This window comes from Alcanivorax sp. VBW004 (assembly GCF_009718865.1).
Classification (GTDB): Bacteria; Pseudomonadota; Gammaproteobacteria; order Pseudomonadales; family Alcanivoracaceae; genus Alcanivorax.
This window is the reverse complement of record NZ_WNHC01000001.1, coordinates 1,132,998-1,189,304: the sequence shown is the minus strand read 5'-3', so window position 1 is coordinate 1,189,304 and position 56,307 is coordinate 1,132,998. Positions and strand designations below refer to the sequence as shown.

General features: G+C 59.5%; 59 protein-coding genes (2 of these 59 running past the window's edge). 44 read left to right on the top strand and 15 right to left on the bottom strand.

Going from position 1 to position 56,307, the window contains the following annotated elements; genetic code table 11:
* The 20 genes from mrdA to F1529_RS05270 all read left to right on the top strand — a co-directional run.
* Positions 1-1,394: the 3' portion of a penicillin-binding protein 2 gene (mrdA, locus tag F1529_RS05365; RefSeq protein WP_007148473.1), read on the top strand. It extends 523 nt beyond the left edge of the window; the window shows 1,394 of its 1,917 coding nt (coding positions 524-1,917); its start codon lies off the left edge, out of view; the stop codon is at positions 1,392-1,394.
* The gene (gene rodA, locus F1529_RS05360; RefSeq protein WP_155132779.1) at positions 1,391-2,536 is read left to right on the top strand and encodes a rod shape-determining protein RodA; all 1,146 of its coding nucleotides are present in this window, start codon (positions 1,391-1,393) and stop codon (positions 2,534-2,536) included. The genes mrdA and rodA overlap by 4 nt, the downstream gene beginning before the upstream one ends.
* 85 nt (positions 2,537-2,621) lie before the next feature.
* Complete coding sequence (gene mltB, locus F1529_RS05355; RefSeq protein ID WP_230457714.1) at positions 2,622-3,707, top strand: lytic murein transglycosylase B; 1,086 nt, start codon at positions 2,622-2,624, stop codon at positions 3,705-3,707.
* Entirely contained in the window at positions 3,704-4,636 is a 933-nt protein-coding gene (locus tag F1529_RS05350; protein WP_155132773.1) for a septal ring lytic transglycosylase RlpA family protein, read from the top strand. Before mltB ends, F1529_RS05350 begins: the two co-directional genes overlap by 4 nt.
* Positions 4,637-4,859: 223 nt before the next feature.
* Entirely contained in the window at positions 4,860-6,020 is a 1,161-nt protein-coding gene (locus tag F1529_RS05345; RefSeq protein WP_155132770.1) for a D-alanyl-D-alanine carboxypeptidase family protein, read from the top strand.
* A gap of 148 nt (positions 6,021-6,168) precedes the next feature.
* Positions 6,169-7,053: a D-amino acid aminotransferase gene (locus F1529_RS05340; RefSeq protein ID WP_155132767.1), complete on the top strand. Its 885-nt coding sequence runs from the start codon at positions 6,169-6,171 to the stop codon at positions 7,051-7,053.
* Positions 7,054-7,065: 12 nt separating this feature from the next.
* Positions 7,066-7,335 carry a YbeD family protein gene (locus F1529_RS05335; protein ID WP_007148441.1) on the top strand — a complete coding sequence of 90 codons (270 nt, stop codon included), beginning with the start codon at positions 7,066-7,068 and terminating at the stop codon, positions 7,333-7,335.
* A gap of 194 nt (positions 7,336-7,529) precedes the next feature.
* Positions 7,530-7,835, top strand: coding sequence for a hypothetical protein (locus F1529_RS05330; RefSeq protein ID WP_155132764.1), 306 nt, complete (start codon positions 7,530-7,532; stop codon positions 7,833-7,835).
* Between the two features lie 367 nt (positions 7,836-8,202).
* Positions 8,203-8,916: a lipoyl(octanoyl) transferase LipB gene (gene lipB, locus F1529_RS05325; RefSeq protein WP_155132761.1), complete on the top strand. Its 714-nt coding sequence runs from the start codon at positions 8,203-8,205 to the stop codon at positions 8,914-8,916.
* Positions 8,917-8,976: 60 nt separating this feature from the next.
* Positions 8,977-9,954, top strand: a complete 978-nt coding sequence (lipA, locus tag F1529_RS05320; protein WP_007149951.1) for a lipoyl synthase — start codon at positions 8,977-8,979, stop codon at positions 9,952-9,954.
* Positions 9,955-10,366: 412 nt separating this feature from the next.
* Positions 10,367-11,863 carry a D-alanyl-D-alanine carboxypeptidase/D-alanyl-D-alanine-endopeptidase gene (dacB, locus tag F1529_RS05315; protein WP_039926318.1) on the top strand — a complete coding sequence of 499 codons (1,497 nt, stop codon included), beginning with the start codon at positions 10,367-10,369 and terminating at the stop codon, positions 11,861-11,863.
* A gap of 483 nt (positions 11,864-12,346) precedes the next feature.
* Positions 12,347-13,015: a glutathione S-transferase gene (locus tag F1529_RS05310; RefSeq protein WP_155132758.1), complete on the top strand. Its 669-nt coding sequence runs from the start codon at positions 12,347-12,349 to the stop codon at positions 13,013-13,015.
* Positions 13,016-13,025: 10 nt separating this feature from the next.
* Positions 13,026-13,706, top strand: a complete 681-nt coding sequence (locus F1529_RS05305) for a trans-aconitate 2-methyltransferase (RefSeq protein WP_155132755.1) — start codon at positions 13,026-13,028, stop codon at positions 13,704-13,706.
* A gap of 132 nt (positions 13,707-13,838) precedes the next feature.
* Complete coding sequence (locus F1529_RS05300) at positions 13,839-14,051, top strand: hypothetical protein (protein WP_155132752.1); 213 nt, start codon at positions 13,839-13,841, stop codon at positions 14,049-14,051.
* Positions 14,052-14,175: 124 nt separating this feature from the next.
* Entirely contained in the window at positions 14,176-14,613 is a 438-nt protein-coding gene (locus F1529_RS05295) for a copper resistance protein NlpE (protein WP_155132749.1), read from the top strand.
* A 300-nt stretch (positions 14,614-14,913) separates the two neighbouring features.
* Entirely contained in the window at positions 14,914-15,588 is a 675-nt protein-coding gene (locus tag F1529_RS05290; protein ID WP_155132746.1) for a MotA/TolQ/ExbB proton channel family protein, read from the top strand.
* Positions 15,578-15,958 (top strand): biopolymer transporter ExbD, encoded by a 381-nt coding sequence (locus F1529_RS05285; RefSeq protein ID WP_007151015.1) that lies wholly within the window; start codon positions 15,578-15,580, stop codon positions 15,956-15,958. The genes F1529_RS05290 and F1529_RS05285 overlap by 11 nt, the downstream gene beginning before the upstream one ends.
* Positions 15,955-16,389, top strand: coding sequence for a biopolymer transporter ExbD (locus tag F1529_RS05280; RefSeq protein ID WP_155132743.1), 435 nt, complete (start codon positions 15,955-15,957; stop codon positions 16,387-16,389). Before F1529_RS05285 ends, F1529_RS05280 begins: the two co-directional genes overlap by 4 nt.
* Positions 16,386-17,129: an energy transducer TonB gene (locus F1529_RS05275; protein WP_155132740.1), complete on the top strand. Its 744-nt coding sequence runs from the start codon at positions 16,386-16,388 to the stop codon at positions 17,127-17,129. Before F1529_RS05280 ends, F1529_RS05275 begins: the two co-directional genes overlap by 4 nt.
* 140 nt (positions 17,130-17,269) lie before the next feature.
* The gene (locus F1529_RS05270; RefSeq protein WP_082872277.1) at positions 17,270-17,983 is read left to right on the top strand and encodes a ZIP family metal transporter; all 714 of its coding nucleotides are present in this window, start codon (positions 17,270-17,272) and stop codon (positions 17,981-17,983) included.
* Between the two features lie 78 nt (positions 17,984-18,061).
* Here the strand turns inward: F1529_RS05270 and F1529_RS05265 are convergent, their stop codons facing one another.
* The 4 genes from F1529_RS05265 to F1529_RS05250 form a co-directional block, all read right to left on the bottom strand.
* The gene (locus F1529_RS05265; protein ID WP_155132737.1) at positions 18,062-18,664 is read right to left on the bottom strand and encodes a flavin prenyltransferase UbiX; all 603 of its coding nucleotides are present in this window, start codon (positions 18,662-18,664) and stop codon (positions 18,062-18,064) included.
* Positions 18,661-19,119, bottom strand: a complete 459-nt coding sequence (locus F1529_RS05260) for a DUF2214 family protein (RefSeq protein WP_155132734.1) — start codon at positions 19,117-19,119, stop codon at positions 18,661-18,663. The genes F1529_RS05265 and F1529_RS05260 overlap by 4 nt, the downstream gene beginning before the upstream one ends.
* Before the next feature lie 162 nt (positions 19,120-19,281).
* A complete protein-coding gene (gene mpl / locus F1529_RS05255) occupies positions 19,282-20,634 on the bottom strand; it encodes a UDP-N-acetylmuramate:L-alanyl-gamma-D-glutamyl-meso-diaminopimelate ligase (RefSeq protein WP_155132731.1) in 1,353 nt (450 codons plus the stop codon).
* Between the two features lie 82 nt (positions 20,635-20,716).
* Entirely contained in the window at positions 20,717-21,544 is an 828-nt protein-coding gene (locus F1529_RS05250) for an AraC family transcriptional regulator (RefSeq protein WP_230457713.1), read from the bottom strand.
* Between the two features lie 212 nt (positions 21,545-21,756).
* Between F1529_RS05250 and F1529_RS05245 the strand changes: the two genes are divergently transcribed.
* Both F1529_RS05245 and F1529_RS05240 read left to right on the top strand, forming a co-directional pair.
* Positions 21,757-22,713 (top strand): triacylglycerol lipase, encoded by a 957-nt coding sequence (locus F1529_RS05245; RefSeq protein WP_155132728.1) that lies wholly within the window; start codon positions 21,757-21,759, stop codon positions 22,711-22,713.
* A 59-nt stretch (positions 22,714-22,772) separates the two neighbouring features.
* Complete coding sequence (locus F1529_RS05240; protein ID WP_155132725.1) at positions 22,773-23,780, top strand: lipase secretion chaperone; 1,008 nt, start codon at positions 22,773-22,775, stop codon at positions 23,778-23,780.
* A gap of 52 nt (positions 23,781-23,832) precedes the next feature.
* Here F1529_RS05240 and F1529_RS05235 read toward each other — a convergent pair whose 3' ends face one another.
* Positions 23,833-24,357: a hypothetical protein gene (locus tag F1529_RS05235; protein WP_155132722.1), complete on the bottom strand. Its 525-nt coding sequence runs from the start codon at positions 24,355-24,357 to the stop codon at positions 23,833-23,835.
* Between the two features lie 265 nt (positions 24,358-24,622).
* On the opposite strand from F1529_RS05235, the gene F1529_RS05230 reads away from it, so the two are divergent.
* A complete protein-coding gene (locus F1529_RS05230; RefSeq protein WP_155132719.1) occupies positions 24,623-25,885 on the top strand; it encodes a 6-phosphofructokinase in 1,263 nt (420 codons plus the stop codon).
* A 234-nt stretch (positions 25,886-26,119) separates the two neighbouring features.
* On the opposite strand, the gene F1529_RS05225 is transcribed toward F1529_RS05230, so the two are convergent.
* From F1529_RS05225 to F1529_RS05215, 3 genes are all read right to left on the bottom strand, one after another.
* Positions 26,120-26,536, bottom strand: a complete 417-nt coding sequence (locus F1529_RS05225) for a VOC family protein (protein WP_155132717.1) — start codon at positions 26,534-26,536, stop codon at positions 26,120-26,122.
* A gap of 125 nt (positions 26,537-26,661) precedes the next feature.
* Positions 26,662-27,432 carry a hypothetical protein gene (locus F1529_RS05220; RefSeq protein WP_155132714.1) on the bottom strand — a complete coding sequence of 257 codons (771 nt, stop codon included), beginning with the start codon at positions 27,430-27,432 and terminating at the stop codon, positions 26,662-26,664.
* A 136-nt stretch (positions 27,433-27,568) separates the two neighbouring features.
* On the bottom strand, positions 27,569-27,988 hold the full coding sequence (locus F1529_RS05215; protein ID WP_196220373.1) for a DUF1090 domain-containing protein: 420 nt from the start codon (positions 27,986-27,988) through the stop codon (positions 27,569-27,571).
* 166 nt (positions 27,989-28,154) lie between these two features.
* On the opposite strand from F1529_RS05215, the gene F1529_RS05210 reads away from it, so the two are divergent.
* Genes F1529_RS05210 through F1529_RS05195 form a run of 4 tightly spaced genes read left to right on the top strand, consistent with a single transcriptional unit; the run spans position 28,155 to position 30,130 of the window.
* Positions 28,155-28,778, top strand: a complete 624-nt coding sequence (locus tag F1529_RS05210; RefSeq protein WP_196220372.1) for a DUF2459 domain-containing protein — start codon at positions 28,155-28,157, stop codon at positions 28,776-28,778.
* A gap of 45 nt (positions 28,779-28,823) precedes the next feature.
* Complete coding sequence (locus tag F1529_RS05205) at positions 28,824-29,153, top strand: helix-turn-helix transcriptional regulator (RefSeq protein ID WP_155132705.1); 330 nt, start codon at positions 28,824-28,826, stop codon at positions 29,151-29,153.
* Between the two features lie 13 nt (positions 29,154-29,166).
* Positions 29,167-29,715 (top strand): SRPBCC family protein, encoded by a 549-nt coding sequence (locus F1529_RS05200; protein WP_155132702.1) that lies wholly within the window; start codon positions 29,167-29,169, stop codon positions 29,713-29,715.
* Positions 29,708-30,130, top strand: a complete 423-nt coding sequence (locus tag F1529_RS05195) for a VOC family protein (protein ID WP_155132699.1) — start codon at positions 29,708-29,710, stop codon at positions 30,128-30,130. The genes F1529_RS05200 and F1529_RS05195 overlap by 8 nt, the downstream gene beginning before the upstream one ends.
* Here F1529_RS05195 and F1529_RS05190 read toward each other — a convergent pair.
* Together F1529_RS05190 and upp are read right to left on the bottom strand one after the other, a co-directional pair.
* Positions 30,127-31,443 carry a uracil-xanthine permease family protein gene (locus F1529_RS05190; RefSeq protein WP_007149001.1) on the bottom strand — a complete coding sequence of 439 codons (1,317 nt, stop codon included), beginning with the start codon at positions 31,441-31,443 and terminating at the stop codon, positions 30,127-30,129. The two genes, F1529_RS05195 and F1529_RS05190, sit on opposite strands and share 4 nt — an antisense overlap.
* 54 nt (positions 31,444-31,497) lie before the next feature.
* Positions 31,498-32,124 (bottom strand): uracil phosphoribosyltransferase, encoded by a 627-nt coding sequence (gene upp, locus F1529_RS05185; protein ID WP_155132696.1) that lies wholly within the window; start codon positions 32,122-32,124, stop codon positions 31,498-31,500.
* Positions 32,125-32,294: 170 nt separating this feature from the next.
* On the opposite strand from upp, the gene F1529_RS05180 reads away from it, so the two are divergent.
* From F1529_RS05180 to ppa, 3 genes are all read left to right on the top strand, one after another.
* The gene (locus F1529_RS05180; RefSeq protein ID WP_155132693.1) at positions 32,295-32,477 is read left to right on the top strand and encodes a hypothetical protein; all 183 of its coding nucleotides are present in this window, start codon (positions 32,295-32,297) and stop codon (positions 32,475-32,477) included.
* The gene (locus F1529_RS05175; RefSeq protein ID WP_039926330.1) at positions 32,474-32,842 is read left to right on the top strand and encodes a rhodanese-like domain-containing protein; all 369 of its coding nucleotides are present in this window, start codon (positions 32,474-32,476) and stop codon (positions 32,840-32,842) included. Before F1529_RS05180 ends, F1529_RS05175 begins: the two co-directional genes overlap by 4 nt.
* 151 nt (positions 32,843-32,993) lie before the next feature.
* Positions 32,994-33,524, top strand: coding sequence for an inorganic diphosphatase (gene ppa / locus F1529_RS05170; protein ID WP_155132690.1), 531 nt, complete (start codon positions 32,994-32,996; stop codon positions 33,522-33,524).
* 212 nt (positions 33,525-33,736) lie between these two features.
* Here ppa and F1529_RS05165 read toward each other — a convergent pair whose 3' ends face one another.
* Positions 33,737-34,765, bottom strand: coding sequence for an AraC family transcriptional regulator (locus F1529_RS05165; protein WP_155132687.1), 1,029 nt, complete (start codon positions 34,763-34,765; stop codon positions 33,737-33,739).
* Positions 34,766-34,860: 95 nt separating this feature from the next.
* Between F1529_RS05165 and F1529_RS05160 the strand changes: the two genes are divergently transcribed.
* Positions 34,861-35,724: a metal-dependent hydrolase gene (locus F1529_RS05160; protein ID WP_155132684.1), complete on the top strand. Its 864-nt coding sequence runs from the start codon at positions 34,861-34,863 to the stop codon at positions 35,722-35,724.
* 171 nt (positions 35,725-35,895) lie between these two features.
* Here the strand turns inward: F1529_RS05160 and F1529_RS05155 are convergent, their stop codons facing one another.
* The gene (locus F1529_RS05155) at positions 35,896-36,903 is read right to left on the bottom strand and encodes a DUF2333 family protein (protein ID WP_155132681.1); all 1,008 of its coding nucleotides are present in this window, start codon (positions 36,901-36,903) and stop codon (positions 35,896-35,898) included.
* Between the two features lie 500 nt (positions 36,904-37,403).
* On the opposite strand from F1529_RS05155, the gene dsbD reads away from it, so the two are divergent.
* The 12 genes from dsbD (at position 37,404) to F1529_RS05095 (ending at position 52,751) form a co-directional block, all read left to right on the top strand.
* Positions 37,404-39,284 (top strand): protein-disulfide reductase DsbD, encoded by a 1,881-nt coding sequence (gene dsbD / locus F1529_RS05150; protein WP_155132678.1) that lies wholly within the window; start codon positions 37,404-37,406, stop codon positions 39,282-39,284.
* A 306-nt stretch (positions 39,285-39,590) separates the two neighbouring features.
* Complete coding sequence (aroQ, locus tag F1529_RS05145; RefSeq protein ID WP_155132676.1) at positions 39,591-40,031, top strand: type II 3-dehydroquinate dehydratase; 441 nt, start codon at positions 39,591-39,593, stop codon at positions 40,029-40,031.
* A gap of 2 nt (positions 40,032-40,033) precedes the next feature.
* Positions 40,034-40,495, top strand: a complete 462-nt coding sequence (accB, locus tag F1529_RS05140; protein ID WP_007148313.1) for an acetyl-CoA carboxylase biotin carboxyl carrier protein — start codon at positions 40,034-40,036, stop codon at positions 40,493-40,495.
* 12 nt (positions 40,496-40,507) lie between these two features.
* Entirely contained in the window at positions 40,508-41,854 is a 1,347-nt protein-coding gene (gene accC / locus F1529_RS05135) for an acetyl-CoA carboxylase biotin carboxylase subunit (protein WP_155132673.1), read from the top strand.
* Between the two features lie 199 nt (positions 41,855-42,053).
* Complete coding sequence (gene prmA / locus F1529_RS05130) at positions 42,054-42,935, top strand: 50S ribosomal protein L11 methyltransferase (RefSeq protein WP_155132670.1); 882 nt, start codon at positions 42,054-42,056, stop codon at positions 42,933-42,935.
* Between the two features lie 168 nt (positions 42,936-43,103).
* Positions 43,104-44,306 carry a zinc-ribbon and DUF3426 domain-containing protein gene (locus F1529_RS05125; protein ID WP_155132667.1) on the top strand — a complete coding sequence of 401 codons (1,203 nt, stop codon included), beginning with the start codon at positions 43,104-43,106 and terminating at the stop codon, positions 44,304-44,306.
* Between the two features lie 139 nt (positions 44,307-44,445).
* The gene (gene dusB, locus F1529_RS05120; protein ID WP_007149207.1) at positions 44,446-45,486 is read left to right on the top strand and encodes a tRNA dihydrouridine synthase DusB; all 1,041 of its coding nucleotides are present in this window, start codon (positions 44,446-44,448) and stop codon (positions 45,484-45,486) included.
* Positions 45,487-45,530: 44 nt separating this feature from the next.
* On the top strand, positions 45,531-45,815 hold the full coding sequence (fis, locus tag F1529_RS05115) for a DNA-binding transcriptional regulator Fis (RefSeq protein ID WP_007148571.1): 285 nt from the start codon (positions 45,531-45,533) through the stop codon (positions 45,813-45,815).
* 94 nt (positions 45,816-45,909) lie between these two features.
* A complete protein-coding gene (purH, locus tag F1529_RS05110) occupies positions 45,910-47,475 on the top strand; it encodes a bifunctional phosphoribosylaminoimidazolecarboxamide formyltransferase/IMP cyclohydrolase (RefSeq protein ID WP_155132664.1) in 1,566 nt (521 codons plus the stop codon).
* 93 nt (positions 47,476-47,568) lie between these two features.
* The gene (gene purD / locus F1529_RS05105) at positions 47,569-48,855 is read left to right on the top strand and encodes a phosphoribosylamine--glycine ligase (RefSeq protein WP_039927260.1); all 1,287 of its coding nucleotides are present in this window, start codon (positions 47,569-47,571) and stop codon (positions 48,853-48,855) included.
* 70 nt (positions 48,856-48,925) lie between these two features.
* Positions 48,926-49,993 (top strand): cyclic nucleotide-binding domain-containing protein, encoded by a 1,068-nt coding sequence (locus F1529_RS05100; RefSeq protein WP_039926332.1) that lies wholly within the window; start codon positions 48,926-48,928, stop codon positions 49,991-49,993.
* Positions 49,971-52,751 carry a hybrid sensor histidine kinase/response regulator gene (locus F1529_RS05095; RefSeq protein ID WP_230457712.1) on the top strand — a complete coding sequence of 927 codons (2,781 nt, stop codon included), beginning with the start codon at positions 49,971-49,973 and terminating at the stop codon, positions 52,749-52,751. The genes F1529_RS05100 and F1529_RS05095 overlap by 23 nt, the downstream gene beginning before the upstream one ends.
* Here F1529_RS05095 and F1529_RS05090 read toward each other — a convergent pair.
* Positions 52,690-53,721, bottom strand: coding sequence for an AraC family transcriptional regulator (locus F1529_RS05090; RefSeq protein ID WP_370456961.1), 1,032 nt, complete (start codon positions 53,719-53,721; stop codon positions 52,690-52,692). The genes F1529_RS05095 and F1529_RS05090 overlap by 62 nt on opposite strands.
* Positions 53,708-55,189 (bottom strand): AAA family ATPase, encoded by a 1,482-nt coding sequence (locus F1529_RS05085; RefSeq protein ID WP_155132658.1) that lies wholly within the window; start codon positions 55,187-55,189, stop codon positions 53,708-53,710. The genes F1529_RS05090 and F1529_RS05085 overlap by 14 nt, the downstream gene beginning before the upstream one ends.
* A 173-nt stretch (positions 55,190-55,362) precedes the next feature.
* Here F1529_RS05085 and coq7 point away from each other — a divergent pair, with 173 nt between their 5' ends.
* On the top strand, positions 55,363-56,022 hold the full coding sequence (gene coq7 / locus F1529_RS05080) for a 2-polyprenyl-3-methyl-6-methoxy-1,4-benzoquinone monooxygenase (protein ID WP_155132655.1): 660 nt from the start codon (positions 55,363-55,365) through the stop codon (positions 56,020-56,022).
* A gap of 159 nt (positions 56,023-56,181) precedes the next feature.
* Here coq7 and speD read toward each other — a convergent pair whose 3' ends face one another.
* A protein-coding gene (gene speD, locus F1529_RS05075) for an adenosylmethionine decarboxylase (RefSeq protein WP_007149942.1) crosses the window boundary here: on the bottom strand, positions 56,182-56,307 show its final stretch. It continues 705 nt past the right edge of the window; the window shows 126 of its 831 coding nt (coding positions 706-831); the start codon falls outside the window, past its right edge; the stop codon is at positions 56,182-56,184.

Here is a 56,307-nt window from a genome sequence, read left to right as displayed (position 1 = left end):
ACGTGCTGGGTTACGTGAACCGAATCAACGTCCAGGATCTGGACGCCATGACGCTGGATCAGCAACGCAACTACGCCGGCACCCACTTCTACGGACGCAGCGGCATCGAGCGTTTCTATGAAGACACCCTGCACGGTGAAGTCGGCTATCGACAGGTGGAAACCAATGCCCGCGGGCGGATTCTGCGCGTACTGGAAGAGCAGGCACCGGTGCCGGGCAAGCCTTTGCGGCTGCACCTGTCCATGCGGGTGCAACAGGCCGCCTACGATGCCCTCGGCGAGCGCCGTGGTGCCGTAGTCGCCATTGATCCCCGCGATGGCAGCGTGCTGGCGTTCGTCAGCCGCCCGGGCTTCAACCCCAACCTGTTCGTCACCGGGATCTCTTACAAGGATTACTCCGCCTACCGCAACGACCACGACAATCCGTTGTTCAACCGGGCCTTGCAGGGGCGCTATCCCCCCGGTTCCACCATCAAGCCCATGTACGGTCTCGCCGGGCTGGATGCTGGAGTCACAAACTGGGAACGCACCATTTTCGACCCCGGCTACTATCAACTGGAAAACGATCCGCACCGCTACCGGGACTGGAAACGCTGGGGCCACGGCCGGGTGGATCTGCGCCTGGCGGTGGTGCAGTCCTGTGATACCTACTTCTACGACATGGGCTTCAAACTGGGCATCGAACGCATGCACCGCTACATGAACCAGTTTTCCCTGGGCCAACCCACCGGTATCGATCTGTACAACGAATCCAGTGGCATCATGCCGTCCAAACAATGGAAAAAGGCGGCCCGCGGCCGTCCCTGGTTCCACGGCGACACCATCAACGCCAGTATCGGTCAGGGGTTTGTCCTGGCGACACCGCTGCAACTGGCCAACGCCACGGCGATCATGGCCAGCCACGGCAAGCAGGTCATTCCTACCCTGGCGGGCGAACACCAGCCGGTGGAGCGAACCGATATCATTCTGAATGATCAGGATAACTGGGAAAAAATGACCGAAGCCATGGTCGGTGTCACCCAGCTCGGCGGCACCGCACGTGCCATGGCCTCAGGGGCGAAATACGACATTGCGGCAAAATCCGGCACCGCCCAGGTCTTCTCGGTAGGCCAGGACGAAACCTATAACGAGGACGAGCTGGCAGAGCGCCTGCTGGACCACGCCTTGCTGGTATCGTTTGCACCCGCGGAAAAGCCGGCCATTGCCGTGGCCGTGCTGGTGGAAAATGGGCGCCACGGCGGCTCTACCGCCGGGCCAGTGGCTCGCCAGGTCATGGACGCCTGGCTGCTCGATAAAGAGGGAGAACTGAAGGTGCCACCAGTGTTCGCCAACACCCCGGCCACCCCACCCTCCAATACTGCCGACGACGATTCGGATCAAGAGGATCGCCCATGAGCCAGCGCGAATTTATCCGCCAGATGCCCGGCCAGACCGGCGCCTCCCTGTCTCCAGGGCTGGCGGTCCGCCTGCATCTGGACCCGCCGCTACTGGTCGGCCTGTTGCTGCTCATGTTCGGCGGGCTCACCGTCCTTTACAGCGCCGGCGGCGAAAACATGGACCTGGTAGTGCGTCAGTGCATCCGTTTTGGTGCCGGCCTTACCGTGCTGTTCCTGTTGGCCCAGATCCCTCCCCGCAGTTACCGGTTCTGGGCCCCGGTGATTTACTCCATCGGCCTGGTGCTGCTGATACTGGTGCTGGTCATCGGTACCGAGGCAAAAGGCGCCCAGCGCTGGCTTTCCATTCCCGGCGCGGGTCGCTTTCAGCCGGCGGAAGTCATGAAACTGGCCGTGCCCGCCATGGTCGCGTGGTATTTCACTGAACGCACCCTGCCCCCCAAACTCACGGACGTCATTGCCGCCCTGCTATTGCTCGGGGTGCCTGCCATGCTGATCGGCCTGCAACCGGACCTGGGCACCGCCATTCTCATCGCGGCCAGCGGGCTGGTGGTGCTGTTCATGGCCGGGCTCTCGTGGCGGCTGATCGCCGTGGCGGTCATCATTGTGGTCACCGCAGCACCGCTGATGTATTTCTTCGTGATGCACGATTACCAGCGGAACCGGGTCGATACTTTCCTCAACCCGGAAGCCGACCCCCGTGGCACCGGCTGGAACATCATCCAGTCGAAAACCGCCATCGGCTCCGGCGGCGTCAACGGCAAGGGCTGGCTCGACGGCACCCAATCGCGGCTGGATTTCCTGCCGGAATCGTCCACCGACTTCATTCTCGCGGTTCTCAGTGAGGAATTCGGCCTGGTTGGTGTCAGCATCCTGTTGATGATGTACCTGGTGATTGTCGGCCGCGGCTTCTTTATCAGCTGGCAAGCCCAGGACACCTTCGCCCGACTCCTTGCCGCCAGCCTGGTGATGACATTTTTTATTTATGTTTTCGTGAACATTGGGATGGTGTCAGGACTCTTACCTGTCGTAGGGGTGCCTTTGCCCCTGATCAGCTATGGCGGCACCTCGGTTGTGACGCTGCTGGCCAGTTTCGGCATGCTGATGTCGATTCACACCCATCGGCGGCTGATGAGTTACTGAACGCGTGGCGAGAAAAGCCCATTGTTGCGGGCACCTCACCGCAACAACGCGGTCCATGGAAATAATGAAAACAGGAGATACCCCTTTGCGTCGTTTCTATCCGTGCATTCCAGGCATTGTTTGCTCCGGCACTCTTTACTCAACCCTTGTGGCCGCCGCTCTGACCTTCACCTCCCTGCCGGCCCAGGCTGAACACACCTGCCCGGAAAACAACGACTACCTGCAGCGTGAACAGGCGAAAACCCTGATTGCAGAACTGGTTTCCCAGGGGCAGGACGAAGCGCGAGTGCGAGACGTTCTGGGGGGCGCGCAATGCCAACCCAAGATCCTCAAGTCCATCGCTCGCCCGGCGGAGCACACCCATACCTGGGCCACCTACCAGAAAATTTTCCTGCAGGAGAGCCGGGTACAGAAAGGCGTGGAATTCGCTCACACCCACGCCGACACCCTGACCCGTGCAGAGCAGACCTACGGCATCCCCCGGGAAATCATCCTCGCCATCATTGGTGTGGAAACCCGCTATGGGGATCACATGGGCACCTACCGCGTGGTCGATGCCCTGACCACCCTGGGCTACGATTATCCTCCCCGGGGCAGCTTCTTCCGCAAGCAGCTCAAAGCCTTGTTCGAACTGGAACATAACGCCCACATCGATGCCGAAAGCATCACCGGGTCCTACGCCGGCGCCATGGGCTACGGCCAGTTCATCCCTACCAGCTATCAAGCTTACGCGGTGGACTTCGACAACGACGGCGTTACCGATCTGGTCAACAACCCGGTGGATGCCATCGGCTCCGTGGCCAACTATTTCAGCGAGCACAACTGGAAACCCGGGTTGCCCGTAGCCGCCAGAGCACACCTGGATGGCGCCGGTTACGTACCCCTCGCCAAAAAAGGGTACAAGCCATCCTTTACCCTGGCACAGGCCAACAACGCCGGCGTCTCCGCGCTCAGCTGCAACGATGATCGACTGGTCAGTGAATACTGCTTTGACCTGCCCGCCAGCACCCGGGTCGCCCTGCTCGACCTGACCGGCACCGACGGCGCGGAATTCTGGCTGGCCACCGACAACTTCTATGTGATCACCCGCTACAATCACAGTCGCCTGTACGCCATGGCCGTGCTACAACTATCGCGACAACTGGCCGCCGCCCTGGAGGATAATCAATGAAACGTCTGGCTTGTGCCGTGATTACCTCAGCCTTCCTCAGCGCTTGTGCCACGGCACCCGGGCCCGCTGGCGACAGCGAAACGCCTGCTGCCAATAATGGCGCACCAGGGTCGGATCGCTACAGCATCCACCAGGACACCGCGCCAGAAGAGCGTCGGGATATCTCCCAGCTGCCGGAACCGGTACCCAAAAAAGAACCCCGCAGCCGCTACGGTAATCCAGAGTCCTACAGCGTTTGGGGCAAGACTTATCAAGTATTGCCCCAAGCGGACGGCTACGTGGCAGAAGGCAAGGCCTCCTGGTATGGCCAGAAATTCCATGGCCACCGCACCTCCAGTGGCGAGTCGTTCGATATGTACCAGTTCACTGCCGCCCACCGCAGCCTGCCCTTGCCCACCTATGCCCGAGTCACCAACCTGGATAACGGCAAAAGCCTGGTAGTACGCGTCAACGATCGCGGCCCCTTCCATGAAGATCGCATCATCGATCTGTCCTGGGCCGCCGCTGTGCGCCTGGGCATCGAGCAGGCTGGCACCGGGCGGGTGCGGGTCGAAGCAATCAGCAGCCAGCAACAGCCGGACGGCCCCAGCAGCACCGTGCCCACCGCCGTGCGTGCCGCTGTGGACAGCCCCCCCCCTGCAGACGCGAACAGCAACGCCAGCACCCAAACAGACACTGCCGACAATAGCGGGGCCAGCAAAGGCGGCAATCTGTTCCTGCAGGCCGGCGCTTTTTCGGACCAAACCAGCGCACAACAACTGCAACAGGAACTGATCAACCAGCTGGGCGTCGACACCCGGATACAGCACTCGGAGGGTGACCTGTTCCGGGTCTGGATCGGCCCCTACGAGAGCAACCAGCAACGCCAGCAAGCGCGCGAGACGGTGGCCAATGCCGGTTTTGACCGGCCCATGCCCGTCAGCCCCTGAAAACGCCCATATCAGCCGTTTCTCCGGTTAACAGACCTGCGCCAGTCCTCTAGAATGCAGCCATCAAGTAATGGCACAACGCATCTTTATGGTCTTTATGGAATTTTTTGCCTTTTTCGTGTCCAACTACCCCTTCGGGCTCTTACCCGGGCGGCGCCATGACACGACCGGCGCATTACTGATTCCCTGAACCATCCAAGGACAACCAACAGGCAGGATACCCATGCGTCCCCAGTCTTTCCGCTTTACCGTTTTTGCTCTCTGTGCCTTGCTCGGCACCGCCCTTTCCTTGCAAGCCCAGGCACAAATGGTCCCCCGTGCGCCGCAGATCGAAGCCAAAGGGTACCTGCTGATGGATGCCGCCAGCGGCCAGGTCATCGTCGAACACAATGCGGAACAGCGCCTGCCCCCGGCCAGCCTGACCAAAATGATGACCGCCTACATCGCCGAAGAAGAGCTGCAGAAAGGCAACATCTCCGAAAAGGATATGGCACCGATCAGTGTTCAAGCCTGGCAAATGGGCGGCTCGCGCATGTTTGTCCGCGAAGGCACCCGTGTCCCGGTGGGCGACTTGCTTCGCGGCATTATCATCCAGTCCGGTAACGATGCCAGCGTGGCCATGGCCGAATACATTGCCGGCTCTGAAGATGCCTTCGCCGACCTCATGAACCAGCACGCCAATCGCCTGGGCATGAACAGCAGCCACTTCATGAACGCCACCGGCTGGCCGGCCGAAAACCATTTCACCACTGCCAAGGACATGGCGATCCTGGCCCGGGCCATCGTGCGGGATTTTCCTGACCACTACGACCTGTACGCCAAGAAGGAATTCACCTACAACGGCATCACCCAACAGAACCGCAACCTGCTGCTGTGGCGCGACCCGACCGTAGATGGCCTGAAAACCGGCCACACCGACGAAGCCGGTTACTGTCTGGTGTCCTCCGCCAAGAAAGACAACATGCGGCTCATCGCCGTGGTCATGGGCACCGCCTCGGAAAGCGCCCGCGCCCGCGAATCCCAGAAACTGCTGACCTACGGTTTCCGTTTCTTCGAAACCTACAAGGCATACAGCGCCGGTGACGTGCTCGACACCGTGGATGTGTGGATGGGCAAACAGGATCAGCTACGTTTGGGCCTGGCGGAAGACCTGGTACTGACCATTCCCCGCGAAAGCCATGAAAACCTGAAAGCGGAAATCAGTGTCACCCCGCAACTGGAAGCCCCTATTCTGGAAGGCCAGCAGTACGGCACCCTGACCGTGCGCATGGACAACGATGTCCTGGTCAAGAAACCCCTGGTCGCGCTGGAACCCGTCGAGGAGTCCGGCCTTTTCACCAAACTCTGGCACCACCTGCTGCTGTTCTTCAAAGGCCTGTTCTGATCGCAGAACGCTTGACGGCAGTAGCCTAACGGCAGAGAAAACCGTCGCAGCCCGTATGGTACATACCACCCGCGCTGCGCCGGTTTTGCATCTGGGCCTGGCAGGTGCGCTAAACTGGTGCCGTCACTGTTACGTCGAGCCCTCTCACATGCCTCAGGTTTATCTCAACGGCCGCTTCATGGCCCCCGAAGCCGCACAGATCTCCCCAATGGATCGGGGTTTCCTGTTTGCGGACGGAATTTACGAGGTCATTCCTGCCTATAACGGCGTGTTGTTTCGTTTCGAGGAGCACCTGGCTCGCCTGGAACGCTCACTGACCGAGGTGGACATCCACAACCCCCATAGCCGCGAACACTGGCAGACCTTGTGTGATGAGCTATTGCAGCATAATGGCGGCGGCAATCTCTCGGTGTACCTGCAAATCACTCGTGGGGCCGCCGAAAAACGCGACCATGCATTTCCCTCCCCCGCCGTGACGCCCACCGTCTTCATGATGACCAGCCCAATCGCCGTACCTGCCGCCGACAGCCCGGATACCGCCGTCGGAGCCAAAGCCATCACGCTGGACGATATTCGCTGGGCCCGTTGCGACATCAAATCCGTTTCCCTGTTGGCCAACAGCCTGCTCCGCCAGCAGGCCGTGGCCGCCGGCGCGGCCGAAGCCATTCTGCTACGCGACGGCTTTGTCACCGAAGGCTCGGCCAGCAATGTCTTTGTAGTCAAAGACGGCAGCATTGCCACCCCGCCGAAAAGCCACGCCATTCTCGGCGGCATCACCCGGGACCTGGTGGTAGAGCTATGCCAGCAACACGGACCCGCACTGCAGGAACGGGAAATTACCGAGATGCAGCTGCGCCAGGCGGATGAAATCTGGATCACCAGTTCCACCAAGGAAGTGGTACCTGTGACCCACCTTAACGACGCTATAATAGGCAACGGCCAGCCAGGCCCTCAGTGGAAAATCCTGGCCCGGCACTATGTTCAGCACAAACGCCGGCTTTGCGGCCTTGATACCCCCGAAACACGAGACTGACAGGAGCAGCCCATGGCTATTCAGGAACACCTGTGGGAATTTCCCCATGACATGCAGTTAAAGGTCATGGGCGCCGTTGACGCCCCGCTCGAGGACGCCCTGATCGAGATTCTGACCACACATCTGGATGATTTTGACGCGGACAAACACCTGAGCAGCAAGCCCAGCAGCAAGGGCACCTTCATCTCCTTTACCGCACAGGTGACCATGCGTAATCGGGAGCAGGTAGAAGCCATCTACAAGGCGCTCAACGATTCACCCCACGTGAAAATCACCCTGTAGCCACAGCGCCTGGCCGAATACCAAAACCACAAGCTACCAGTGCACAAAATCATTGTGCACTGGATCGCATATTGGCATTACACTGCGTTACCCACCGTCACAGCCCGACACCGAAGCCCCACCAAGCCACAATAGGTTTGGAACGAACGTCCCCGTAATGTTGACCGCATAACAACAACACGGGGATAACCGCCATGAAAACACTGTCACTGCTATGTCTGTGCAGCTGCCTGCTGGTACTCACCGCTGTTGAAGTACAGACAACCGCCCCGAATCAAGTCAGCGCCCGCACGACCGGCGCCATGCCAGCCTCAAAAAACATCATTCCAGCCATGCCCCGCAGCCCGGATATTCTGCAAAGCGTTCACGGCACCCCCGTGCATTTCGACGCCTTCCAGACCATCAATCTCAACGATGATGACGGCATTGAGTTCGGCATCAGCGTCAAGGAACTGAATCTTCATCTTGTTAACCAGCGGACAGGGAATCGTCTCATTTAAGTCAGGATACTTCTGGTTCAATTGTTGTTACCCCGTGAGGGGTCTGCCTTCAGCCCGGCATTTTGCCGGGCTTTTTTATGCCGCTCTGCGGCCGCAACACAAATGCAAAATGTAGAAGTTCCCCTCCAGGGGACGAACCACCCTGCAAAGTGGCAAAGCGCTCGATTCGCCTTTTAACCGGTGATCATTAATCGCTCCGCTCATACTTCAGCCCCTACGGGACTACGTGCGTATCCTCGCTTCGTTCGGTTCGTCCCCTGGAAGGGAACTCCTACAGCGTCTTCGTAGACAGGTCGATGTTTTAGTTCCATCAAGCGTAGCTCGTCGCTTCTGGTGTGTAGCGTGTACCAAGCCTTATACTTTCCCCATGGACGCATTGATTCGCTACTTTCCCCAGGTTGACTACGACCCCTGCTGGCAGGCCATGCGGAATCTCACTGATCACCGTAACGCCCAACAGAACGACGAACTATGGGTGCTGGAACACCCTCCGGTCTTTACCCTGGGGCAGGCAGGCAAGCCTGAGCATGTGCTCAATGCGGGGGACATTCCGGTGGTAAACAGTGACCGTGGCGGGCAGGTCACCTACCACGGCCCCGGCCAGACAGTGATTTACCTGATGCTGGATATCAAACGCCTGGGCCTGGGCAGCCGCGGCCTGGTAACCGCCATTGAGGAAGGCATTATCGATTTCCTTGCCAGCCTGGGCATTGAGGCCGTGAACCGGGATGACGCCCCCGGGGTCTACGTCAACGGGGCCAAGATCGCGTCCCTGGGGCTGCGCATCCGCCGTGGCGCGACCTACCACGGGCTGGCCATCAACCGGGACATGGATCTGGCACCCTGGCAGCGCATCAATCCCTGCGGCCACGTGGGCCAGCCCATGACCACCTTGCAGGCACAGGGAATCAAGCTGGATCGCCCTGCCCTGGAGCAACAACTGGTGACGTTATTAACCAAACGTCTGGGGCTGACACCCCGGACAGCGCCCACACCAGACTGGTACAATGCCTCTCAGGAGAACGTCACCACTGGCAGCGATCCTGACAGTGCCCTGACACCGCAGCCCAAGAGACTGTAGCCCACAGACACAGATGCCTGCCCCACCCTTTCGGCAGCACCCGACGGCAATGGAAACCCCATGAGCGAACAGGCCCAAGCAAAACGCAAAGTGCAAATCGGTGACAAACTGCGCGGCGCCGACAAGGTCCGCACCATCCCCATGGTCAACGAAGAAAGCGGCTATCAACGCAAGCCGGACTGGATTCGTGTGCGCGTTCCCGCCAACGGGGAGATCCAGCGCATCAAGTCGCTGCTGCGCAAGCAGAAACTGCACACCGTTTGCGAAGAAGCGGCCTGCCCCAACCTGCCGGAATGCTTCGGCGGCGGCACCGCCACCTTCATGATCATGGGCGACATCTGCACTCGCCGCTGCGCATTTTGCGACGTGGGCTTTGGCCGCCCCAATGCCCTGGACGCGGAAGAGCCCCTGCATCTGGCAGAATCGGTGGAAAACCTGGGCCTGAACTATGTGGTCATCACTTCCGTGGACCGGGATGATCTGGCCGACGGCGGCGCAGAACATTTTGCCGAATGCATCCGCCAGGTACGCACGCGCACGCCAGACACCCGCATCGAGATTCTCACTCCGGACTTTCGCCCCTGCCTGGATACCGCCGTGGAGATTCTCAGCGAGACCGCACCGGACGTGTTCAACCACAACATTGAAACCGTCCCGGAACTGTACAAGCACATCCGCCCCGGTGCCCGATACCAGCATTCACTGGATCTGCTCAAGCGCTACAAGGCCCTGCGCCCGGACGTGAGCACCAAAAGCGGCATCATGGTGGGGCTGGGCGAAACCTTTGAACAGGTCATCAACACCATCAAGGATCTGCGCGCCCACGACGTGAACATGATCACCATTGGCCAGTACCTGCAGCCGAGCAAGCATCACGCCCCCGTGGAACGCTTTGTGCACCCGGACGAGTTCCGCGAATACGCCCGCGTCGCCAACGAGCTGGGCTTTACCTCGGTGGCTTCCGGCCCCATGGTGCGCAGCTCCTATCATGCTGATTTACAACATAAAGGCGTCGATGTGGGGCTGCACAAGCCCTGAGCCTGCGGCCACGCCACCGGGCGTGGCCGTTTAAATTTACATTTCCCACACTGTCGGTCCACTGACCCGGCCGCGGCTTTACATTACGCTAGGGAACCTCTGAATAACTCTTTGCGTACTCAGTCTTTCAGGCTGGTTCGCAATCTAGGCGCGCTTTTGAAGGTGTATGTCCATCCATCGAAAAAGTGCAACAACGAGTGCGGGCCAGCCTGGAAGACCCGAAGGGCGTGGCCTGAAGCGCACATCTGCTGCGCCTTGCCTCTCGGAAAGGGAACCACCCTGACCATCGAGACAAGACACAGCAGCTGCACGCTTCAGGCCACGCTGAGCATGCAAAGAGTTATTCAGAGGTTCCCCAACCCGCGTTTACCCCGGCGGTTGTTGCCGTTACGATTTTGAAGGTCCCCGTGTCATGCCGAGAAGTGCAGTCCGCAGACAATCCCCCGCGTTTTTCTTGCTGGCCATGTCCCTGGTCAGCACCCTGCTTGCTCGCCCCCTACAGGCGGAAGTACCTGCACCGGTGATGGCCCCCGTGCTGGATGTGGCAAAAGAGCTGCAACTGCCCGAAACCGATCTGGCCGTGGCCTCGATTCCACTGGATGGCCCCGGAAAGGCCCGCTTCATGAACGCCGACATGCCATTGAACCCCGGCTCCATCATGAAGGTCATCACCACCTACGCCGCTCTGGAATTGCTCGGCCCCACCTTTCAGTGGCACACCCGCCTGTATACCGATGGCACCATTGAAGGCGAAACGCTGAACGGCAACCTGTATTTTGTCGGCAGCGGCGACCCCAAACTCACCGAGGAACGGCTGTGGCTGTTGCTGCGGGAATTGCGCGCCATGGGCGTCACCCACATTGCCGGCGACCTGATTCTCGATGGCAGCGTCTTCAACCTGCCCAACGGCATTGCCGACTTCAACGATGACGGCGACAACCCCAATGCACCCTTTCTGGTGGAGCCCAACGGCCTGCTCACCAACCTGAATGTACTGCGCATTCGTGCCCGTGCAGACAACCGGGGCATCCACACCTGGACCGAGCCCGCGCTGGACGGCATCGCCATCGACAACCAGCTGGTGTTCCGCGACTACGGCCGCTGCCCGCGACGCTATCAATTCGACTATGAACCCGTTGTGGCAGAAAACGGCACCACCACGATTACCGTCACCGGCGTACTGCCCAAAGGCTGCAGCACCAGCAGCTACCTGTCCGTGCTCAGCCAGCAGGACTATACCGGTGCCCTGCTGACCAGCCTGTGGCAACAGCTGGGCGGCACCCTTGCCGGCACTACCCGGGAAGGCCTGCGCCCCCGGGAGGACACCGAACTGCTGGTGACCACCTCCTCGCGGGATCTGGTCACCATGGTCCGCGATATCAACAAGTGGAGTAACAACGTGATGGTGCGTCAGGTGTTCCTGACCTTGGGCGCCAAACGTCGCCAGCCCGGCGACAAGGATGATCTGGCCGCTGCAGAACGGGAAATCCGTGCCTGGCTGGCCAGCAAAGGCATCGACAACCGGACCATGGTGTTTGAAAACGGCGCTGGCCTGTCACGCATCGAACGCATCACCGCCCGACAAATGGCGCTGTTGTTGCAGCATGCCTGGGAAAGCCGCTTTGCCGCAGAACTGATCGCCTCCCTGCCACTGGTGGCCATGGATGGCACCATGCGCCGCAGGCTGGGCAACGCCGATATGGCCGGCATGGGCCACATCAAAACCGGCTCACTGCGTAACGTCCGTTCCATTGCCGGCTTTACCCGCGATGAGGACAACACCACCTGGGCGGTGGTCGCCATGGTCAACAACCCCCGCGCGTGGCAAACCGAACCGGTACTGGACGCCTTTATTGAACAGGTGCACCTGTCGACCCGTCCACCCAGCATCAGTACCGCCAGCCAATAAAAGGCTCTTCGCGGATAAGAGTAAATAACACGCTTTTCGCCGTCTGATGGGTTTATCGCGAATAAACGCTCGACGCCGGATGCCTGACGTAAAACCCCATAGCCTGAGAAGTTGTCGTTATTGCGGCATCTCTTTTGAGGGGTATTTTGAGGGATGGTCAGGGCTATCATTCAGGCAATAATCGGGTAAGGCATTTTGCGCAGAGAGCATGGCGGCCAGGGTTTTCAGGTTTTGAATGCAAGCGTCCGTCGTCGGGCATCCGGCGTCCAGCGGTTGCCAGGGCGGGATAATGAGACAAGTTCTGAAGCCGGCTGATCACTCAATTCCGCGATGAACCCAATAAAGGCACTGCCCCGTCTTGCCATGATGGTCACGGGGTTCTCTGCTATGCTCCCGACACACTGATACGTCTTGCCGCGCACCACTCAACGCAGCTCGAATTCACATCGACAACGTGTGTTGGGACATGACAGAGAGCTTCTTATGATTACTGTGCATCACCTGGAAAACTCCCGTTCCCTGCGTATCGTCTGGTTGCTGGAGGAACTGGGACTGGACTACGAGATCAAGCATTACGCCCGCAACCCGAAGACCATGCTGGCCCCGGCCGAATTGCGCGAGATTCATCCTTTGGGCAAGTCCCCGGTCATCACCGACGGCGACACCGTCATTGCCGAATCCGGCACCATTATCGAATACCTGGTGCAGCGTTATGGCAACGGCCAATGGCAACCCGCCCCCGATGATGACCAGTGGCTGAACTACCGCTACTGGCTGCATTATGCCGAAGGCTCATTGATGCCCTTGCTGGTCATGAAGCTGATCTTCAGCCATATCGCCAAAGCCCCCATGCCTTTTTTTGCCAAACCCATCGCCAAAAAAATCAGCGGCAAGGTCACCGGCACCATGCTGGACCCGCAGCTGAAAAATCACCTGGCCGTCATTGAACAGCACCTGGCAACGCAGACCTGGTTTGCCGGCGACAGCCCGTCCGGGGCCGACATCCTGATGAGCTTTCCCCTGCAGGCGGCCTCTGCCCGTGCGGACCTGAGCCAACTGCCTTCGATCCAGCGCTTTGTGGCGCAGATGGAAGCCCGCCCGGCCTACCAGAAAGCGGTGGAACGGGCCGGCCCGCTGACGCCGATGCGTTAACAGGACGACCATGACTCAGGCACCAGAAGACGCCATTCTGGCCAGCTGGGCGGCCAATGCCGCCCCCTGGATCGCCCTGCTGCAAGGCAGTGGCATCGCCAGCCGCCAGACCACCAATCCGGCAATCATCAATGCCATTAGTCGCTACCAGCCAGACTCGGTGCTGGATGTGGGCTGCGGTGAAGGGTGGCTCTGCCGGGCACTGGCCGCAAAAGAAAGCGCCCCGTCCCCTGTGATCACCGGCGTGGATGCCATTCCGGCACTGGTGGAAAACGCTCAGGCACAACACTCCGACGGCACCTACCTGTGCAGCGACTACACGCAATTACCCAACGCACTGAGCGGCCAGACATTTGCCGTCATCGTGTGCAATTTTTCACTCTTCGGCGAGGATTCCGTTGCGCAGTTACTGGCAACACTAAAACACCACCTGCGCGCGGGCGGCACCCTGCTGATACAAATCCTGCATCCCCTCATGGCCTGCAACGGAGACTACCGTTCAGGCTGGCGCACCGGTAGCTGGGCCGGCTGTAGTGACGCCTTCCATGACGCCCCACCCTGGTATTTCCGCACGTTGTCGGACTGGCTGGCGCTTCTTCAGCAACAGGGTTTGCACGTTCATATGGAAGAACCCCTGGATCCGCAAACGCACACGCCATTGTCTGTCATCTTCCACGCCCGCAGGCCATAAACCCTCCCGCTCCGGCCAGCTACAGTAATCCCACAAGCCATAACAAAGTCACGATGGTTAACCTTGCCCGTGCTTTATAGGATTGCCACAGAATCGTTCGCACTCCAACAATAATCACAGTGTGGCTGCCCCATGATACTGCTCTATTTTGCTGTCAGTTTTCTTCTCGGCCTGTTGCTTCTGCAAGGCCTGAACCGGCTCCTGCGCATCGCTTTTTCAACCACCAAGACTCCGCCGGCCATTAGCGTTCAGCAACCTGCCGATCGGGCCGCCGACGTTGATAACACCCTTCCCGCACTGAACCTGGCGCTGTTCTCCACCCGGCAACCCGCACAACACCGTTAATCGCCGCCCCCTGAAGATGGCGAGCCAACACAAATATTCAAAAACTGTTAAACCAGCGAACCAAACGGCAAAAGCGTATTCTAAGCAGTAATACAGAAGGGAAACCTGCAAGGGAGTGATATTCATGAAGACTTATTTCGCCGCCGCCGTTCTCGGCTGCACCGTCGCGTTTTCCGGCTGCCAGAGCCAGCCCGAAACGCCGATCAACCCCACGGCCCAAAAAGAGATCTACAGCGGGATGCTCCCCTGTGCGGACTGCTCCGGCATCCGTACCACTCTGACCCTGTACCGGGATCAATACGACAGTCCCACCCGCTTCGAGCTGCGAGAAGAGTACATGAGCGGCTCCACCGTGAAACTGAATGCCGTGGAACGGGGTGACTGGGCATCGCGCAAATACCAGGAAGGCATTACCCAGGAAGATGTCTACACTATCAACCCCGAGGCCGATGACGACGCCCAACGCCAATATCTCAAGGACGCGGTCAATGCCATTGAACAACTGGACCAGTCCGGCAACCGGATCGAATCGAACCTGAATTACCGTTTGCTCAGCAAATAATCCGTATCGGTGAAACAAAAAGGCGCTTCGGCGCCTTTTTCGTGCCCGCTCCCTTTTCAGACTTTTACCTGCGGCATTTTGCCGCTACCTGTGAATACATCCCAAATAGGAATGACTTGCATTAAGAGGGTAAAACTCTTAGTATTGCGAACCCTATTCAACCCTTGACGCTAATGTAATTGCCGCGCGCTACCCTGTGGCTCCCTGTCACCAGGCTTCCATTATTACGCGGTAGACTACATAAGCCTTTGTGCACCCAAGACCGGGCACCTGATCATTTGCCCATAGCTGGAGTTTTCCATGCCCCCAATTTCCCTGCACTTGCCGGAATGGTTTGTCAGTGGCGGCGCCACCATGTGGGTCCTCGCCCTGTTGTCCGTGGTTGCCCTGGCCACGCTGATTTCCAAAATCCTGCAATTTGCCCGTATCCGCCCCGGCAACAGCCGCCAGGCGGACCAGCTGCTCAATGCTCTGCGTCAGGGCAAGCAACCCGGCGAGCCCGCTGGCAAACTGAACAGCCCCATCGACCGGGTTCTCTGGCAGTGCTGGCAAAACCGTAATCTGGACGAAGCGGCCTGGCAGGAAGAAAGCCTGCGCCTGGCGCGCAGCGGCCTGGATGAGTTGCGCGGCGGCCTGCGGGTGCTGGAAGTGATCAGCGCCATCGCCCCGTTGCTGGGCCTGCTGGGGACCGTATTCGGCATGATCGGCGCTTTCCAGGCATTGGAAACCGCCGGCTCACAGGTGGATCCGTCCATTCTTTCCGGCGGTATCTGGGAAGCCCTGCTCACCACCGCCGCCGGCCTCACCGTGGCCATCCCGACTCTGGCCGCGTTCCACTGGGCCGACCGCAGCATCGAGCAATGCCGCGAAAAAATGCAGGACCGCTTGTCCCGCCTGAAAGTACTGCGCAACAACCACACGGCTCCCGAACCTCTGGAAGAGGATCGCGACCCGTCGGTGTCGCATGCATATTGAACCGGAGCGTCATCGCACGCCCTTTATCAGCCTGACACCCCTGATTGATGTGGTGTTCATCCTGCTGGTGTTCTTTATGCTTGCCACCCGTTTCGGGCAATACCATGACCTGCCTGTGAACGTGCAGCCGGCGGACAGCACCGAGCAGCCGGATGAACACTGGCTGGTGATTGAAGTGCAGGCCAGTGGCATGCTGACCCTCAATGGGGTCAGCTTTACCCCGGCGGCCGTGGCAGACCGCCTGGACACCAGCAAGACCAAGGTGTGGGTCACCGTGAATCCGGACGCCACCCTGCAACAGGCACTGACCGCTGTGGATGCCATGAAGGCCGCCGGCGTTCGCGATGTCCAACTGGAGCTGTTGCCATGATGATCATGGAAACCTCATCACGCAGACCGCCCCTGGAGCCGGTACTGCCACTGATCAATGTGGTCTTCCTGCTGTTGATCTTCTTCATGCTGGCCGGGCAATTGGCCAAGCGCCCCACCGTGGCAGTCGAAGCCCCCATGAGCCAGACCGCCAACGGCGAAGAAGCCCGGGACAAGCTGCTGCTGGTAATGCAGAACGATGGCCAATGGTTTGCCGAAGACAGCGCCGAGCCGCTCAGCGACGAGGCACTGCTGGCCCTGCTCGGTGACAAACCCGAAGAAGCGGAAGTGCGCCTGCTGGCCGACGCCGGGGTCACCATGCTGGCCCTGCGTGGCCGCCTGGAAACCCTGCAGGGCATGGGTGTAGAACAGGTTCGTCTGGTCACCCAGAGTGACGCAGCCGCTGAAAGCGCAAGCGAGGAGGCACCATGAAACCTCGCAACCTTACCGCCTGGATTGTCTCCATTCTGGTTCACGTCAGTGTACTGGTTACTGTGGGCGCCATGACCCTGGCCGGCGGCCGTCCGGCCAAGCCCGGCGTGAGCGAAATTGCCATCAACCTGTCGGCACCACCGGCCCCGAAAGCGGCCGCGCCAGCACCACAGCCCAAGGCCCAGCCTGCGCCGCAGCCCAAACCGAAGCCCAAACCCAAAGCAAAGCCGAAACCCAAGCCCAAACCGGTAGCGAAGCCAAAACCGAAACCGGAACCCAAGCCAGAGCCGACGCCCGAACCGCAGGTAGCAGAAACCAAGCCGACGGAAACCCCGGATGAGAGTGTCAACGAAGAGGCCTCCACCCAGCCGCTGACCCAGGGCGCCAAGGGTATGGCAGGCGACCCGGGCAAAGGGGTCCATCAATCCGGCGACACGGAAAACGCGCTCAACAAGTACCTGGCCAAAGTTCGCGATACGATTGACTACAACAAGCAGTATCCGCACCGGGCCAAGATGCGCCGCCAGCAAGGAACCGTGAAAGTGTCCTTCGTGATCAACGCCTCCGGCCGCGCCGAGCAGGTGGAGATCACCGAGAGTTCCGGTAGCCGCATCCTCGACCGGGCCACCAAGGAACTGGTGTCACGCCTGCGCTTTGATGCCCCGCCCAAGGAGCTGGATAGCAGCAGCGTTCCCGTGCATGTCATCGCCCCGGTGGACTACGACCTGAGCAACAGCTGAATCGGGCGGTGACCCACTTCACCGCCCGCAGTTGATCCCATTCCCGCCAGTCATTACTGTTTAAAGCGGTAACGTGAAACCGCTGGCGGATCCGCATACAGTCAGCGTCACGTTTTCTGTCGGATTACCAAGGAAGGTCTGTGAGCCCATTAACTCTGGCATTACTTCTCAGCCTGGCCGCCGGCCTGAGCATGGCCGTCGGCGCACTGATTGCCGTCAAACAGCATATCGCTCGTGACTGGCTACGCCAGGAAGTTCGCCATACCGTGATTGCCTTTGGCGGTGGCGCCCTACTAGCTGCCGTGGCGCTGGTGCTGGTGCCGGAAGGGGCAAAACATCACACCCCGTTCTCCGCCACCCTGATGTTTGTCGGTGGCGGCGTGGTGTTCATGCTGATCGATCGCGCGCTCGCCGCCAAAGGGGGCGCCATGTCGCAATTGCTGGCCATGCTTCTCGATTTTGTTCCCGAAGCTATCGCACTGGGCGCCGCGCTGGCAGTGGGAGGCGGTCAGGCGTTTCTGCTGGCGTTCCTGATTGGCATGCAGAATCTGCCGGAAGGGTTCAACGCCTACCGTGAAATACGTGATAGCGGCGGGCTTGCCCCTGGCAAGATCATTCTCGCCTTTGCCGGGCTATCCCTTCTTGGGCCTGTCAGCGCTTGGCTGGGCTTTGCGGTATTGGTAAACATGCCAGTCATACTGGGCGGCATTATGCTGTTTGCCAGCGGCGGCATTCTCTACCTGATTTTCCAGGACATCGCCCCGCAAGTTCCACTGAAGCGGTCCTGGGCGCCGTCACAGGGCGCTGTTGCCGGATTTGCCTTGGGTTTAGTGGGGCATCTGTTGGTGCAATAAAAGCAGCGACCAGCACTGAGCTACTAGCTTCGAATGCCGTACGGGCTGGAAGCTCATGGCTCATAGCTCGATGCTGATTTACTCCCCCCAGCGCTTCATCAGGGTCTGCTCCAGGCCGAGGTGATCAAGCAACCGTGCAACCATGAAATCCACCAGATCGTCCACGCTTTGTGGCTGATGATAGAAACCCGGCGCCGCAGGCATGATAGTGACACCGAGGCGGGAAAGTTTGAGCATGTTTTCCAGATGAATGGCGGAAAACGGTGATTCGCGGGGCACCAGAATCAACTTGCGCCCTTCCTTGATCGCCACATCCGCAGCGCGCTCAATCAGGTTATCACTGGCGCCCGTGGCGATGGCAGACAGGGTTCCGGTGGAACAGGGACACACCACCATCGACGCTGGCGCACCACTGCCGGAGGCAACCGGAGCAGTCCATTGTTCCAGACCGCAGACGACCAGCCGTCCCTTGTTGGTCTTTACCCACTCACGCAGAGCCTGCTCGGCCTGCCCGGTGCCAGCCGGCAACTTCAGTTCCGTTTCCGTCCCGATGACCACTCGTGCAGCCTTGGACAGCAGCACAAACACCTCGCATTCCGCCTCCAGCAGGCACTGCAGCAAACGCAGCCCGTAGGGCGCCCCGGAAGCGCCGGTGAAAGCAAGCGTAACCCGTTGCGTCATGAACCCATCCCGACACCTCTGGCCATCATCGCGGCCAGAATCGGCATCAATATCACCAAATGAATTTCCGCCACCAGCACACCGCGCAGGTTGCGTTGCAGCTTGTCATCAATTTCCGGCACGTGCCCGGCTTTTACCGATTTACGCCACCCCAACAGCACCTTGGTGGGGTACAGGCTTAGCAAGGCGATCAGCACAAACAGCGTGACCTTGCCATGGAACCAGGGGTTCGCCAGATAAAAATCCCAGCCTTTTTCTGTCCAGCCGGCCCGGGCCAGACCACTGATCAACACCGCCAATGCCGACAGGCCATAGCCGATATCCAGCCACAAGAGCGTACGAATATTGCGTTCATTGATGCCGGTACGCCACAGCAACAGCTCACCATACAGACAAGCAAACAACATCAGAATGCTGAGGTAATGGACCGAAGCCCAGAGTACAGACCAGAACATGGCAACCTCCTTGAAACCGCATCACGCCGCATGCTTCAAGCTACAACGCGTATTCGCTTGTACTGTTCACAAACCTGGCTCCCGCGAATAAAGTGAGGGCGCGGACATGGCCATTCATAACATGAACAGCCAGAACGCGTTGCCGCTTGTGGCGTGCAGCGTTTATTCAGCCAGCGCATCCAGCAGCTTCTGGTGAATACCACCAAACCCGCCGTTGCTCATCACCACCACATTCAACGACTCACCTTTGTGGCTCACTACTTTGGCCACAATCTCATCCAGCGACTGACTGACCGATGCGGGCACTGGCGACTCGCTCAGTACCGAATCCAGCGACCAGTCCAGGCCCGGCGGTTGATACCAGATTACCTCATCGGCACAGCCTGTGCTGCCTGCCAATGCCGCCTTGTGATTTCCCAGACGCATGGTGTTGGAGCGAGGCTCAATGATGGCGAGAATTTTGCCGTCGCCTACCTTGCGCCGCAGCCCATCCAGGGTCGTCGCGATGGCCGTGGGATGGTGGGCAAAGTCGTCGTAAACCCGCACCCCGGCTACCTCGCCGCGCAGCTCCATGCGCCGCTTCACACCCACAAATTCCGATAGCGCCGCCGCGCCATCGGCCAGGGTCACTCCTACATGGCGGGCTGCCAGTAACGCGGCCATGCCATTATTAACGCTGTGACGGCCAGTCTGGTCCCAGCGCACCTGCGCCACCGGCTCACCGTTTTCCAGCACGGTAAAGACCGAACCGTCATCCTGATCCAGCCGGAAGCCCAGCGCTTCATCTTCTCCAAAGCGCTCCACTTCACTCCAGCACCCCTTGTCCAGCGTCTCCTCCAGTGCGGTTTCACCGTGGGGCAGGATCAACCGTCCGGTGGAAGGCACGGTGCGAATCAGGTGATGGAACTGGGTCTGGATTGCCGCCAGATCCGCAAAGATATCCGCGTGATCAAATTCCAGATTATTGAGAATCACGGTGCGGGGGCGATAATGCACAAACTTGCTGCGCTTATCGAAAAACGCCGTGTCGTACTCGTCCGCTTCCACCACAAAAAATGGCGTCTCACCCAGCCGGGCAGACACCCCGAAATTACCTGGCACACCACCAATCAGGTAACCGGGACTCAAACCCGCGTGCTCAAGAATCCAGGCCAGCATGGAACTGGTGGTGGTCTTGCCATGAGTCCCGGACACCGCCAACACCCAGCGCTCCGGAAGCACCACTTCTTCCAGCAACTGCGCCCCGGAGGTATACGGCAAGCCACGATCCAGCACCGCTTCCACCGCCGGATTCCCCCGACTCAAGGCATTCCCCACCACCACCAGATCCGGCGCCGGCTCCAGCTGGGCCGGATCGTATCCCTGGGTGAGGGTGATACCGGCCGCCTCCAGCTGATCACTCATGGGCGGATAAACATTCTGGTCACTGCCGGTGACGTGGTGCCCCTGGGCCTTGGCCAGCTGCGCCAGCGACCCCATGAAGGTGCCGCAAATACCGAGAATATGAATATGCATGGGAAGGGACTGCCAACATTTAAATTCCCTGCACCATAACGGCAAGGGCCCCCAAGGTGAAGAGCCTGCTCACCGGAATAAGCTATTCCCCCGGCTCCCCGGCACCGACCAGCACCCGGTTTTGCCGCGAATGGCTGAGCATGGCGGACGGCGGCATACCCAGCATGCTCTGAAAGACATGGGACAAATGCGACGAATCGGAAAACCCCGCCGTCAGTGCCGCATCCGTGAGCGAGCTGCCCATGGACATCATCGTCGAGGTCACAAACAAGCGGTGCCACAGGCGATAACGGCGAATGGGAATCCCCGTGGCCTCCTTGAACACGCGCTGCAGGCGCGCCCCTGACAACCCCACCTGGCGAGCAAGATCCTCATTGGAATAATTCTGCGCCGGGTCCGAACGGATCAGCTCGATAATGCGGGCAATGCGCGCATCCGGCATGAATCCCTCTACAGTCGTATCCGCTGCGGGGAAAAGCAGATCCGCCAGCAATGCATACACCTGATCTGCCTCCAGGCTATCGCGATACGCCTGCGTTAATACCGACAACTGCTTGTCCTGCAGCGCAGAAGCAAAGTAAAAACCGGATTCGTGCCGCTGCATCAGGCGCTGATGAAACAAATAATCCCGGCCCAACGGATCCAGAAAACAGCAGCCAATCTGTTTTCCCTGCGAATCGGCAGAAAACGAAATACCGGCAGGCAACAGCAGCGTTCGTGCACGAAATGTTTCACCGTTCACCTCTAACAACACATCATCTTCCAAACCGAACAAAAGGGTATGTGCCCCGGCGGAAAAGGTAATGCGTCGCTCGAGATAACCAACGTAGAGCGTCCTCAAACGCCATAAATACAGCGTGGAAGGCGGCATTTCATCTTGCCCGTTCGCGTTATTATTTTTGTCGTTCATATTGTTATTCTCGACCGAAAAAGCAGCCTTCCAGGACAGACTGCGTCGAAAAAGCGCCGCCTGTGAATCCCCTCACAGGGCGCAAAAAACCCGATTCGACCACGCCCCATTCCTACAAGTCAGTATCACCAAACCTTCATATAGTCCAGTCGTCGACAAACAAAACCAGCAGCCATGGCGCCGGCTGCATTCTAATAAACAGGAGAACAAACATGTCGATCACAGCCCGTGGCCTGATCATGGCCACCGTTCTGATATTAAGCACCAGCCAGGCCCATGCCTGGTCCTGGTTCGGAAAAGACACACGCTACGCCGACACCCGCTACCCCATCGTTCTGGTGGGCGGCATCATCGCGTTCGATGACATTGCCGGTATCGATTATTTCTACGGTATCGCCGATGACATGCGCGACTACGGTGCGGATGTGTACGAAAGCAACGTCAGTGCCCTGCAAAGCAATGAATACCGTGGTGAAGAACTGATTACCCAGATCGAAAACTACCTTGCCGTCACCGGCGCGCAGAAAGCCAACCTGATCGCTCACTCACAGGGCGCCCCCACCGCCCGCTATGTGGCAGCAGTGCGCCCGGATCTGGTGGCGTCGGTTACCTCCGTGCACGGTGAGAACCGCGGCACCCGGGTTGCCGATATCATTCGTGGAGTACTGCCCGAAGGCAGCGTATCGGAAGGGCTGGCCGACATGATCGCCGGTGGTTTTGGCGCCCTGTGGGAAATGGCATCCGGCGGCCCCAATGCCAATGACCAGTCCGCCACGGCAGTACTCGCCGATTCCACCACCGCAGGCATGGCCGCATTCAATCAGCGCTACCCCCAGGCCATGCCCAGCTCCGCCTGTGGCACCAGCGGCCAGCATTCCGTCAATGGTGTGCGCTACTGGTCCTGGGGCGGTACCGGCGTGCACACCAACCTGTTCGACCCCTTCGACAGCCTGCTGCTCAGCGTCACCCAGTTTGCCTTCCCCTCCGGCGTCAAACATGACGGCGTATTGCCCCTGTGCGGCATGTATCTGGGCAAACCCATCCGCCATAACTACAACCACAATCACGCGGATGCCATCCGCCAGCTGTTCGGCCTGATGGGCTGGGAAACCGACCCGAAGACGTTATACCGCAATCAGGCCAACCGCCTGAAAAACGCTGGTCTGTAACGCAACCATCCCCGCAGGGAGCTGCTTCCCTGCGGGGCAATCCGGATAGAGACAAGACCATGACACGCACACTTGCACTTCTGGCCACCGTCTTTGTATTGGCCACCGGAGTATTCTGGGGGCTCAAACGTATTCCTGTGCCCCAGCACCACGCACAGCCGATACCGCATCAAACCGATACGCAAACAAACACTTCCCGCGGGCCCGACATAGCAACAGCGCGTATCACCAAACCAACACTGGCCGACACGCTGGCCAATACATCGCTGGCCGGCACACAGGTGCCCGGCAACCTGATGACCGACGCCCGGGGGCACCTGATCGTAGACAGCAACAGCAAGGCCATCATGGATTATTTTCTTGCCTTGAATGGGGAAATGCCGGACGCGGCAATCCGAAAAGCGCTGGCACACTGGGCAGAACAAAACGCGGGGACCACCGCCGCGGCCGACTTGCTGGCCTTGCTCGATCGTTATCAGCATTACCGCAGCGAGTTCGCCAGCGGCGATTACGCCGCCCGCTATGCCGGTCATGGCGACGACGACATCCGCCACAAGCTGCAACTGCGCCAGCAACTGCGCGCCGATACCCTGGGCGCCGATACCGCCAATGCCCTGTTCGCGGATGAAGACCGTTATGACCAATTCAGCCTGAATCGACACGACATCATGACGTCAGACCGTTCCGATGAGGAAAAGGCGTCAGCCCTGAGAGCCCTTCGCAACACCCTTCCGGAGACGCTGGCAAAGCAATACCAGCAGCAGTATGACCTGCAGCACCTTCCGGCCCGGGAACAGTCGATGAAACAAGAGGGAGCCAGTGCCCAGGAGCTGTACGCATTCCGGCAACAGCAATTCGGCGATGCTGCAGCCCTGCGTCTGCAGGCACTGGAGGCAGAGCGTCAGGCCTGGCAACACCGTTATCAGGATTACACGCTACAGCGAGACCGGATCCATAAGGCTGCCCTGAGCAGCGACGACAAACAAAAGCAACTGGATGCCCTGCGGCGCCGGCTCTTTTCCGCCAGCGAACAACAACGAGCCGCCGCGCTGGATCGCCTCAATTAATCCACTCGCCAGCCCTCAGGTCCCGTTCAGCGAATCTGAAGCTGGCCGGCATTCAGCCCTGGCCGGTCACCACCTCAGGCAACAACAGCACCACCCCCGCATAACTGGCTACCAGCAACGTCATGGCGACCCCGAGCCCAAGGAAGGGGCCCACGTTCAGGGAACGGTGGTAGATAAAACTCTGCGCCGCCAACTGCCAGCTCACCAGTACCAGATAGAGCAGTTCGATAGCACTCAGCGACTGCTCCATGCTGGCATTCAGCGCCAGCAACGGCAGGCTCATGAGGGTCAGAATCACATCCACCCCTACCAGCGACAGGGCGGTCTGCAACCAGCGCCCCTGCAGGCCCTTGAACGATAGCAACAGGCCAGTACCCGCCAGCACCACCGTCAACGACAGCAACTGGCTGCTTACCAACACCCCAATGGGCAATGCGGTCTGCAGGCTGCCCACCAGTAGCTGCAACACAAACCAACCGGCCAGCACCAGAGCCAGCAACGATGGGGAATACGGGGCATTCTCCGGGCTGGCACGAAATATGGCCAACCGCCAAAACAGGGTCATCAATACAGTCATGGATCCTCCGGGCCGCTATTCTTTCAGAGCCGGGGAGAAACAGCTACTAGCTGCGAGCGTCTAGCTACGAGAAAACATAAAACCACTGCCGCTATTCCTCCTCCCCCCGCTTAGTATCGCGGGCACAGCGCAACACGCAGGCACCTACCCATCCCGCGTCTCGCAGCTGGAAGCTCGTAGCTTGTCTTTGTTTCGTCCGACAACTGCGGGTGTGTTTCATGGTCTCCTTCGCTAGAATGCACGCAAATTGAATAAGGGGTCTCACATGGCGCGTAAAAACGCTTTCTACGCTCAGTCCGGCGGTGTCACCGCCGTCATCAATGCTTCCGCTGCCGGCGTCATCGAAGCCGCCCGGGAAAACAAAGATGTCATCGGCAAGGTTTATGCCGGCCGGAACGGCATCATCGGCGCACTCACTGAAGAGCTGATCGATACCAGCAAAGAAAGCAAAAGCGCCATTGAAGCGCTCAAGCACACCCCGGGCGGCGCCTTCGGCTCCTGCCGCTACAAACTGAAAGACCTGAAGACCTCCCAGCGCGAATACGAGCGCCTGATCGAAGTCTTCAAGGCACACAACATCGGCTACTTCTTCTACAACGGTGGTGGCGACTCCGCCGACACCTGCCTGAAAGTCTCCCAGCTGTCCGAGAAGATGGGCTACCCGATCCAGGCCATCCACGTACCCAAGACCGTGGACAACGACCTGCCCTTCACCGACGTAAGCCCCGGCTTCGGCTCGGTAGCCAAATACACCGCCGTGAGCTGCCGCGAAGCCGCCCTGGACGTGGCCAGCATGTGCGCCACCTCCACCAAGGTGTTCGTGATGGAAGTCATGGGCCGCCACGCGGGCTGGATTGCCGCGTCCGCCGGTCTTGCCAAGGAAGATGCCGATGATGCGCCGCACCTGATCCTGTTCCCGGAAATTGCTTTCGACAAGGCCGCCTTCATGAAGAAGGTGGACGCCACCGTCAAGAAAGCCGGCTACTGTGTCATCGTGGTCTCCGAAGGCGCCCGCTACGAAGACGGCACCTTCCTGGCCGACGCCGGCAACACCGACGCCTTCGGCCACAAGCAGCTGGGCGGCGTGGCGCCGGTGATTGCACAGATGGTGAAAGACGAACTGGGCTACAAATACCACTGGGCGGTGAGCGACTACCTGCAGCGGGCAGCACGCCACATTGCCTCCGCCACCGACGTGGAGCAGGCCTACGCCGTGGGCCGTGCCGCAGTGGAATTCGCCGTGGCCGGCAAGAATGCGGTCATGCCCACCGTGGTTCGCAAGGACACCAAAAAGTACAGCTGGACCATCGGCGAAGCCCCACTGAAGAAAGTCGCCAACGTGGAAAAGAAAATGCCGCGCAAGTACATCAGCAAGGATGGCTTCGGCATCACCCCCGCCGGCCGCGCCTACCTGGAACCGCTGATTGGTGGCGAGTCCTACCCGCCTTTCAAAAACGGCCTGCCGCAGTTCGCCAAGCTGAAACTGGCCCCGGTGGCCAAGAAGCTGAACGACACCTTCGAGGTGTAAGCCACCCCGAAACGACAAACGCCCCGCATCGCGGGGCGTTTTTGTTTGTGCGGAAAACCGTCCTCCGAAGGAGCATCGCTCTCTGTGCCCCTCGGGTAGACAGCTCGATCAAAACAGTTGCGAGTTACGAGAAGCGAGTTTCGAAAGGCAAAACCTTGAACATCCCTAGGTCTTCGCAACTCGAAACTCGTCACTCGTTTCTTAGGCTGGGTTATCCCGCCGCCAGCGGCGCTCCTACGACGCCTGTGTATCCCCCATCGCCGCCATGTCCATCCACATCATTTCCCACACATGCCCGTCCGGGTCCGCCAGGTTGCGGTTATACATAAACCCCAGATCCTGAACCGGGTTGATATCGGCGGTGCCGCCGTTCTCGGCAGCGGCCGCATTCACGGCATCCACCGCATCGCGGCTGTCAAAAGAAAGAGCCAGCATCACTTCACTGGAAGAGGAAGGCGGAATCGGCCGGTCCGTAAAGGTCCGCCACTTGTCGTGGGTCAGCAGCATCACATGGATCGCCTCGCTCCACACCATGCAGGCGGCCGTCTCGTCGGTGAATTGCGGATTGTTCTCAAACCCCAGTGCAGAGTAAAAATTCATGGCTACCGTCAAATCCGCCACGGGCAGGTTCACAAAGATCATTCGAGTCATGGTGCTGTCTCCTTGATTATTCATTTGGGAATCCCTGGCACAATGTGCCGTCATGATCTAATCGATTGGACCAGTACGATTTCGACAGCCTGATGACTATTTTTTCATGCTCAGCCATTTGCCCATCAACACTCATAGTCATACTGCCCGAACACCGCGTTATGGCTAAACCGGTAGTCTTCCCCCGCCTCGACGGCTTTCAAAAAAGCGGCCTCCTGCTTCAGCGTCACAGGCGCAAGCAACTGATCCGCACCCCCTCCGCGATACTGCTTCTTGCCCACCGTTTCCGTATCAATCACAAACCGGGACATATTGCTCCAGTTGTGTAACGCGAAGTCGAAATCATGCCAGCTGATGGAGCAATTACCCGCCATGGTCTTCTTCAAGGCCACTTCGGCACTTTCAAAACGCGGGGCCTCCGCGAACACGAACGCCAGCATCTTAAGAATCTTCTGCTGCTGAATTTCCTCCTCCACGTCCTGGTAACTCCGGGTTACCCCCTCGGCGTAAAATTTCAGGAAATCCTGGTCAGCGATCAAACTGAGGGAATGCTCGAAATTGGCCTTGTTGAGCGTCAGTGGCAACCGGTTGTTATAGCGAACGATATGGTCCGGCAACGGCAGTTTGTTGATGGTGAGCAAGTAGAGATTTTTCGTGTTCATGCCGAGGGTATTTACCACTGGCTTCTTGCCCGGGCAGCGCTCGGTAATATGGATATCCAGGATGGTATTGTCATTGCCCAGCCTCGGCCGGATCTCCCCGGTGACAAAAGCCACAATGTGGTCAAGTGAGTAGGCTTCTCCCCCTTCGGCAGTAAAATCATAGTGGCAAGTGTTGGCACTGGCCGTGGCAGACATCCCCAAGGCGAATACCACCGCCATAATGCGTTTCAACATGATCCCTCCGGTTTTATTGGCTTCCCTTCCCGTGGCGGCGAGGCGCAAGACCGCCCACCAATGCCACGTTTTTCATAAGCCAATTAACCAGAAAAGCCCCGCCTTCACAAATGGCGGGGCCTTGGCACGCAATTACTCAAAATTCGGACAAGGCCTTCTGCAAGACCTCCAGCTCTGTTATCTCATCCGCGATTTTTTTCTGGTACTTGGCGACCTTTTCCCCGTCACCATCAGCCCGGGCCTCGTCGAGGTCTTTCTGATAGTCCAACAGATCACTTCGCGATTCTTCAATATCGTCTTTTAATTCCTGGCGCAGGGAGTCATCCGTGCAATGATCCCGGGCTTCGGAAAGGGCTTTTTCCAACCCGGCGACCTTATCTGCATTGGCCTGCTTCTCGGCTTTATCTATCTGCGTTTCAATCTCACAGAACTTTCGCTCGCAGCCGGCCAACCCATCGCAACGGGAAGAGGCCGCCACAGGTGCGGAAAGTGAGCCAACCACTAACGCGGTTAACGCGGGTACCGTGAATGCAAATCTGGTTTTCGATCTGTCCATTATCTTCTCTCCCTGAATGGCCCGTGGGTATTGGTTGATTCCAGTCCGGTCTTGCCGCGGGCAGGTATTGACCATGCCGAACCCGGCTTCGCCGGGTTTATTGACGTTACAAGATCACGCCCCGCTTGCACATGATCGCCATCAGATCACCGGCTACACTGGGGCCATGATACGTTTTTCTGTAGTGATGCTTGCTGCGCTCTTGTCGTTACCGGGCGGGAGCCCGGCCGATGACAGCAAGGTGACCGTACTGGTAGTACGCCATCGCTGGCATACCGGTATTGCCTTCCCTGCGGAGCAGCTCGATCCTGCACTGCAGTTTCTCCCTGCCTATTTTTCGAAACCCGCCTACTATGAAATGGGTTGGGGTGATGATGCCTTCTACCGCCAGGACAACAGCACCTGGCGACTGGTCCGCGCCATGTTGTGGCCAACGAACAGCGTACTGCATGTGGTCGCACTGGACCGGCACCCCGAAACGCTCCCCCACGGGGACATTCAGCCGCTGTGCGTCAGCAGCACGCAACTGGCGGCACTGCAACGGGCAATCGCCAGCGACTTTGTGCTGGACGATAACGGCACCCCCTCCAACGCCGACCCCGGGCTGTATGGCGACAGCCGTTTCTTTCCCGCGCACGGTATCTTCTGGCTCGGCAATACCTGCAACAGCTGGACGGCCCGGCGACTCTCCGCTCTCGATATTCCCATGGATTACCTGACGCTGACCGCCGACGGCGTCATGCAGCAACTCACCGGACGCACCGCCTGTCGGGAACCCAGTCATCATTAAACAAAATGGTTGAATATTTATTTTTGCCTCTATAAATTAAACCTTATGGTTAAACAAAACGATCAACACTTGGATGCTGTCTTTGCTGCTCTTGCCGACCCCACCCGGCGGGCCATGCTGCAACAACTGGAACAGGGCCCTTGCAACGTGGGCGAACTGGCAGAGCCTTTCGCCATGTCGTTCGCTGGCGCCTCCAAGCACGTCAAAGTACTGGAGAAGGCCGGGCTGCTTATCCGGGAGGTGCAGGGCCGAAAACACCATTGCCGACTGAACGCCACCCCCATGGCGGAGGCAGACGCCTGGCTACAACGCTATCGGGTGTTCTGGAACGACAAACTGGACGCGCTGGAACAGGCGCTCAAGGACGGAGACTGACAGGAGGTTTGAGATGGAAACCGATGTACGATTCGACGACGCGACTACCCTGACGGTAGAACGCACCCTGCCCGGCCCCATTGAGCGGGTATGGGCCTACCTGACCGACCCGGACAAACGCGCTCGCTGGCTGGGCGGCGGCACCCTGGGCGAATTTGTGGGTGGCGCAGTGGTGATTCATTTCCGTCATCGGGATTTGTCGGAGGATATCCAGCCGGCCCCGGACAAGTACAAATCCATGGAAGACCAGGCCACGCTGACCGGCACCATTACCCGCTTTGAGCCACCCCATGTGCTGGCCCATACCTGGGGTGACAATGAAGGCGAAGTCACCTTTTCCCTGAGCGAGCAAGGTGATCAGATTCATCTACTACTGACTCACCGTCGCTTGCCCGCTGACGAAAACACCCGCATCAGTGTCGCCAGCGGCTGGCACACCCATCTGGGCATTCTGGTCGAAGACCTGAACGGCCAACCCCGTTCGCCCTTCTGGCCAACACACACACAATGGGAAGCGCACTATCAGCGCGTTTTGCAGGAAAGCGAGGCCCCGCATGACTGACACGCTAACCGTGCAACTGATGTTTCAGGGCCGGGCCAACGCTGCCCTCGAGCTCTACGACAGCGCTATCGCTCCGTTAGAACTGCTGAGCCGAACGCACTACGGCCCGGACGAGATGGGTGAAAACGGCCAGGTGAAAACCGCCTGGTGCCGTATCGGCAACGTGCGGATACATTGTTTTGACAGCCCTGTGCCCCACGATTTTGATTTCACCCCATCCGCCTCCCTCTGCCTTGCCCTGAAGGACGAACAGGCAGTGGCCGACACGTTTGCAAAACTGGCAGACGGCGGCACCGTGCTGATGCCCCTGGACAGCTATGATTTCAGCCCCTGCTTCGGCTGGGTGCAGGACCGCTTCGGAGTGTCGTGGCAGCTGTCTGTCACCGCACCCGGTGAAGCGAATAACCATGGCTAAGAGCGGTCATCACGCTCGTTTTTGCGGGCGTGCTCCAGCAAGTCCTCCACGTACTCCTGCTCTTCATGCAGGTCATCCGTGACGGGCGGTGCATGGGGCAAGACCTGATTCAGAAACACCGCCACCAGCCCGCACAGACTGATGCCCTGCAAGGTAAAGTCACCGTTCCCCATGGCCATGCCACCGATCCCAAAGATCAGGGTAACCGCCACAATCACCAGGTTGCGCTGAGCGTGCAGATCCACCTGCGCCTTGATCAGGGTATTCATGCCCACACTGGCAATCGACCCGAACATGAGAATCAGAATGCCGCCCATGACCGGCGTGGGAATACTTTGCAGCAGCAGGCCGAACTTGCCGATAAACGCCAGCAGGATGGCGAAAATAGCAGTCCAGGTCATGACCACCGGATTGAACACCCGGGTGAGCATCACCGCGCCGGTGACTTCCGAATAGGTGGTATTGGGCGGGCCGCCAAACAGGGCCGCCACCATGCTCGCCACGCCATCGCCAGTAAGCGTGCGATGCAGGCCGGGTTTGCGAATGTAGTCCTTGCCCGTGACATTGCTGATGGCCAGCACATCACCCACATGCTCAATGGCAGGGGCCAACGCCACCGGCACCATGAACAGGATCGCGGGCCAGTAAAACGTGGGCGCAATAAAGGTCGGCACCGACAACCAGCCCGCCTGATTCACCCCGGAAAAATCCACCATCCCCATGGCCAGTGCGGTGAGGTAACCCGCCACCACGCCACACAGGATCGGCAGCAACCGAAACAGGCCATGTCCCAGCGTCGCCACCAGCATGGTAGTCAGCAGCGACACCATGGAAACCAGCAGGGCATCCCCGTAAGGGAACATCTGCATCTCGCCATTACCGGACATACCCATGGCGAAGTTCACCGCCGTGGGCGCCAGGCTAAGCCCGATCACCATGATGATGGGGCCGGTGACCACCGGCGGCATCAGGCGGTGCAGAAAGCCCGGCCCCCGCCACTTTACCAATGCCCCCAGAATCACATAGACCACAGCGGTACAGAACAACGCCCCCATGGTGGCCGGCACGCCCCACTGCTGTACCCCATGGGAAATGGGTGCCACAAAGACAAACGAGGACGCCAGAAAAACAGGAATCGAGCGGCGGGTAATCCACTGGAACAACAATGTGCCCAGCCCCGCGGTAAACAGCGCCACACTGGGATCCAGCCCGGTCAGTAACGGCATTAATACCATGGCTCCAAAAGCCACAAACAGCATCTGCGCGCCGATGAGAATAATCTTCCAGTTCCAGAATCCGCCGGCCTGGCTCATGTACAGCTCCTGATTTGTGATTGCCTGTGGCTTGGATCACCGGGCGATGCCCGGTTATTTGGTCCCGAAAATCTTGTCTCCGGCATCTCCCAGGCCCGGCATGATATAGCCCTCTTCATTCAGGCCCTGATCCACCGAAGCGGTGTAAAGGGAGACATCCGGGTGCGCCTCCTGAACCTTGCGAATGCCCTCCGGTGCCGCCACCAGCACCAGGGCACGAATCTGGGTACAACCGGCTTTTTTCAGCATATCGATACAGGCCAGCATGGAGCCCCCGGTGGCCAGCATGGGGTCGATCACCAGCGCCATGCGCTCGTCGATATCGTGGGCCAGCTTCTCGAAATACGCCACCGGCTGCAGCGTTGCCTCATCCCGATACACGCCCACCACGCTGACCTTGGCGCTGGGGATCAGCTCCAGCACCCCGTCCAGCATCCCCAGCCCGGCCCGCAAAATCGGCACCACAGTGATTTTCTTGCCTCTGATGCGCTGGGCCGGCGCCTTGCCCATCCAGGTATCCACCTGATAATCCTCCAGCACCAGGTCGCTGGTGGCTTCATAGGTCAGCAGGCTGCCCACTTCCGCGGTGAGCTGGCGAAAGCTGCGCGTACTCAGACTTTTCTGGCGCAGCAGGCCAAGCTTGTGTTTAACCAGCGGGTGGCGAATTTCGTGGACACTCATAGTGGCAGGCTCCTTGATACAAGCTGAACGGGACACGGATCACTCCGGCAATAGCAATATTGTGACGGCTACAGCGAAAATGTCACCGGTGCACACGCTGTCCCGCACCGGGCCTATCGTCGGCGAGGAGCGAGTGCTAACGTCAACAAAAAGAAAAACAGGGAGAAATCGTGAACAAAACCCTTGCCGAAATGAGCCAAAAAGCGTTTGTTTATGAGTGTGCCAGCCGAGCTCTGGCGGCCAGTTTTTCCAACCCGTCCGCCAAGCCGTCCATCGCCAGCATGGTACGCGACGCCGAAAAACTGTGGGAGGAACTACAGGAATGGGAAAATCGACAGGAGTCACCACCATGAAACGTTATCTGATTATTTCAATTTTCGCCGTGCTGAACGCACTCTCTGCTCCACTATGGGCCGCTGACAGCCTCTCGGTGAGCGAACTGAAGCAGCAAATGCAGGACGGCAAAGCCCCCATCATTATCGATGTGCGTGACGAGGATGAATATCTGGCTGGGCATATTCCGGGCGCCATCATGGTCCCCGCCAAGCAGATGGAGCACCACCTGGACATGATGGAGCAGTACCGCAAGGAAGATATTGTGCTGTATTGCCAGTCTGGCCGCCGCGCCAGTGCTGCTGCCACCGTGCTGGAAAATGCCGGCTTCAAGAACGTGAAGCTACTGCAAGGGGATTACCCGGGCTGGAAGTCAGCCCAATAAGCACCGATTTGCCCACCACCATCCCCCTGACCGCCTGTGGAATAAGGATATTCCTATTCCATAGGCAGGTTCGACCTTCGGCGATTAGCCGCAGCCCGCTGCCATTGCTATAATCCGCGCCCACCACCAACCCTGTTGAGAAGGACAGACCATGGATTTTGCTAAGGTTCCCGCCGGGAAAGACCTCCCCGAAGACATCTACGTGGCCATCGAAATCCCGGCCAACGCTGACCCGATCAAGTACGAGATCGACAAAGACAGCAACGCCGTATTCGTAGACCGCTTCATGGCAACCCCCATGTTCTATCCGGCCAACTACGGCTACATCCCCAACACCCTGTCCGAAGACGGCGACCCGCTGGACGTACTGGTTGTCACCCCCTACCCGGTGGTCCCCGGCTCCGTGATTCGCTGTCGCCCGGTGGGCATCCTGAACATGACCGACGAAGCCGGTAAAGATGCCAAGCTGGTGGCGGTACCGCACACCAAGCTGACCAAGATCTACGACAACGTGAAAGACATCAACGATCTGCCCGAGCTGCTGCTGGCCCAGATCAAGCACTTCTTCGAGCACTACAAAGAGCTGGAAGCGGGCAAGTGGGTAAAAGTTGATGGCTGGGATGGCGCCGAAGCGGCCAAAGCCGAGATCATCAAATCTGTCGAAGCTTACGAGAAAGCGTAAGGCGAGCTACAAGCCACAAGCTTCAAGCTGCAACGCGAGATAGTTTCGCGGTAAGCAGAAAGCAAAGAGGCCGCGCCCAGGGGATGGGCGCGGCCTTTTTATTGGCGAGTTTCGAGTTTCGAGTTTCGAGTTTCAAAAAGCCAAATCTGGAATGCCAGCCCGGCCAAGGTCTTGATCTTCGACACTCGAAACTCGTCCCTCGCTACTAAGTGTTAACGCTTTTCCCGGTAGCCCTTCGGAGTCAGTCCACTCCAGCGCTTGAACGCCTTGGAGAAGTTCGCCACATCGTTATAACCAAGGTGGTAAGCCACCTCGCTAATGCTCTTCTCTGCCTTCGCCAACAAACGGCAAGCCTGCCGGTAGCGCTCTTCATCCTGCAATTGGCGATAGCTCAAGCCGGCCTGCTGCAGGTGACGCTTCAGGGTGCGGGCAGACACCGCCAACCGATCCGCCATGCCTTCAAGCGATGGCAACGGCGCCGCATGGTCCTGCAACGCTGCGCGGATACGCTCCGCCATCACGCCATCTTCTTCCGTGCGCCACTGACGGAACTCCATCTCGCACTGCTCCCGGGCAATCGCTGCCACCTGCGGGTCCGCCAGACGCGGCCGGGCCTCCAGCGCAGACAAGGGAAACACCAGCGCGTCTTCCGACTGATCAAACCGCACCGGCACCCCCACATCGTCCCGCAGCGCCGCCAACCAGGCCGGCGCGGGACCGCGACGGTGAATCTCCAGCCCCTCCGGCAAGCTCTCCAACAGCTGTTCGATCATGAACGCCAGCCCCACCAGCATGGCCTCGATAATAAAATCATGGGCCACCCCTAACGGGCGTGTGCTGCGTAATTGAAGATGGGCCTGCTCCGCATGGCGAGCCTGATGAATTTCCAGAAACGGGGCGCGCAGGCCGAGAAACCGGCAGGCCGCATCGAGGGCATCCTGAGCGCTGGCGCTGGACAAGGCCAACAGCCCCACCGGGCCATGCAGGGTAATGCTCATGGCGCGGGCATAACGAAACCCCAGACCACGATCGCCCACCATTTCGACCCCGCGCTCGGCCACTGTCTGGGCCAGGGACATGGAGACCCGGCGATCCACCGCCAGCAGCTCATCCCGACTCACCCCCAACCCCACCAGCAGGGTCGGCGCATCCAGCTTCAAGGCCACCAACAGGTCGTACAACAGCACCACATAGATGCCCGGCACCCCGGCATTTCCCCAGGTGCGGCCCGAACTCACCATTTGTTGGCCCTCCACGACAAGAACTTGGTTATCTCTGCCTGCATAGTAGTTGTCATTGAACAATGTCACCAATGGCATTTGCGCCAGGAGCCAACATGAAATTGCCGCTGACAAAAAAACATAAGGCACCGGTTGTGCCCATCGTACCCCGCCGTATGGGATTTTCCTTCGATGGCATACAACACGATGATTACTGGTTCGATAACGACCCGGTGCTGACCCATCTGCTGAATATCCTGTCGTTGACCTTTCCCGACGGTGAGCGTTTCTTCGTGGATTCTGTGCGTGCCCTGCGCGACCAGGTAGAGGACAAGGATCGCCAGAAGGATATTTCCGGGTTTATTGGCCAGGAAGCCATGCATTCCCTGGAACATCAGGCCTTCAATGATCTGATTGCCGATGGCAAATATGACGACATCGTTGCCCATGCCCTCGGTGTCACCAACAAGTTGTTGGCCGGTGCCCGCAAATACATGAGCAAACGCCAGCAGCTGGCAGCCACCGCCGGCCTGGAGCACTTCACTGCCATTCTGGCCGACGCCATTCTGCGTCGCCCGGACCTGATGAAAAAGATGGACCCGGCGGTGCGCGACCTGTGGGTCTGGCACGCCATTGAAGAAACCGAACACAAGGCAGTGGCCTACGACCTGTACACGGACGTGAACGGTAACTACCTGGAACGCCAACGCCTGTTCCTCTCCAGCACCGCCTACCTGATCGGTTTTTCCAGCTACTTCACCTGGCAGATGCTCAAGCGTGACGATGTCCACCGTAAGCCCCTCACCCTGGCCAAAGGGCTGTGGAAAGGGTTCGGCTACAGGGGCGTGATCAGCAGCATCATCCCCGCCTGGTTCAGCTACCTGAAACCCGGCTTCCACCCCTGGGATGACGATAACAGCGCACTGATCGAAGAATGGCGTAAGAGCCTGCCGGCGCCGAAGGAGAAGAACGCGGCGTAAATCAATTAATAATGAATAATGAATAGTTAATAACGTCGCGAACCCTGTCTGTTTTGCCTTAAACGCAAGAGGCCGCGCCCAACCTTTGGGCGCGGCCTCTTAGCTTCAAGAAATCACTGGCGCTAGGCGCGCAGCTATTAATTATTCACTGTTAACTATTAATTGCCTTTATCACCCTTCCACCAACAGCTTGCGCAGATCAATCAACGCTGCGTTGGCACGCGAAACATAGTTGGCCATGACCAGGGAATGGTTTGCCAGCATGCCAAAACCATCCCCATTCAAAATCAGTGGGCTCCACACCGTTTCCTGGGTCGCTTCAAGCTCACGGACCATCTGCCGGAAACTGATAGTGGCGTTCTTCTTGCGAAGCACATCCGCGAAATCCACCTCGGCGGCACGCATCAACTGGGCCAGAGCCCAGGTGGCACCACGCGCTTCGTAGAACGCATCATCGATTTTGAGCCAGGGGGTTTTGACGAAGTCTTCGTCGCTCTCCGGCTTGGCTGCCACGATGGTGCCATCCTTGTCCACGTTCAACTGGCTGCGCCCAACGCTTTGGCTCAGTTTCAGGCTCAGGGAGCCCAACCGGGTCTGCACCTCATTCAGCCAATAGTTCAGGTTATCGGCCCGGGCGTAAAACTTGCCGTCGTTCTCATTGGCATCCGTCAGCCGATCCACATAACGCTGCAACGCCTTGATGCCCCGGCGATACTCGCTTTCCGTGGCCGGCATGGCCCAGCTTTGGGCATCGAAATTAAACTGCGGCTCGGCAATAGCCAGGTCTTTATCTTCCTGGCTCTGGGATTGAGAGCGGCTCATGTCCCGGCGTAATACCCGGCTGAAATCGCGCACCTGCACCAATACGCCATATTCCCAGGCGGGCATGTTATCCAGCCACAGACGATGCGGAAGCACATCATTACTGAGGTAACCACCGGGCTTGGACAGCAGGGTATCTGCAACAAAAATCAGCTCCCGCGCGGTAGTCTCGCCTCGCACGGCATCCGCTTTCGCCGTCACCTCACGCAACTCGGGCTCCTGGCTCCAGTACCAGCCCAGCAGCACGTCGACCAACAACAGCAAACCAAGCAACCAGAACAAACCCTTCCAGATTCGATTATTGCGAGGATCCAGCATGGCATCCCCCATCTTTTCACTGAATTTATCGTTACTCATGACCACTCCCAGGATCCTTCAAGCCACTACTCCGCTTACCACTATAGCTCACCACCCACACAAGCTGCAGGCAATTACCTTCTGGCCGGGGTCGCAACTTTCCCTCTTATTGGCAAGGTTCCACCATAGAGAGACAAAACACCACCTACAATCCACAACCGCTACACCATCCACGCTCTCCATCCTGCCATTGATACCTCGCCCCCTTGGCCCTGCCCGACAAACACGCAAACTCTATCCACATCAGTGACGCCACGGCAGGTCTACAGCCATGGGCTTTTTGGTTAAACTGCGCCAGCGACGCCCTATTGCCGGGAGCAGCCTCCCACGTACGCCAGCTGATCCGCTCTGCCATTAACGGGTAAACAGGTAGCGGGCGAAAACGCTCCGTACCCGGGCCGGTTAACCTGGCCTTAAAGTAAACGAATGAAACTAAGTGCCTGTTTTTACATCCAAGCGTCACGCAATCTGGCGCATACGGCACCGGAGAGGAGTATCGAATGAAGCAGTGCTGGCAACGTTTCCTGGTCGCCATCGTTCTATTGGCCCCACTGTCCTGGGCTAGCGCCAACAACCTGTTCGGCGAAGAAGAACGCTTGCCGACCGTGGATGAAGCCATCCAGCTGGTGGCCGATGCGGACTGGGATAACCAGCAACTGCTGCTGAATTTCGAGCTGATCGACGAGGTGTATCTTTACCAGCACCGTTTTGGATTCACACTGCGCGACACCAACGGCAATGTGATCAACGATTTTGCCGAACTGACCCTGCCCGCCGGCAAAGCCAAAACCGACGAAATCTTCGGCGACGTCCAGGTGTACTTCGATCGCCTGGATCTGGCACTCCCCTTGAATAGCGTGCCCCTGGTGGATACGGAACTGGAAGTGCGCTACCAGGGCTGCATTGAAGACACCCTGTGCTACCCGCCAACCAAAAAAATCTTCGAGTTCGCCAATCCTCAACCGACAAAAAAGCCGGTGGCCGCTCCGCCAGCAGCGGCGTCTGACTCCAGCGCTGGCCCAGGCTTTCTCGACACACTGCAGTCCGAAGATGCCAACGCCTTCAATCAGTGGATGAAGGACCAGCCCCTTGGCCTGATCATCGGCCTGTTTTTTGTGGGCGGCCTGCTGCTGGCCTTTACCCCGTGCGTTTTCCCCATGGTACCGATTCTGTCCGGCATCATTGCCGGAGAGAAAGAACCCAGTGCGGCCCGCGGCTTCACACTGAGTGTCAGCTATGTCCTCGGCATGGCAGTGCCTTACACCCTGGCCGGCCTGCTGGTGGCCCTTTTTGGTGCCGGCCTGAACCTGCAGTTCTTGCTGCAGCAGCCTGCGGCCATCATCACCTCCGTAGTGGTCTTTGTGGTGTTGGCCCTGTCCATGTTCGGGCTGTATGAACTCCAGCTGCCGGCTGCGCTGCGCAACAAACTTCATCAACCGGGGCAGGAAGCCCGCGGCAGCCTGATCGGCGCCGCCATCATGGGGACAATCTCAGCCCTGGTGGTTTCCCCTTGCGTTACCCCGATCCTGGCCGGCGCCCTGATCTACGTGGCTGCCAGCGGTGATGCGACCACCGGTGCCGCCTCCCTGTTTGCCCTGTCCATCGGCATGGGCCTGCCCCTGATCATCTTCGGCACCGGCGGCGGCAGCCTGCTCCCCCGTGCCGGCATGTGGATGGAAGAGATCAAACGGTTCTTCGGCGTGGTCATGCTGGGCGTGGCCATCTGGCTGCTGGATCGCATTATCAGTGACACCATCACCCTGGGCCTCTACGGCCTGTTGCTCGCCGTCTATGGCGTACAACTGGGCGCACTGGAACCTGCCGGTGAAGGCCTTTCCCGCCTCAAGCGCGGCCTGGCCCTGGTGCTGGCCCTGTATGGCGCGGTAATGATTGTCGGCGCGTTAAGCGGTGGCAAGGATCCGCTGCAGCCGCTGGCACACATGACCCAGCCGGCAGCCCCGGTGGCTGGCAGTGCCGCCCCCAGCAATGCGGCAACCGCGGAGGACCACGGCCCCTGGCAGACCATCGTTGGCAAGGCCTCACTGGAGCAGGCGCTGTCCGCCTCCCGCCAGGCCGGCAAACCGGTGTTGGTGGATTTCTTCGCCGAATGGTGTGTGGCCTGCAAGGTGCTGGAAGAAACCACCCTTAGCCACCCGGATGTACTCAACGCCATGAACGGCTTCGACCTGTACCGCGTGGACATCACCGAGATCAATGCCGACAGCCAGGCCATCATGGAGCAATACAATATCCTCGGCCTGCCTGCCCTGGTGTTCTTCACTCCCGCCAGCGCCGAAATTCCCGATTCCCGGGTGCTCGGCGAAATGGGGCCCGATCGCTTTATCAGGCATCTGGAACAGCGGGTCATGCCGGGGCTGTAGCAGCATCGCCGTCAGGCACTACGTAGCCGCTGCTGGAACGGCTACGTAGCAAGAACCTGCCATCCCCTTGCCGCAGGAGCGCCACCAGCGGCGCTCCTGCGAGAAGCCATGGACCCCGCTAAACAAAAACCGTGAAACAGTGCCGATTGCACGACATCTTCCGGTAACTTGTAACGAATGTTGTAAAGCCCTTTTTTCTGTCATGGTTTGCCCCTAATATTGCATTTGTGCGAGAAAGCCCGGACTAATCTGGATTTTTCCAGCACGATCACTGCAAATAACGACAAATTCGCAAGGGGACCCGTTTTGGCTTCCATTCTGGTCTTACATGGCCCAAACCTGAATCTGCTCGGCACCCGCGAGCCGGACAAGTACGGTCACACCACCCTGGCGGATATCAACCAGCAACTGCAGGAACAGGCCAGCACGGCCGGCCATCACCTGCAGCATCTGCAAAGCAACGCGGAATACGAGCTGGTCGAACGCGTTCACGATGCCCGCACCGAGGGAATCGACTTCATCATCATCAACCCGGCGGCGTTCACCCACACCAGTGTGGCTCTGCGCGATGCCCTGCTGGCGGTGAACATTCCCTTTATCGAAGTGCATCTGTCCAACGTGCATGCCCGGGAAGCCTTCCGCCACCACTCTTATTTTTCCGATATTGCCAAGGGCGTTATCTGCGGTCTCGGTGCCACCGGCTATGCACTGGCACTCACCGCTGCTCTCGAACAACTGGATGACTGAACATGGATATTCGCAAAATCAAGAAACTGATTGAGCTGCTCGAAGAATCCGGCATTGAAGAGCTGGAAATCTGTGAAGGGGAAGAGTCCGTCCGCATCAGCCGCGGCTCACGCCACCCCGCAGCGCCGGCGCACTATTACGCCGCGCCACAGGCACCAGCGCCGGCGCAGGCACCTGCTCCGGCTCCCGCTGCCACCGAAGCCCCCGCGCCGGTAGACAACACGCCCAGCGGCCATCTGGTGCGCTCTCCCATGGTCGGCACCTTCTATCGCTCCCCGTCGCCGGGTGCGGCGGTTTTCGCAGAAGTCGGGCAGAAAGTGCAGGCTGGCGATGTGCTGTGCATCGTGGAAGCCATGAAGATGATGAACCAGATCGAGGCCGACAAATCCGGCACGCTGGATGCCATTCTGGTAGAAGACGGCGAGCCGGTTGAATTCGACCAGCCTCTGTTCTCCATCGTTTAACGGAGGCATCTCATGCTGGAAAAGGTCGTCATTGCCAACCGTGGCGAGATTGCTCTGCGCATCCTTCGCGCCTGCAAGGAGCTGGGCATCCGCACCGTGGCCGTTTACTCCAAGCCCGACCGGGACCTGATGCACGTGCGCCTGGCCGACGAAGCCGTGTGTATTGGCCCCGCGTCATCCACTGATTCTTACCTGAACATCCCCGCTCTGATCAGCGCAGCGGAAGTCACCGATGCCGACGGCATTCACCCCGGTTACGGCTTCCTGGCGGAAAACGCGGACTTTGCCGAAAGCGTGGAACGTTCCGGTTTCACCTTTATCGGCCCGAAGGCAGACACCATCCGCCTGATGGGCAACAAGGTGGCGGCCATCGAAGCCATGAAAAAAGCCGGCGTCCCCACCGTGCCCGGCTCGGATGGCCCCATCGGTGACGATGATGATGCTTCACTGGCCATGGCCGAACAGATTGGTTACCCGGTCATCATCAAGGCCGCCGCCGGTGGTGGTGGGCGCGGCATGCGCGTCGTGGAGGAAGCCAAACACCTGCTCAACGCCATCACCCTGACCCGCTCCGAAGCCAAGAACGCCTTCGGCGATGCCACCGTCTACATGGAAAAATTCCTGCAGAAACCGCGACATGTGGAAGTGCAGGTACTGGCTGACGGTGCTGGCCACGCGATCCATCTGGGTGACCGCGATTGCTCGCTGCAACGCCGCCATCAGAAAGTGGTGGAGGAAGCCCCGGCCCCCGGCATCCCACAGCACCTGAAAGACGAAGTGGCCCAGCGCTGCGTGGATGCCTGCAAAACCATCAACTACCGGGGCGCCGGCACGTTCGAATTCCTCTATGAAGACGAGCGCTTCTACTTCATCGAGATGAACACCCGGGTTCAGGTAGAGCATCCGGTGACCGAGATGGTCACCGGGGTGGATATCGTCAAAGAGCAGCTGCGCATTGCCGGCGGTGAAGGGCTGGCGCTGCAGCAAGCCGACGTGCAGTTCCAGGGCCATGCCATCGAAGTACGCGTGAACGCGGAAGATCCAGTCCGCTTCACCCCTTGCCCGGGGAAAATTTCCTACTTCCATGCGCCTGGCGGCAACGGCGTCCGGGTGGACTCCCACATCTACAGTGGCTACACCGTCCCCCCCTACTACGATTCCCTGATCGGCAAGCTGATCACCTGGGGGGAAAGCCGCGACATCGCCTTTGCGCGCATGAAAAACGCACTGGACGAAATCGTGGTAGAAGGCATCAAGACCAATATCGCTCTGCACCGCGACAAAATCTTCAAGGACAAGGCGTTCATTGAAGGCGGAGTGGATATTCACCACCTGGAGAAAAAGCTGGGCGATCAGTAAGCGCCTGCTCTTTCCTCTGCGCCACAGCAAAGGCCGCGCCCGCTAACCCGGCGCGGCCTTTGTTTTTCTGGCCCGGCAACGGCAAAAATCACCGCACCAGCGAACTGCCCAGCATAACGACAGGCAGCGCAGGACAGCAGAATCCGCTAGACTGCGGCCACTTTACGCCCGTACATCACAACGCCTTGCAGGAGTGTCCATGGCCTGGCTTCAGCTCCACCTTGCCACCACCGAACAACACGCCGATGCCTTTCAGGCTGCACTGGAAAACCTCGGCGCCGTGGCCGTGACCCTCACCGACGGCGCCGACCAGCCCGTGTTCGAACCGCCACCGGGCACCCGGCCGTTGTGGCAGAACACCGTGGTCAGCGCCCTGTTTGAGCAGGACCAGACTCCCGAGCTGATACTCGCCGCCCTCACCGCCCAGGGGCTGAATGCAGAAGCCAGCCACCACGAAACCCTGGAAGACCAGACCTGGGAGCGGGCCTGGATGGATGACTTCTCGCCCATGCAATTTGGTGAGCGCCTATGGATCATTCCCAGCTGGAGCGAGGCGCCAGACCCGCAAGCCGTCAACCTGAAGCTGGACCCAGGCCTTGCCTTCGGCACCGGCACCCACGAGACCACCTCGCTGTGCCTGCAATGGTTGGACGGCGCCGACCTGCACGGCAAAACCGTGCTCGATTTCGGCTGCGGCTCCGGGGTACTGGCCATCGCCGCGCTGCTACTCGGCGCCGGTGAGACCACCGGCACGGATATCGACCCCCAGGCGCTGATCGCCAGCGAAGACAATGCCCGTAATAATGGCGTGGCAGACTCGCTCACCCTGCACCTGCCGGAGCAGATGCCTGCGGATTACCAGTGCGACGTACTGGTCGCCAACATCCTGGCCGGACCGCTGGTGGAACTGTCCGGGCTTCTGGCCAGCTACTGTCGGCCCGGTGGCACCCTGGCCCTGTCCGGCATTTTGGCGGAGCAGGCGGAATCGGTCCGCACCGCCTATGCCCCCTGGTTTGATCTGACCCCCACCACCCAACAGGGTGACTGGGTGCGCATTGACGGGGTGCGCCGCGTCACCTGAATCCACAGATTCAGGGAAAACTGAGTGACAGGTCCTTGCGGCCTGTCCCGGTTTTTCTGTAAAACATACCTGACCCATCTGCACGCACTATAGGGATTCCGGGGTTGAGTGAAAGCCTGTCGCGTGCAGCATGTTGCATCTCGTCCAATAACAATTCAGGCGAAAGCCATGGCCACCCAATACAAGACCCGCTGCCCCCACTGTGCAGCCCAGTTCAAAATTACCGATGAACACCTGAAACAGGCACGCGGTGCGGTACGGTGTGGCTCCTGCCTGCAGATCTTCCAGGCCAATGATTACCTGGTTGATCCCCCCGCACCGCAGCAAGCCGCCCCGCAGGATCGCTGGGCCGGCGCGCTGGACGGCACCCACAGTGACGCAGCCTCTTCCGAGGACGAGCAGAAGTTTGGCGACGATGACGGCACCGACGCCGATGGCCTGAGCATTCAGGGCATGGAGTTAAGCGACTCGTTCATGAACCTGGATGCGGACGACCCCGCTAGTGGGCTGGGCGAAGACTTCGCCGACATGCATGGCGCCGGCCGGGCCAGCCACCATGAGAATGCCGACGAATCCTGGGCCGAAGCCCTGCTGCAGGAGCTGGAAGACGACGACCCCGCCGAAACCAGCCCGGGCAAAACAACCACGCTCGCTCCCGCCAGCCACTCAGCCCCTGAGCAGCCGGCAGTGCGCAAAACAACAGACTCACCAGCGCCAAAACAATCCCGACCGGCAGAGCCCGAAGACGACGATGACAGCCTGTTCGGTGGATTGGACCTGTTTGGCGACGACCTTTACGAAGAACCCGTCCCCATCGGCAAGCCAGTACGCGAACGTGACAACCATTTCCGCCAGCGCCGGGACTGGGGCGGCATGCTCAAGTGGACCTCGCTGTCGGTTATTGCCTTGGTCGTGCTGGTCGGCCAATACGCCTTCTTCAATTTCAATGACCTGGCCCGTAGCCCGCAATGGCGCCCCCTGTATCAGCAGGCCTGTGATGTACTCGGCTGCCACCTGCCCAGCCGCTCAGACATCACCCAGCTGCGCGGTGCCAATCTGGTGGTGCGCAGCCACCCGAATTACGCCAACGCCCTGATCGTGGATGCCATCCTGTTCAATGAAGCCAAGTACCCCCAGCCCTTCCCGGAACTGGAACTGAGCTTCAGCGCCCTCAACGGCGGCCCCGTGGCCAGCCGACGCTTCACCCCGCAGGAATACCTGCAAGGGGATCTGCTCGGCATGGAAACCATGCCCACGCGCACCCCGCTACATATCTCGCTGGAAATTGTGGACCCGGGCGACAAGGCGGTGAACTACAACCTGCGCCTGTTGCCGGCACCACAGCCACGCGATCAGGTCAGTCAGCGCTAAGCACGCCTCATACACTTCAATTCGCCTCATATAATGGGAATCGATAGGCAGCCCGTCAGCTCATGGCAGGCTGCCCTTTCATCCCGGGCCATCGATCTCTATCATTGTCTCCCCTTTTAGACACCCCAAGCCCGGCGCCATGCAGATCGGACCCTACAACCTGCCCAACTCCCTGATCCTGGCCCCCATGGCCGGCGTCACGGATCGCCCTTTCCGGCGTTTGTGCAGGGACCTGGGAGCCGGCCTGCTGGTGTCGGAAATGGTGACCTCGGACACCCGTCTGTGGAACTCTCGAAAGTCTCGCCAACGGCTGGATCACAGCGGCGAACCGGGCCCCATTTCTGTACAGATTGCCGGCGGTGAGCCGACCATGCTGGCAGAAGCGGCCCGCGCCAACGTGGACCACGGCGCCCAGATTATTGATATCAATATGGGCTGCCCGGCGAAAAAAGTGTGCAAACGCGCCGCAGGGTCCGCCCTGCTGGCCGACCCGGATCTGGTCAGCCGCATCCTGGATGCGGTGGTCAATGCGGTGGATGTCCCCGTCACCCTGAAAATCCGTACCGGCCCCGACCGCGATCAGCGCAATGCCCTCGCCATTGCCCGCATCGCCGAAGCCGCCGGTATCCAGGCCCTCGCCATTCACGGGCGCACCCGCGCCGACAAGTTCAACGGAGACGCCGAATACACCACCATCAAACAGGTTGTGGACGCGGTGAATATTCCGGTAATGGCTAACGGAGACGTGGATAGCCCGGAAAAAGCTAAACGGGTACTGGAATCCACCGGCGCCGGTGGTATCATGATCGGCCGCGCTGCTCAGGGTAACCCGTGGATCTTCCGGGACACCCTGTATTACCTCGAGCACGGCTCGCTGCCCGCAGCGCCGTTAGTAACGGAAGTCCATGACTGCGTGCAGCAGCACCTGTCCGAACTGCATCATTTTTATGGTGAGTTCATGGGGGTGCGTATCGCACGCAAGCACTTGGGCTGGTACACACAGAACCTGCCCGATGGGGAAGACTTCCGGCGCGGGTTTAACACACTGGAAAATGCCACCGACCAATGCGTGGCAATCGAGCAGTTTTTCCAACAGATCAGCGCCACTACCGACCGGGTTCGTTTCGGTCGTTATGGCGAGGTGTCTGCCCGGAAGAAAAACGGAGCCCTGGCCGCATGACCCTTTCTTCAGTTAACACAGCCGCTGCACGGACACTTACTGAAATGAACACCGCTGAAGCACGAAAGCAGCCGCATCTCACTATTGCGCGCAGTGAAACCCACGATACCTTGCGCAATTGTGTGCGACGTTCGTTAAACGATTATTTCAACCAGCTGGACGGCGAAGCCGTGAGCGAGCTCTACCCGATGGTACTGGCTGAGATGGAAATCCCCCTGCTTGAGAAAGTGCTCGAGTACACCCGTGGTAACCAGACCAAAGCCGCCGAGCTGCTGGGCCTGAACCGCGGCACCTTGCGCAAGAAACTCAAGCAGTACGGCCTGTTGTAATACAGACCGGTGATACCAAGGGCAGTGACCACACTGCCCTTTTTTTGTTTCTAGCCCTCGTATTAATTAAGACTACGCAACTTGGTGAAACCCCATGAGCAATGTTGAACGTGCACTGATCAGTGTTTCCGATAAAACCGGTATCGTCGAATTCGCCCAGGCCCTGGCCGACAAGGGCGTAGAACTGCTTTCTACAGGCGGGACCTTCAAGAAACTGCAGGAGGCCGGCATCGCCGTACGCGAAGTCTCCGACTACACCGGTTTCCCGGAAATGATGGCCGGCCGGGTGAAAACCCTGCATCCGAAAGTGCACGGCGGCATCCTTGGCCGTCGCGGTCAGGACGAACAGGTCATGGCCGACAACGATATCAGCCGCATCGACCTGGTGGTGGTTAACCTGTACCCGTTCGAAGCCACCGTTGCCAACCCGGATTGCTCCCTGGAAGACGCCATCGAGAACATCGATATCGGTGGCCCGACCATGGTGCGTTCAGCAGCCAAGAACAATGCCAGCGTGGGAATCGTCACCAACTCCAGCGACTACCAGCGGGTACTCGACGACATGGCGGCCCATAACGGCGCCCTGTCCGACACCCTGCGTTTCGATCTGGCCATCAAGGCGTTCGAGCACACCGCCGCCTACGACAGCGCCATTGCCAACTACTTTGGCAAGAAAGTTGGCGAGAACAATCAGGACTTCCCGCGCACCATTAACCTGAACTTCGAAAAAACCCAGAACATGCGTTACGGCGAGAACCCGCACCAGAAAGCGGCTTTCTACACCGAGCGCAACCCGGCCCCGGCATCCATCGCCACCGCGAAACAGCTGCAGGGCAAGGAACTAAGCTACAACAACATTGCGGATACCGACGCCGCACTGGAATGCGTAAAAGGCTTCACCAAGCCGGCCTGCGTGATCGTCAAGCACGCCAACCCCTGTGGTGTGGCGGTCAGCCTGGATGGCATTACCACCGCCTATGATCTGGCCTTCGCCACCGATACCGAATCGGCTTTCGGCGGCATCATCGCCTTCAACCGCAAACTGGATGCCGCCACCGCCCAGGCCATCGTCGATCGCCAGTTTGTCGAAGTGATTATCGCTCCCAGCGCCACAGAAGAAGCCCTGGCCATCACCGCCGCCAAGAAGAATGTGCGGGTACTGGTATGTGGAGAAATGGAGGGTGTAGAGGCTTCCGGACTGGACTACAAACGTGTCAACGGCGGCCTGCTGGTGCAGGACCGTGACCTCGGCATGATCACCGAAGGCGAGCTGAAAGTGGTCACCAAGCGTGCCCCCACCGAAGCGGAAATGCACGACCTGATCTTCGCCTGGAAAGTGGCCAAGTTCGTCAAATCCAATGCCATCGTCTACGCCAAAAACCGCCAGACGGTAGGCGTGGGCGCCGGCCAGATGAGCCGCGTCAACTCCGCGCGCATCGCCGCCATCAAGGCCGAGCACGCCGGTCTGCAGGTGGAAGGCTCGGTGATGGCATCCGATGCCTTCTTCCCCTTCCGTGACGGCATCGACAACGCCGCCAAGGTGGGCATCAGCTGTGTGATCCAGCCGGGCGGCTCGATCCGCGACGAAGAAGTCATCGCCGCCGCCGACGAAGCCGGCATGGCCATGGTCTTCACCGGCATGCGTCATTTCAGGCACTAACGCTTACACGTCGGCACGCTACACGCACCACGCTTTTTGCGTGCCAGCGTGAAGCGTGGTGCGTGCATGCACTCGAACGGAGTGAGAGAAATCATGAAGGTACTCATCATCGGCGGCGGTGGCCGCGAGCATGCGCTGGCTTGGAAAGTGGCGCAGGCAGAACAGGTTGAGACGGTTTTCGTGGCTCCCGGCAATGCCGGTACCGCCCGCGAAGCCAAGCTGGAAAACGTGGCCATCGATGTACTGGATCAGCCAGCCCTGCTGGCCTTTGCCCAGGACAACAGCATCGACCTGACCATCGTCGGCCCGGAAGCGCCACTGGTGGAAGGGCTGGTGGATACCTTCCAGGAAAACGGCCTGAAGTGCTTTGGCCCCAGCAAGGCGGCCGCGCAGCTGGAAGGCTCCAAGGCCTTCACCAAGGACTTTCTGGCCCGCCAGAATATTCCCACCGGTGCCTACGGCAACTTCACAGACATGGACGAAGCGCTGACTTACGTCCGTGAGCAGGGTGCTCCCATCGTCATCAAGGCCGACGGCCTGGCCGCCGGTAAAGGCGTGATCGTCGCCATGACCCTGCAGGAAGCCGAAGACGCCGTGCGTGACATGCTCGACGGCAACAAGTTTGGCGATGCCGGTCACCGGGTGGTGGTGGAAGAGTTTCTGGAAGGCGAAGAAGCCAGCTTTATCGTCATGGTGGATGGCAAGAATGTGCTGCCCATGGCCACCAGCCAGGACCACAAGCGCGTCGGCGATGGCGATACCGGCCCCAACACCGGCGGCATGGGTGCCTACTCCCCGGCCCCGGTGGTCACCGATGCGGTCTACCAGCGCATCATGGACGAGGTCATAACCCCCACCGTGGAAGGCATGGCCGCTGAAGGCATGCCCTACACCGGCTTCCTGTACGCGGGCCTGATGATCAGCCCGCAGGGCGCCCCCAAGGTGATCGAGTACAACTGCCGCTTCGGCGACCCGGAAACCCAGCCGATCCTGATGCGTCTGCAATCCGACCTGGCCGGGCTGTGCCTCGCCGCGCTGGACGGCAAACTGGACCAGACCGACATCCAGTGGGACCCGCGCCCCACCCTCGGTGTGGTCATGGCCGCTGGCGGCTACCCGGACAGCTACAACAAGGGTGACGTGATCGACGGGCTGGACCAGGCCGATTCCGATACGGTGAAAGTCTTCCACGCGGGCACCGCCGAAAAAGACGGCCAGGTGGTCACCAGTGGTGGCCGGGTCCTGTGTGTCACCGGCGTCGGCGACACCGTGGGCGAAGCCCAGGCCAACGCCTATGAGGGTGTGAAGCAGATCACATGGCGCGACGCCCAATACCGTTCCGACATCGGCTACCGTGCAGTGGCCCGCGAAAAAGCATAAAGTACAGGCAACTAAGAATTAAAGGTGAGTCGGACCCGGCTCACCCACCAACACACCTTCGGGGGTTGCCATGTCGAATCAAACGGCGGATATGTCACGTCTTGAGGATTTCATTCCTTTTGACTGCCTCAGCGAATCCCATCGCAATGAAATCCAGGGCCAGATCGAAGTCATCAAGATCGGCCCCGGTCGACTCCTGTTCAAGCGCGGTCAAAGCAGCGACAAGGCCTACTTTCTGGTCGAAGGCTCACTGGATCTCACCGACGCCAGTTTTCAGGTGCGCCATTTCACCGCTGACGACGATGAAAACTACCTGGCCATCGACAACTACGCCGAACACACCATCAACGCCATTACCGCCGAAACGACCACGCTCTACGCCATCGACCGCAACAAGCTGGACCTGCTGATGACCTGGACCCAGGCCGCCGAGTCCATGCTTGACGAAGACGACGATGAAAATGAGCGGGACTGGATGGACGCGCTGCTTTCCTCGGAACTGTTCTCCGCAGTGCCCCCGGCCATGATTCACAGCCTGTTCGTGAAATTCGAAGAACGCGAAGTCCAGCTCGGCGAAACCATTGTCACCGAAGGCGAAGACGGCGACACCCTGTTCGTGATCAAACAGGGCAAGGCCATGGTCACCCGCGTCAAGGGCGCCAAGCAGGAAACCCTGGCCGCCCTTTCCGCCGGCCGTTTTTTCGGCGAAGACGCCCTGATCAGCGACAGCCCCCGCAACGCCACAATCACCATGACCAGCGATGGCGTGCTGATGTGCCTGGGTAAAAATGACTTTCAGGCGATCCTGCAGGACTCGGTCATTCGCCACGTCACGGAAGATGAGCTGGACACCATGGTGCTGGAAGCCGACACTGCCTGCATCCTGGTGGATGTGCGCCTGCCCATGGAATTTCGCCATGACCGCACCCCCGGTGCTCGCAACCTGCCGCTCAATGAATTACGCCGTGAAGTCCAAAACCTCGAGAAGGATTTTTTCTACGTGGTATGCGGTGACGGTCGACGTAGTGAGCTTGGAGCCTATATCCTCTCCGAAGCAGGCTTGAACGCCTATGTGCTTGACCGGGGAAAACCGACGGATGCAAAAGAAGAATCCCATGCTGAGGCTGAACAGGCCTGACTCTCTATTCTTTCTTCTGGTGCTGGCCCTGTGCGCCAGCGCCAATGCGGTCTTCGCAGACGTCCCGCCGCCCTTCGTCGTCCATAGCCAGCCCGACCAGGCACGCATCACCATCTATTCCGAATATTACCGTGACGCCTCCGGCGACGCGGATATTGGCACCATCAGCCAACCCCCTGTTACCGGGCATTTCCAACCCGCCACACGCTATGTCGAACGGTTGGGGATTCGCGACGGCGCCTGGTGGGTACGCGTCGCCCTGCAAAACGAGCTGAGCAATAAACAGGACTACGCACTGGTCCTCAAAGGCAACCCCAATGCCCGCGTATTCTTGCCCGGCGCCGATGGTCATTACACCCAGGCGAGCCAGGAGCAACGCATACCCGGCCGGGAGGCCAGCTACCGGCTACACCTGCCCACCGGTGAACCACAGCTAATTTACCTGCAGCTCCAGCCCCAGGGGTATCTCACTTACGGCCTGACCCTGAACGGCATCAACGCCCAGGTGGCACAACAGAGCCACACCAACGCCGTGTACATGCTGCTCGCCGGTGCCTTGCTGATTCTCGCCATCTACAACCTGATCGCCGGCGCCATGCGGGGCGGGAGCACCTACTTCTACCATTGCGGCTTTATTCTCTCCATTCTGGTCATCAGCCTGGTGCTGGCCGGTTATCTTCCCCTGTCGCTCACCGAGAACAGCACCGTCCAGCCCCGCACCCTGTTCGTGATGATGATGATCGCGCTGTTTTCCGCCACCGGGGTGGCGCGCTCCTTTTTCGATCTTTCCATCAAGGCCCCCCTTCTGCACCGCATTACGCTAATGCTCAAGTGGGGCGCGCTCGCCATCATTCCCCTGACTCTCGCACTCCCCATTGCCCTGGCCGCCAGCCTCAGCTTTGCCACCGTCAGCCTGGCCGCATTTATCCTGCTGATTCTGGGCTACACCAGCTGGCACCGGGAGCTGAATGGCGGCGGGCTGTTTTTCCTGACCACCCTGCTGGTCAGTGGCCCTGCCCTGCTGGTTTGCCTGGCCTACCTGGGGATCCTGCAAACCAGCGCGGAACTGCCCCAGTGGCTGCTGGCGACCACCGCACTGGAAGCGGTCACCCTGGGGGTGGGCCTGCGCGTCAGCCATCGCCACCAGGCGCTCCTGCATATCGAGCAACAACGCTCCCAGGCCGTGGCGGAAACCGTGGATGCCACACGCCGGGAAACCCTGTCCCGGATCGGCCATGATGTGCGCACCCCGCTCAGCGGCATCCTCGGCATGGCGGAGATCCTTGCCGACACCCCGCTGACCCCGAACCAGCGTGAGTGCGTCGGTGCCATTCAGAACGCCGGCGACAATCTGCTGCGCATCATCAACGATGTCCTGGAGCACTCGCAGCTCTCCACCCGCGGCACCGACATCAACCACAGCGCACTGGATATTCATGACCTGGTCATGGAAGCCGTTGATCTGTTCAAGGAACGGGCAGAAGAAAAGCAGATAGAACTGATCACCCATGTGCACACCAATGTGCCGGGCCGGGTGGTCGGCGATGCCGGCCGCCTGCGTCAGATTCTTACCAACCTGACGGGCGCCCTGATTCGCCATGGCCACCCCGGCGAAATGGTGGTGGACGTTTCCATGGAACCCACCGGGCAGGCCGACCGCGTTCGGTTTGGTTTCACCGGCAGCGCCATGAACGAGGAAACCCTCAAGCGCTTGCGGGACAACCAGAAGCAGAACGAAAGCAGCCACCTGAGCCTGGCCATTGCCGAACAATTGGTGGAAGCTCTGGGCGGGCGCATGGGCACCTTGCAGGATCACAAGGATGTGCACTACTGGTTCGTGGTGCCGCTACCGGCCGAAGATGCCCCCGCGCCAAGCTCCAACGTGGACACAACCGCTCTCTCCGGACGCAGCCTGTTGGTGGTGGACGACTCCAGCACCGTGACCCGGGTATTGCGCCACCACGCCCTCTCGTGGGGTATGCGTGTCACCGCCTGCCACGATCCACGCGAGGCCCTGGCGTCCCTGCGCACCCAGGCCAATATCAACGAGCCTTACGATATCGTTGTCCTCGATCACCACATGCCCGGCATGGACGGCATGCAGCTGGCTGCCCGCATCCATGAAGACCCGGTCATCGTGCACCCCACGGTGCTCGTCATGCTCACCGGCATCAACAATGCACCCACCGCCACCCAGGCCCGCAACGTGGGCATTCACCGTGTGCTGTCCAAGCCGGTCTCCGCGCCGCGGCTGCGCCAGGCACTGGCAGAAGAATTAGGCCTGGGGCATCCGTCGGTGCCAGAACACAGCAAACCACAACACCAGCCGGACCCGGGCCTGAAACTGCTGGTGGCGGAAGACCATTACCTGAGCCAGAAGGTGATTCGCGGCATGCTGGGCAAATTGGGCCTGAAGGCGGATATCGCCTCCAACGGCAAGGAAGCGCTGGAACTGGCCAGCAACACGCGCTACGACCTGATCCTGATGGATTGCGAAATGCCGGAAATGGATGGCTTTGAGGCCACCCGGATGATCCGGGCACAGGAGCAGAAACAGGGTCTGCCAGCGGTGCCCATCGTGGCCCTGACGGCCCATATCCTGCGTGAGCACAAGGACCGCAGCCTGGCGGCGGGCATGAACGCCCACCTGCCCAAACCGGTGGAACTGAATGTGCTGCGTGAAACGCTGGTGCGCTTTACCCGCCCCGACGCCACTGATTCGGACTCATGGATCGCCAACGACGAAAAGCGCGACTGAACGAACTGGACTCGGCAAACCCCAGCAGCAACGCAATATCCGTCAGCGACAAGGCCGGGTCTTGCAGGTACAACTCAGCCAGTCGCTGGCGCAGCCCGTCAACAATATCCTGAAACCGCACCCCACGACTGAGCAAACGACTGCTCAGGGTGCGCGATGGCATGCCCAGCTCCGCGGCCACAGCCTCCAGGCCCGGCTCCCCCTCAGTCAACAGACGGTAGATTTCGGATCTGACAACACTGACCAGGTTGGTGCTGCCTTGAAAATCCGCCAGCAATTCCCGCGCCTCGCGCTCCATCATCACCGCCAGCCCCGGGTCTGCCGTATTCAATGGCTGCTGCAATAATCTCGCATCCAGCACCACACCATCGAATGCAGCCGAGAACTGTACCGGTGCCTGAAAATAATCCGCGTAACGCTCAGGCTCGACTGGCACAGGGTGCCGAAAACAAACAGCCAGAGGCGCCAGGCCGGCCGGCAATAGCGGGCGCATGAACGCCACCCATCCGGTAATCGCCGCCTCCACCAGAAACCGGGCCGGCTCGCCGGTCAGCGGGCATTGCCAACGCAGGATCACCTGTTCATTTTCGTGGCTCAGGCGGGTCTGCCCCAACTTGCCAGACAGGCTTTCGAAGCGCACCAACCGATCAATGGCCTGCCCCAGATCCCGGCTGGCCAACACCACATACCCGAGCACCTGATAGGAGCGAGGCTTCACCCTTTTGCCCGTCTCGAACCCCAGGCCCGCATCCCCGCAGGCATCAAGAATCACCAGAAACAGGCGCAATACATCCACCAGCGGCAGCAACTGATCCGGCTGTTTAAGCTGGTGCTCATCCAGCCCCGCCCGCGTAAGGATATCCTCCTCGTCCAGGCCATAATGGGCCAGCAGCGCAGGCAAAACCGCCGCCACATAAGCAGCAGACAGGCTCTGGTCCGACCCCGCCAACCGGGGATCAAGCACCGGCACTGACCGCCCGCCCCTGGCACCATTGCCGTAACCGCGCCAGTGATTCCGCCATGGTCACCGACAGCGGCACGGTCGCCGCCAGCTCGGCCTCCAACAAGGCCTGATCCAGTGGCTGATCCCCGGCCCCGGCGCTATACAACCCGGCCACCACTGCCTGCTCGATCTCAGCGCCGGTAAAGCCATCGCTGTGCTCCGCCAGACGAGCCAGATCAAACGCTGATACGGTTTGTCCGCGCTTTTCCAGATGGATCCGGAAGATCACTTCCCGCACCTCACTGGACGGCAAATCCACAAAGAAGATCTCGTCCAGACGCCCCTTGCGGATCAATTCCGGGGGCAACCGTTCAATATCGTTGGCGGTGGCGACCATAAACACCTGACTGCGGTTTTCCGCCATCCAGGTCAACAACGTGCCAAGCACCCGGCGGGAAGTACCACCATCGTTATCGCCCACCGCAATCCCTTTCTCGATTTCATCGATCCACAGCACACAGGGCGACATGGTTTCCGCCATGGCCAACGCCTCGCGCACATTGCGCTCGGATTCCCCGAAGAATTTGTTGTAGATAGCGCCCATATCCAGGCGCAGCAACGGCAACCCCCAAAGCCCGGCCACCGATTTGGCCGCCAGGCTTTTACCGCCGCCCTGTACGCCCACCAGCATCACCCCACGGGGCGAGTCGATACCTTCCCCCTGATTTCCATGGAAGGCACTTTCACGCTTGCCCAGCCAGTCTTTCAGCCCCTGCAACCCGCCCACATTCGCGAAGCTGTCAGTGTCGTATTCGTAGCTCAGTACGCCGTCCATTTCCATCAATGCAAACTTGGCCTTGTTCACTTCCGGCAGGTCCGCCTCGGTGATGGCGCCATCGTGGATAATCGCCCCACGGGCCAGCTTGCGGGCATCTTCCACGCTCAAGCCACGCAGGTTGCGCACCAGCCGGTCCAGCGATGCCCGGTCCGCGCGCACCCGTTCGCCCCGCTCTTGCTTGAAACGGCGCGCCTCATCCTGAACGATGTGTTCCAGCTGTTTTTCATCGGGCATGGACAAGCTGAACCGGGTGCAATAACGGCGCAGTTCCGCTGGAATGGTTAACTCATGGCTGATCAACACCAGGGTGTGATGCAAGCGCTCATGGTGCAGGGCGATTTCCTTGAGCAAGCGCACATGCTTCGGCTCTCCATCCAGATAAGGATGCAGGTCACACAACGCATAGATCCCCGGCTCATTGGTGCCGCGAATCTGCCCCAGCATGGCATCCGGCTCGATGGTGTGTTTCTGGCTGGGACTCTCTTCCAGCTCCAGCCTGCGCAGACCATCCACTGCGTTCCAGCCGAACACCGGTCGCCCCTCTCGCATCCCCAGACGGCGAATCAGATCCAGCGCCCGCAGCTCCTCCCAGGTTTCAATCACCACAATGGGGTAGCGGGATTCGAGCAGCATTTTCAGGTCGTTAAGATCACTCATGGCAAAGCAACACGCCGCACGCAGCAGGCTTCACGCGGGGCGACAGTTTCCTTGTTAGTATGTTTGGCAGAATCGAGGGTGATTCAATTAAAGCGTTCTTAGGCTACACTAAGAGCCCCTTACTTTTCACTCGGCAAGCCTGTTGCCCGCTTGCCCGCCAGCGATCCTTTGCCATGACTCAACGCCGACTATCGCCTCTGGACAAACTACTCGCCCGTGCTGACAACGCCCTGCGTACCCTTACCCCGGGCACCATCCAGGCGGAGCGGACTCCCGCCCACGCGTCCCCGGCACCCGATGCCCCGGACGCCGGCAGCCTGCCCAGTGACAAGCGCCGCCATGTGCTGGGGCTGATGCGTATTAACCATACCGGTGAAGTGTGCGCCCAGGCGCTGTATCAAGGGCAGGCAAGCACCGCCAGCCTGCCGCATATTCGCCACGCCATGGAAGAGTCCGCCCGGGAAGAGGAAGACCATCTGGCCTGGTGTGAGGAGCGCATTCAGGAACTGGGCGGCGTGCCCAGCAAACTTAATCCGCTGTTCTACGCCATGAGCTATGCAGTGGGTGCCACCGCCGGCCTGATCGGCGACCGCTGGAGCCTGGGCTTTGTGACGGAAACGGAAAATCAGGTGGTCAAACACCTGGAATCCCATCTCTATCAGATACCGGAAAGCGACCTGCGCACCCGCGCCATTCTTGAGCAGATGAAGAGCGACGAGCTCAAACATGCCGTCACCGCCAAAGACGCCGGCGGCGCTGACCTGCCTCCCCCCGTGCGCCACGCCATGACGCTGATGAGCAAGGTGATGACGTTCACAACCTACAGAATTTGAATTAATAATGAATAGTTAATAACGTCGCGAACCCGGGTTTCCCTACCCCAAACGCAAGAGGCCGCGTCCATACTCTGGGCGCGGCCTCTTGGCTTTAAAAGCAGCACGAAACTTCCCCGCGCAGCTATTAATTATTCATTATTAACTATTAATCGCTTCTCAACCAAGGTTGCGGCTGTAGAAAATCTCCAGCATCTCCGTGCGCAAACGCTCTTCGATCTGGTCCAGCTCTTCCTGCTCGAACTCGTCGCTGCCGGCACCAAACAGATAGTTATCGATATCGAA

What these genes read in the sequence shown, in the direction of transcription:
- F1529_RS05265 (WP_155132737.1), bottom strand. Translation starts at nt 18,664, where the DNA reads ATGACGCAACGGGTTACGCTTGCTTTCACCGGCGCTTCCGGGGCGCCC.
- F1529_RS05240 (WP_155132725.1), top strand. Translation starts at nt 22,773, where the DNA reads ATGACACGCACACTTGCACTTCTGGCCACCGTCTTTGTATTGGCCACC.
- F1529_RS05245 (WP_155132728.1), top strand. Translation starts at nt 21,757, where the DNA reads ATGTCGATCACAGCCCGTGGCCTGATCATGGCCACCGTTCTGATATTA.
- dusB (WP_007149207.1), top strand. Translation starts at nt 44,446, where the DNA reads ATGCAGATCGGACCCTACAACCTGCCCAACTCCCTGATCCTGGCCCCC.
- F1529_RS05290 (WP_155132746.1), top strand. Translation starts at nt 14,914, where the DNA reads ATGCCCCCAATTTCCCTGCACTTGCCGGAATGGTTTGTCAGTGGCGGC.
- F1529_RS05275 (WP_155132740.1), top strand. Translation starts at nt 16,386, where the DNA reads ATGAAACCTCGCAACCTTACCGCCTGGATTGTCTCCATTCTGGTTCAC.
- F1529_RS05335 (WP_007148441.1), top strand. Translation starts at nt 7,066, where the DNA reads ATGGCTATTCAGGAACACCTGTGGGAATTTCCCCATGACATGCAGTTA.
- lipB (WP_155132761.1), top strand. Translation starts at nt 8,203, where the DNA reads ATGGACGCATTGATTCGCTACTTTCCCCAGGTTGACTACGACCCCTGC.
- F1529_RS05215 (WP_196220373.1), bottom strand. Translation starts at nt 27,988, where the DNA reads ATGGACAGATCGAAAACCAGATTTGCATTCACGGTACCCGCGTTAACC.
- ppa (WP_155132690.1), top strand. Translation starts at nt 32,994, where the DNA reads ATGGATTTTGCTAAGGTTCCCGCCGGGAAAGACCTCCCCGAAGACATC.
- F1529_RS05250 (WP_230457713.1), bottom strand. Translation starts at nt 21,544, where the DNA reads ATGAACGACAAAAATAATAACGCGAACGGGCAAGATGAAATGCCGCCT.
- F1529_RS05125 (WP_155132667.1), top strand. Translation starts at nt 43,104, where the DNA reads ATGGCCACCCAATACAAGACCCGCTGCCCCCACTGTGCAGCCCAGTTC.
- F1529_RS05200 (WP_155132702.1), top strand. Translation starts at nt 29,167, where the DNA reads ATGGAAACCGATGTACGATTCGACGACGCGACTACCCTGACGGTAGAA.
- accC (WP_155132673.1), top strand. Translation starts at nt 40,508, where the DNA reads ATGCTGGAAAAGGTCGTCATTGCCAACCGTGGCGAGATTGCTCTGCGC.
- F1529_RS05345 (WP_155132770.1), top strand. Translation starts at nt 4,860, where the DNA reads ATGCGTCCCCAGTCTTTCCGCTTTACCGTTTTTGCTCTCTGTGCCTTG.
- purH (WP_155132664.1), top strand. Translation starts at nt 45,910, where the DNA reads ATGAGCAATGTTGAACGTGCACTGATCAGTGTTTCCGATAAAACCGGT.
- F1529_RS05350 (WP_155132773.1), top strand. Translation starts at nt 3,704, where the DNA reads ATGAAACGTCTGGCTTGTGCCGTGATTACCTCAGCCTTCCTCAGCGCT.
- F1529_RS05210 (WP_196220372.1), top strand. Translation starts at nt 28,155, where the DNA reads ATGATACGTTTTTCTGTAGTGATGCTTGCTGCGCTCTTGTCGTTACCG.
- prmA (WP_155132670.1), top strand. Translation starts at nt 42,054, where the DNA reads ATGGCCTGGCTTCAGCTCCACCTTGCCACCACCGAACAACACGCCGAT.
- F1529_RS05230 (WP_155132719.1), top strand. Translation starts at nt 24,623, where the DNA reads ATGGCGCGTAAAAACGCTTTCTACGCTCAGTCCGGCGGTGTCACCGCC.
- fis (WP_007148571.1), top strand. Translation starts at nt 45,531, where the DNA reads ATGAACACCGCTGAAGCACGAAAGCAGCCGCATCTCACTATTGCGCGC.
- F1529_RS05195 (WP_155132699.1), top strand. Translation starts at nt 29,708, where the DNA reads ATGACTGACACGCTAACCGTGCAACTGATGTTTCAGGGCCGGGCCAAC.
- upp (WP_155132696.1), bottom strand. Translation starts at nt 32,124, where the DNA reads ATGAGTGTCCACGAAATTCGCCACCCGCTGGTTAAACACAAGCTTGGC.
- F1529_RS05085 (WP_155132658.1), bottom strand. Translation starts at nt 55,189, where the DNA reads ATGAGTGATCTTAACGACCTGAAAATGCTGCTCGAATCCCGCTACCCC.
- F1529_RS05165 (WP_155132687.1), bottom strand. Translation starts at nt 34,765, where the DNA reads ATGGTGAGTTCGGGCCGCACCTGGGGAAATGCCGGGGTGCCGGGCATC.
- F1529_RS05285 (WP_007151015.1), top strand. Translation starts at nt 15,578, where the DNA reads ATGCATATTGAACCGGAGCGTCATCGCACGCCCTTTATCAGCCTGACA.
- mpl (WP_155132731.1), bottom strand. Translation starts at nt 20,634, where the DNA reads ATGCATATTCATATTCTCGGTATTTGCGGCACCTTCATGGGGTCGCTG.
- F1529_RS05260 (WP_155132734.1), bottom strand. Translation starts at nt 19,119, where the DNA reads ATGTTCTGGTCTGTACTCTGGGCTTCGGTCCATTACCTCAGCATTCTG.
- F1529_RS05220 (WP_155132714.1), bottom strand. Translation starts at nt 27,432, where the DNA reads ATGTTGAAACGCATTATGGCGGTGGTATTCGCCTTGGGGATGTCTGCC.
- F1529_RS05280 (WP_155132743.1), top strand. Translation starts at nt 15,955, where the DNA reads ATGATGATCATGGAAACCTCATCACGCAGACCGCCCCTGGAGCCGGTA.
- F1529_RS05225 (WP_155132717.1), bottom strand. Translation starts at nt 26,536, where the DNA reads ATGACTCGAATGATCTTTGTGAACCTGCCCGTGGCGGATTTGACGGTA.
- F1529_RS05330 (WP_155132764.1), top strand. Translation starts at nt 7,530, where the DNA reads ATGAAAACACTGTCACTGCTATGTCTGTGCAGCTGCCTGCTGGTACTC.
- F1529_RS05155 (WP_155132681.1), bottom strand. Translation starts at nt 36,903, where the DNA reads ATGAGTAACGATAAATTCAGTGAAAAGATGGGGGATGCCATGCTGGAT.
- rodA (WP_155132779.1), top strand. Translation starts at nt 1,391, where the DNA reads ATGAGCCAGCGCGAATTTATCCGCCAGATGCCCGGCCAGACCGGCGCC.
- F1529_RS05190 (WP_007149001.1), bottom strand. Translation starts at nt 31,443, where the DNA reads ATGAGCCAGGCCGGCGGATTCTGGAACTGGAAGATTATTCTCATCGGC.
- F1529_RS05305 (WP_155132755.1), top strand. Translation starts at nt 13,026, where the DNA reads ATGACTCAGGCACCAGAAGACGCCATTCTGGCCAGCTGGGCGGCCAAT.
- purD (WP_039927260.1), top strand. Translation starts at nt 47,569, where the DNA reads ATGAAGGTACTCATCATCGGCGGCGGTGGCCGCGAGCATGCGCTGGCT.
- F1529_RS05160 (WP_155132684.1), top strand. Translation starts at nt 34,861, where the DNA reads ATGAAATTGCCGCTGACAAAAAAACATAAGGCACCGGTTGTGCCCATC.
- F1529_RS05095 (WP_230457712.1), top strand. Translation starts at nt 49,971, where the DNA reads ATGCTGAGGCTGAACAGGCCTGACTCTCTATTCTTTCTTCTGGTGCTG.
- F1529_RS05340 (WP_155132767.1), top strand. Translation starts at nt 6,169, where the DNA reads ATGCCTCAGGTTTATCTCAACGGCCGCTTCATGGCCCCCGAAGCCGCA.
- F1529_RS05310 (WP_155132758.1), top strand. Translation starts at nt 12,347, where the DNA reads ATGATTACTGTGCATCACCTGGAAAACTCCCGTTCCCTGCGTATCGTC.
- F1529_RS05235 (WP_155132722.1), bottom strand. Translation starts at nt 24,357, where the DNA reads ATGACTGTATTGATGACCCTGTTTTGGCGGTTGGCCATATTTCGTGCC.
- F1529_RS05100 (WP_039926332.1), top strand. Translation starts at nt 48,926, where the DNA reads ATGTCGAATCAAACGGCGGATATGTCACGTCTTGAGGATTTCATTCCT.
- lipA (WP_007149951.1), top strand. Translation starts at nt 8,977, where the DNA reads ATGAGCGAACAGGCCCAAGCAAAACGCAAAGTGCAAATCGGTGACAAA.
- F1529_RS05205 (WP_155132705.1), top strand. Translation starts at nt 28,824, where the DNA reads ATGGTTAAACAAAACGATCAACACTTGGATGCTGTCTTTGCTGCTCTT.
- F1529_RS05295 (WP_155132749.1), top strand. Translation starts at nt 14,176, where the DNA reads ATGAAGACTTATTTCGCCGCCGCCGTTCTCGGCTGCACCGTCGCGTTT.
- dacB (WP_039926318.1), top strand. Translation starts at nt 10,367, where the DNA reads ATGCCGAGAAGTGCAGTCCGCAGACAATCCCCCGCGTTTTTCTTGCTG.
- accB (WP_007148313.1), top strand. Translation starts at nt 40,034, where the DNA reads ATGGATATTCGCAAAATCAAGAAACTGATTGAGCTGCTCGAAGAATCC.
- F1529_RS05175 (WP_039926330.1), top strand. Translation starts at nt 32,474, where the DNA reads ATGAAACGTTATCTGATTATTTCAATTTTCGCCGTGCTGAACGCACTC.
- F1529_RS05300 (WP_155132752.1), top strand. Translation starts at nt 13,839, where the DNA reads ATGATACTGCTCTATTTTGCTGTCAGTTTTCTTCTCGGCCTGTTGCTT.
- coq7 (WP_155132655.1), top strand. Translation starts at nt 55,363, where the DNA reads ATGACTCAACGCCGACTATCGCCTCTGGACAAACTACTCGCCCGTGCT.
- dsbD (WP_155132678.1), top strand. Translation starts at nt 37,404, where the DNA reads ATGAAGCAGTGCTGGCAACGTTTCCTGGTCGCCATCGTTCTATTGGCC.